The following is a 57,671-nucleotide window of genomic DNA, read 5'->3' on the forward strand; positions in this document are numbered from 1 at the left end:
AGAGACCTTCTAGGTCTCTTTTTTTTGTCTATTTATACTATAATATAAAGAATAATAAGTGCAGATTAATGAGGTGGTAAGGTGTTATATGAAACGCTTAGAGATTTAAGACAAGCAAATGCCCTATCTATGCATGTACCGGGTCATAAAAATGGAACCATCGGTAATTTATCTGAACATATCTTTTTAGACTTTGATCGAACTGAAATTTTAGGCTTAGATAATTTACATGCTCCGGAAAGTGTTTTAAAAGAATTGAATTTGTCTTTGGCTAGTAAGGCACCTGGTTATTATGCACAAGCAATGGTCAATGGGACTACAAATGGTATTTTGAGTAGTATGTTTGCTTTCAGTGATGATTTTAGTTTTGTTCTGTTAGGTGATTTACATAAATCTATATATAATGCTCTGACTTTATCAAAATCTTCTTATACTTATATAGAAGATACCCAAATATTTGATGCTTCATTTCAAGATAAAGTATTAGTACTAACTTCACCATCATATGAAGGACGAATTCTTCATAATCTACAGGCCATCGTTAACCATGTTAAAAATACTGGGGGCTACGTGCTTATAGACGCTGCCCATGGTGCACATTTATCTATAACGGATCACTTTCCTGATGGCGCGCATGTCACAGGTGCAGATATTGTAGTTGAATCCTATCATAAAATGCTACCTGCCTTAACTATGGCATCTGTTATCTTTGTGAAAGAACGTGAGCTTTATGAAAAGGTTTGTTCATATATTAATCAGTTTGAAACATCAAGTCCGTCCTATTTAGTTTTGGCTTCTATCGAATATGCTCAGCATTTTTATAATACATATGATGATCAAATCTTTTTTGTTAAACGACAAGCTTTAATTAATAAACTTAAAGCTTTAAACATCAGTGTTACTGAAGTTAATGATCCAGCAAAGTTGCTCTTAAACAGTGAGGATGGTCCTTACCAGCTTAACGCACAACTTATCGCTCAAAATATCTACAGTGAAATGACGACGGATGAAGGTGTGTTGTGGTGCCTACCACTATGGCACGAAAATGATCGTTATCCATTTGAATTGTTGTTAGAGCGTTTAGAACATCTAGAGGAGGTAGAAGAAAACCATAGTAATGACGTTGATTTAAACTTTCTTATAGATAAGACATGCATAGAAAATGTAGTCCCTTATCCTCCTGGTGTACCTTTGGTGTTAAAGGGATGTGTCTTTACTAAGGATGACATTAAAACTGTCAAACAATATCTGTTTAATCATGTTAAAATAGAGGGTATAGATAACAATATTAATTATTACTTATGAATGAGGCAGATTATGAGTTACTTCATTACTTTTGAGGGACCTGAAGGTTCTGGTAAGTCCACAGTGATTAAACACGTCCATGAGGCCTTATCGAAATCTTGTCCAGTAATTACAACGAGAGAACCTGGCGGTATTGCGATTAGTGAAAAAATTCGTGACCTTCTGTTAGATGAGGGAAACGTTATGGATGGGCGAACTGAAGCACTTTTGTTTGCTGCGTCTAGACGTCAGCATTTAGTGGAACGAGTCATCCCTGCATTAAACGAAAAAAAAATTGTGCTCTGTGACCGTTTTGTAGATAGCTCACTTGCCTATCAAGGCATGGCGAGAGAAATTGGTTTTGATGAAGTGATGGCAATAAATCAATTTGCAATCGACAATCATATGCCGGATTTAACAATCTATTTAAAATTGGCACCAGAGGTTGGTCTTAAGCGGATTAGTGACAATAGACGTGAAAATAATCGTTTAGATCAAGAGACTATAGACTTTCACAAAAAAGTTGTCTCGGGTTATAATGAGTTATCGATGCTTTACCCTGAAAGGATTAAAGTTGTCGATGCATCACAGTCAGTCGAGAAGGTAGTCAGCGATACTTTAACTATAATTGAAGAATGTATAAATTTTAGAGGTGAATATTTATGAAAATGGTAATTGCGATTGTACAAGACCACGATAGCCAAAGATTAAATGATAAATTAACTAAGAATGATTTCCGTAATACAAAACTTGCATCTACAGGTGGCTTCTTACGTGCTGGGAATACAACTTTCCTATGTGGGGTAGAAGATGCACGTGTCGATGAGTTATTGAAATTAATTGATGACACATGTGGTAACAGAGAGCAAACAGTTGCTCCAGTTACACCTATGGGTGGTAACGCTGACTCTTACATTCCTTACCCAGTTGAGGTGGAAGTAGGCGGCGCAACAGTATTCGTCTTACCAATCGAACAATTCGAAAGATTCTAGAATGAACAACAGGATAGTAAAAGAACAACTGTTAAAAATTATTGATAGCAAAAAGCTGAGCCATACTTATATGTTTGAAGGTGACACCATAGAAACCTTGTCTAAGTATAGTAAGTTTTTTGCAATGCACATTTTTGGGGATACTGAGAGAAACCAAATGTTGGTAAAATCAGGTAATCATCCGGATTTGTACTATTTATCCACTAAAGAAACATCGATAAAAAAAGAACAGATTGAAGAATTGGTTCATAGGATGAATCAAAAACCAATCGAATCTGACTATAAAGTTTATATTATAGAGCAGTTTGAGAAATTAACACCTCAAGCGGAAAATAGCGTATTAAAATTTTTAGAAGAACCACCTGAAAAAACCATTGCCATACTACTTACAATTAACAAAAGCGGCATTTTGCCAACGATACACTCGAGAAGTCAACATATCGCAATCCAAGGTGAAGATGAGGATCGTATTAATGCATTACCCCAATTGTCAGAAGCAGAAAGAACGACTGTCAATGTTCTCTCTTTAAATGCAACTCATGTTCAGGAGCTAGATGATAAGTTTTCTACTATTAGAAATGAAGTCATCAATTTCTCGAATCGTTGGATTCATGACCACCCACTTACGCTAATCGATATGAAGCGAATGCTTGATTTATGTGATGATCGAAGGGATCAGGTTATGCTCTTGGCGCTAATAAGTGGGTTTGTACGGCAAACGTTACACCATGCTATCGGTTTAGAAGATTTTAAGCCATTTGAAACCCATATGCCTGAAGGTAATGATGTTCACCCGGCTAAATTAACTCGAATACTTGAAGAAATTCAAGAAGCAAACCGATTGTTAACGTTTAACGTCAATCCAATGCTTGTTTTTGAAGGTATGGTCATAGGTGCGAAAGGTTGATGGACTATGTTTAAAATCATCAAGGTGACGCAACTTGATTATTATGACAATCTCTACATCACATGTAGTGATGATTCTATAGAGCGACACGATTATATCGTTGCAGAAACAAAAAGAGGTCTCGAGCTACTTAGTGTAGTTAAAGGGACTTATGAAATTCCAAAAGATAATATCGTTGAGCCTGACGGTAAATATCTACGTTTAGCAACGGAAGAAGACTTGATTAAATTCAAAGTTAATGATGAAAAAGCATCTGAAGCGCTTGAATTTTGTAAGGATGCTGTCAAACAAGAAAAGCTTGAAATGAATCTCGTCAATGCTAAATACACACTCGATTTGAAAAAGTTAATCTTTAATTTTACTTCTGATGAGCGGGTAGACTTTAGAAATTTGGTAAGAATATTAGCGACAAAATTCAAAACACGAATTGAACTCAGACAAATTGGTGTACGTGATGAGGCAAAATACCTAGGTGGTATAGGCCCATGTGGACGTGCACACTGCTGTTCTACATTCCTCGGTGACTTTGTACCCGTGAGTATTCAAATGGCGAAGAATCAGGACTTATCACTGTCTCCAAGTAAGATTTCTGGTGCATGTGGTCGTTTAATGTGCTGTCTCAATTATGAAGATGAGTACTATGAAGAAGCCAGAGTGAAGTTACCTGATGTAGGCGAGAAAGTAAAAACACCTGCAGGTATCGGTAAAGTTATTGGTATTAATATTTTAGACCTAGCTGTTAGAGTAAAGGGTTCTGATGACTATATTGAAGAATATGGTGAAGAAGATATTGATAAGCTGGAGGTTGTGAATTGATGGACCGTGAACAATTGTTCCTTCACATTCAACAGCTTGAACGTAATTTGCATGTTATGAATGAAGAGATGCAAACTTTAAAAGAATTGACTGTTAAACTGGTCGAAGAAAATGTCAGTTTAGAGATAGAAAAAGAGAACTATGAACAATTATTAAATGAGAAAGAAGAAAAAGACGTTCCATTTAAAGAGAATTCTTTAAAAAGTCTATATGATGAAGGGTTTCATGTATGTAGTATTCACTTTGGTACGCATAGACATGGTGACGATTGCCTCTTCTGCCAATCATTTTTTAATGAAAGACAAGGTTAAGCAGCTGTTGGCTGCTTTTCTTTTTGAGGTGAAACGATGTTAAAACCAAGTGAGAGAATCGATGAACTATACAGAGAACAAATGAAGATTATTCAAAGTAGCGAAACATTTTCATTCTCAGTCGATGCATTATTACTCGGTGACTTTGTAAAATTAAGAAAACGTGATAGAAATATCATGGATCTCTGTAGTGGTAATGGCATCATTCCATTACTTTTAAGTTATCGTACGGATAAAAAAATTGATGCTGTTGAAATCCAAGAACGTCTATGTGATATGGCTGAACGTAGTATAGATATGAATGGAAAAACTGGTCAGATTTCAGTATATAATTTGGATATTAAAGATATAAAATCGAAGTTTAATCATTCTACTTATGATGTAATCACAGTCAATCCTCCGTATTTTACAAACAATCAACCTGTAAAAATTGGAGATGCTGAACGTACTGCTAGACATGAGATTCACATCGATTTAAAAGGTATTGCTGAAGCATGCCGCTACTTGATTACAAACAAGGGTCGGCTTTATATGGTACATCGAGCTGAAAGAAGTGCAGAAGTATTTGCCTTACTTCACAATAGTGGTTTTAGGGTTAGACGTGCACGTTATGTTTATAATGATCCACAGTCAAAAGAAGCGATGCTTATAGTGATTGAGGCGATATTTAACTCTAATGCTTACGTTGATGTACTCAAGCCTTTCTATATCTACGACACAGTCGGGACATACTCTCCTGAAATTTTGGAGGTCTACTACGGCAATGACAGATAAGGTATATTATGTCTATATTCTACAATGCAATGACGATACGCTTTATACAGGTTATACCACTGATATAGAGCATAGAGTGGACATACATAATAAAGGACTAGGTGCAAAGTATACACGAGGACGTCTACCTGTAATCTTAAGATACGTTGAGATGTACGATACAAAGAGTGAGGCTTTAAAAAGAGAGTACGCAATAAAGCAATTATCGAAAGTAGAAAAGAAAGCTTTGATGGAGGGCTGAATATGTTGTATATAACTGGCACACCAATTGGCAATCTAGATGATATGTCTTATCGAGCGGTAAGTACTTTAGCAGCAGTTGATGAAATTCTCTGTGAAGACACAAGAACCACGAGGAAACTAACCAATCATTTTGAAATTACCACACCGCTTAGAAGCTATCATGACTTTAATAAAGAAACAGCAACTGAAGAGATTATTGAAGAACTTAAAGCTGGTAAGTCTTTTGCTTTGGTTACTGATGCCGGTATGCCAGTAATTTCAGACCCAGGCTTTGAACTTGTTAGCCGCCTACAGGATGAGTCATTAGACTATACGGTGATTCCAGCAGCATCTGCTTTTACAATGGCACTTGTTGCAAGTGGGATTCCTTCTTATGAATTCACATATTTTGGTTTTCTACCAAAAAGTAATCAGAAGAGGCAAGAAAAGCTGACAGAAATTCTGCACCATCGAAAGACAGCTGTGATATATGAATCTCCACACCGAATGAAACAGTTGTTAAAAGACTTGGCAAAGTTTGATCCTAAACGACTTGTTTCTATTTCCAGAGAAATTACTAAGAAGTTTGAGCAACATGAAAGAAAAACTGCAAATGAACTTTTATATATGATGGATAAAGAAATTCCATTAAAAGGTGAATTTGTTGTTGTAATTGAAGGTTATGAAGAGGAAACAGTCAATTTTACAGGGACTGCTAAGGATCACGTATCTGAACTTGTCAATGAAGGAATGAAACCCAAAGATGCAATTAAACTTGTTTCAGAACTAAGAGGCATGAAGAAACAAGATGTATATGACGGGTTTCACAAATGAAAAAGCCATGAAGCATCTTCATGGCTGAACTCACATATTATTTATTATCGAGTTTTCTTTGAATTTCATTAATTAATAGTTCTGCGCCCTCAGGACTCAAAACGATTTTACCATCTGCAAGAGATAGATTATCGTCTGATACATCGCCAGTTACTGCACAAGTCATACGTGGGTGATATTTCTTCAAGATGATTTTGTCGTCATCAGTAAAGATCTCAAGTGCATCTTTAACTTCTATATCGAGTACACGGCGTAGTTCGATAGGAATGACGATGCGTCCAAGTTCATCGACCTTACGCACAATTCCTGTAGATTTCATTAAGAATTCCTCCTACATTACTACCCAAACATAAAGATAATGAGTGGATATTGTAAATGTCAATTGAATAAAAATAATTGTATATTCATGACTTAATTATCCATGGTAAATGGATATTCATGACTATAGCACATAATGAATTTAAAAACTATTAAAAACTGCTTGTAATTGAAAAAAATACATATTTTAGATATAGTAGATTAGTATATTATAGGAGGATTTTCCATGACAAAACCAACATTTTATATCACGACGCCAATTTATTATCCGAGTGGGAAGCTCCATATCGGTAATGCCTATACTACGATAGCATGTGACGTAATGGCTAGGTATAAACGAATGCGTGGGTATGATGTTTATTATTTAACTGGTGCGGATGAGCACGGGCAAAAAATTGAGCAAAAAGCAGAAGATATGGGTATATCACCGCAGAATTATGTTGATGATATGGCAAAATCCATGAAAGACTTATGGCAGATGTTAGATATCACCTATGACCAATTTATACGTACGACAAGTGAAAAGCATAAAAAAGCAGTTCAATATATCTTTGAACGTTTACTTGAACAAGGCGATATCTATCTAGGTGAATATGAAGGCTGGTATTCAGTACAAGATGAAGAATTCTTTACTGAAACACAGTTGGAAGAAGTGTACCGAGATGATGAGGGTAATATGATTGGTGGCCGCGCACCAAGTGGCCACGATGTTGAACTCGTAAAAGAGGAAAGTTATTTCTTTAGAATGAGTAAATATGCGGATCGTCTGGTTCAATACTATGAAGATCATCCGGACTTTATTCAACCGGAAACACGTAAGAATGAAATGCTGAATAACTTCATTAAGCCGGGCTTAGAAGACTTGGCTGTATCTAGAACGACATTTTCTTGGGGTGTACCAGTAAAATCTGACCCAAAACACGTTGTCTATGTTTGGATTGATGCATTAGCAAACTACATTACAGCACTCGGCTATGCATCAGATGATGATGAACTATTTAAAAAATATTGGCCTGCAGATGTGCACATGATCGGTAAAGAAATTGTGCGTTTCCACTCAATCTATTGGCCAATTATGTTAATGGCACTAGATTTACCATTGCCTAAAAAGTTACTCGGTCACGGTTGGTTACTCATGAAAGATGGTAAGATGTCTAAATCTAAAGGTAACGTAATTTACCCTGACCAAATCGTTGAAAGATATGGTCTTGATTCACTGAGATATTACTTAATGCGTGAAGTACCTTTCGGTTCCGATGGTGTATTTACACCTGAGTCATTTATCGAAAGAACAAACTTTGATTTAGCAAACGATCTCGGTAACCTCGTCAACCGTACGATTTCAATGATTAATAAGTACTTTGATGGAGAGTTACCTGCTTATACAGGTGCGCATAATGATATCGATAAAAACCTAGAAGCTGTTGTAGCTGAAAACATCAGCGAATATGAAACAGCAATGGAAAATATGAAGTTCAATACTGCATTAAGAGCGGTATGGACGATTATTAGCCGTTCAAATAAATATATTGATGAAACATCTCCATGGGTTTTAGCGAAAGATGAAGCGAAAAAAGAAGAGCTTGGTAATGTTATGGTGCACTTAGCGGAGAATATCCGTATTGCAGCAGTTCTATTAAAACCATATCTACCTCACGGACCTAAAGAGATATTTAAGCAATTAAATATTGTTGATGAAGATCAACAGACTTATGATTCTACTTTAACTTACGGCATCATTAAGCCTGCTGGGGCTTTATCGAAACCGAACCCAATCTACCCTAGACTCGATGTCGAAGAAGAGGTTCAACATATTAAGGATCAAATGAAACCTTCAACACCTGTTGAAGAAGCTGATGATGCTGAGAACGACACGATAACAATTGATGACTTCAACAAAGTAGAAATTAAAGTTGCCACAATTGTTGGAGCACAAGCGGTTAAAAAAGCGGATAAATTACTTAAAATACAAGTCGATTTAGGTAATGAAGAACGTCAGATAGTTTCAGGTATCCATGAGCATTACGAGCCAGGGGATATCATTGGTAAGAAGGTACTTGTTGTAACTAACTTACAACCTGTAAAACTTCGTGGTGAAAAATCTGAAGGCATGATTTTAACTGCAGAAAAAGGAAATCGCCTGACACTAATTGACGTACCAGATGGTATTGAGAATGGTAGCGTTGTAAAATAAAACGGGAGTGATTTTGTGTTAATCGATACGCATGTCCACTTAAATGCAGAACAATATAATGAAGACTTAGACGCAGTCATCGACAGAGCAAGAGACAATGGTATTGAAAAGATGGTGGTTGTTGGCTGTGACCGTGAATCAATCGAGCGTACTATGGAAATGATTGATGAGTATGATGATATATACGGTGTCATTGGTTGGCACCCTGTGGATGCAATCGATTGTACAGATGATGACCTCAGATGGATCGAGGAATTGTCTAAGCATGAAAAAATTGTAGGTATTGGTGAAACTGGTCTTGATTATCATTGGGATAAGTCACCTAAAGACGTACAAAAAGAATTGTTTAGAAAACAAATTGCCTTAGCTAAACGGGTGAATTTACCTATTATCATTCATAATAGAGAGTCAACTGCTGATTGTGTAGAAATCCTTAAGGAAGAGGATGCACATGAAGTCGGAGGTATCATGCATGCTTTTTCTGCAGATGAACGTACTGCAGATGAGATTATCGCAATGAATTTCTATGTCTCTTTAGGTGGTCCTGTGACTTTTAAAAATGCACAGCTGCCTAAGGATATTGCAGTTCACGTTCCATTAGATCGTTTACTTGTTGAAACGGATGCACCGTATTTAACACCGCATCCATATAGAGGGAAAAGGAATGAACCTGCACATGTTAAATTAGTGGCAGAGAAAATTGCGGAACTTCGCAACATTTCATATGAAGCGCTAGGTCAAGCAACAACTGAAAATGCTGAACGTCTGTTCAATTTATAAAAATCAGTGTTTTACTTTGCACAGTCAAGGTAAAACACTGATATTTTTTATATTAAATTATGGTATGATACTAAGCGTATATAGAGGTGAATTTATGGATAAACCCATCATTAAAGAAATCGTAATCGTTGAAGGCAGAGATGACACAAGGCGTTTAAAAGAAGCAGTTATCTGCCAAACGATTGAAACGAATGGCTCAGCGATTAACGAAAGCACATTAAAAGAAATCGAAGTCGCCCTCAATACGAGAGGTGCCATTATATTTACTGACCCTGATTTCCCAGGACATAAAATTAGAAATACCATCATAGCGCGATTTCCAAATATAAAGGAAGCATTTTTGCCAAAGAGAAAGGCAAAAGGTAAAGTGGGGCAGAGTTTAGGTGTTGAACATGCTTCAATAGAAGATATCAGACAGGCCCTAAAGCATTCTGTGACGAGTGTGGCAATAGATACAGAAGTGATTAGTATTAAAGATATGCAGGATTTTGGTTTGTCTGGTGACAGGGAATCCAAAGCGCGTAGAGCGTACCTAACAGATCGTTTAAATATAGGATATGCGAATGCATCCGCACTTCGAAATAAACTCAATCGTTATGGCATACCACGTGAAAAAATAGCTGAGATATTAGCTGAAGATAAGAGGAGTTAAATATGAAATATATCGCAAGTGCAGGTCGGACAAAAGAAATTTTAGCAAAGCATGGTTTTACATTTAAAAAGAGCCTTGGACAGAATTTTTTAATTGATTCAAATGTCATTAGGGAAGTTATCCATAAAGCAAATATTGATAAAAACACAGGCGTCATTGAAGTTGGTCCTGGGATTGGTTCTTTGACTGAACATTTGGCGATTCATGCCAAAAAGGTACTAGCCTTTGAAATAGACCAACGTTTAATTCCAGTTTTAGATGATACATTAAGTGAATATGATAATGTGACAGTAATCAATGAAGATATATTAGAAGCCGATGTACCAAATAGTATTGAAACACATCTGTCAGACTGCGATGAAATCGTTGTTGTGGCAAATCTCCCTTACTATATTACAACTCCGATATTGATGAACTTCTTGACTTGCAATTTACCAATATCTCGCTACTATGTCATGATGCAAAAAGAAGTTGGAGAACGAATTAGTGCAGTAGCAAATACGAAAGCATACGGGTCTTTATCGATTGCGATTGATTATTACACTGAAGCGAAGACTGTACAGAATGTACCAAAAACTGTATTTATGCCACCACCTAATGTGGATTCAATCATCGTAGAATTGAAAACGAGAAGAAAGAAAAAGGTTCAAGTTGATGATGAATCAACATTCTTTAAATTAACAAGAGGGGCCTTTTTACACCGTAGAAAAACGATATTAAATAATTATCAAAGTCTATTTTTAGACGGGAAAAAGAAAAAAGATGAGATTAGGCAACTATTTGAGGATGCAGGTATAGAAGCAAATCGCAGAGGGGAAAGTTTAAACTTAGAAGATTATCAAAAAATTTATGAAGCTTTCAAGAAAAGTGACTTGGAATTTGTATAATTTGCACAGTTATTGGCTAATTTTTGACAGAATTATGTAAACTTGATATAATGAATCTAGTGAGGTGGGGTATAATGCCAAAAACATTAATCGACATCAAAAAGATTCTTGATTGTCAGTTAGGAAATCCATGTGTGCTTCGTGCAAACGGAGGACGCAAGAAGTTGATTGAAAGAAAAGGTATTTTAAGAGAAACATATCCATCGATTTTCGTAGTTGAACTAGATCAAGACGAGCACAATTTCGAACGTGTATCATATACATACACCGACGTTCTAACATCAAATGTAGAAGTAACATTCTATAATGACGATTTTACAGAAGAATTTCTTATTCAATAACATATGACAAACCATCCTTTAGGATGGTTTTTTTAGTTTATGAGCTAAATAACTGACTAAATTAGTCTGAATTATATATGATAGGTATAAATGAATGTCTAAGGAGGGCTATAAATGAAAGTGGCCATAGTGAGTGGTTCAGTTGTAGGCAGTAAAACACGAAAGATTACAACTGAAATTAAGGAAAAAATTGATGAGAAGTACAGTGATTATGAAATTTCTTATATAGACTTAAAAGACTATGATATGCCCTATAGTGATGGCAGGAATTATTTAGATTATGATGATTCAACATCCAGTGCTTTAAAACAAATAATGGAAGCGGATGTGGTCTTTATAGGGACACCAATCTTCCAAGCTTCGATACCCGCACCTTTAAAAAACTTATTCGATCTTCTTCCACCAGATGGATTCCGTAATAAGACTGTAGGTATGGTAATTACAGCAGGATCTCAGAGACATTACTTAGTTGCTGAGCAACAACTTAAGCCTATTTTAGCTTATATGAAGGCAAATATTGTACAAGGTTATGTTTATGCTATAGATTCTGACTTTGGTTCTACAGGTGTAGAAAGTGACGATATTCACTACCGAATTGATCGTTTGATTGAAGCGACTTTTAATGAAAGAGAAGCCCAGCGACATGTGTTGAGTAAATATGAAGAACATAGTACAGGGATAGTGTAAGATAAAAAAACGCGTACACCAATAAAGTGTACGCGTTTTAATGTATATAAAGCTTTGACTTATCTAATTGTTTTTAGAGCTTTAGCCCAGTTAGCTGTAGTTGCAATTACTGCTTCGATTGTTGCAGTGTGTACTTCAGCTGGCTTGAAAGTTGACATGTTTTCGAAGTCAGTGAATAGGCTGAATGCGCCGAATGGTCCAACTGTAGCAACGTTGAAGTTTGCTAAGATTTGACGTAGAGATTGTGTAGCAGCAACACCAAGTGTTGAACCGTAACCTACGATACCAGCAGCTTTGTTACCAAATTCAGGTCCTAAGTAGTCAATTTGACTCTTAAGTACAGTTGAAGTAGCTTTGTTGTATTCAGGTGTGATGAAGATGAATCCGTCTAAAGAGTCAATTTTTTGTGACCAACGGTTGATGTCTTCACTTGTGTATTGTTTATTAGCCATTGCTGGTGGCATAGCTTCGTTGAAAAGTGGAAGCTCGTAATCTTTGATGTCTACGATTTCGAATTCTGCATCTAGATTTAATTTATCTGCTTGTTCTTTTACCCATTCTGCAACTTGTAAGTTGACGCGTCCTTCACGTACACTTCCAGTTACAATACCAATTTTAGTCATTTAAAATACCTCCGAGGTGTGTAATTAATATTGAGTTACATTTTGTAACTGATTAATAATATACATTATTTCGAAAGAGAAATAAAGTCTTTTAGCTCAATTATTCAATGAAATTGTAATGATTACGTTTACATGATAAATTTAAATAGATTAATTAGCTTGGAGGGTTATTTAATGGACTTAGAGATTGGTACTGTGATTGGTAAACCAACAGAAGATAAGATTCAACTCGTTAATGGCAAGACTTATGCAGTACAGATGCCCTACGATTATTTTGAGAGGCTATCGAAAGTTGTTAGGGATTCGGATGCCAATGTGTTTACTAATGATATCCCTGTTTATAAACGTATCACTTTCAAAGCTCATATTCATTACTTTAAAAAATGGTATAATAGTCCACTAAAAGTTGATGATTTAATTCAACAATTTAGAATTGAAACGCCTGATGAGAAACTATCAAAACAAAATAAAAACGAGATACAAAAGCTTAATTATATACAAGCTCTGTTAACGGATGAACAGCACATTGTGTTTATTGACCCTTTTTTACATACGATTAACGATAATATTCATCTCTTTCATAAGATGAAGGCACAACTTATAGACCAAAATAAGTCACTGCTTGTGGTAACCTCTCGTTTAGAAGATGCCTTTGTATTACAATCAGACGTTATGAAGATTAATGAGGATGGATTGAAAATTGTAGAAACGTCAGAAAATACAGTTGATGATAAAGAAGTGCAAAATACAAAAATTAAAGTCAAAGCAAATGATAAGACGATTTTTGTGGACATTAGTGATATTGAATTTTTAGAGAGTCAGGATGGTAAGGTCTATATAAATCTAGATGGTGAGAAATTTATGATGGAAACAACCTTACAAAATGCAGAGGATGAGTTGAGCGGTCACGGTTTTTATCGATGTCATCGTTCCTACATCGTCAACTTACATAAGGTGAAGGAGATAATTACATGGTCTAAGAATGCGTACTCTGTGATTATCGATAACCATGAAAAATCTAAAATCCCTTTATCAAGAACGAAGCATAATGAAATTCAAGAGCGTCTCATTACATTATAGGTAGGGTGGCTTATTAAAATGCACAAAATTTATGCAACAATATACCGTGATTTTAAAGAGTACCTTGCAAATTATTCTGTATTTATACTATTTTTAATGCCATTAGGCATGGCACTTATCTACCGTATGATTGGGCAAGATGCTGGTGAAACGATACCAAATATCATGGTCTTTATAATTATTGGAACGGTGTTAGCTGCAGTCACAACGAATGTGCCACTTATGTTATTTGCAGATGAAATAGAGCACGGTATGATTCGTATGGTGGTCAAAGATAAAAAGGATCTTTGTTTTATGATCATTGGAAGAAGTGCGCTTGTAATCATAATGTCAGCCCTGTTAATCATTGTCTCACTTGTGATTATTGATCGTATTGACATGTTGTCACTCAGTTTGTCGTTTGGCTTGTTCCTAGCAATGCTAGTATTTTTAGGACTGGGTATACTATTTGGTATTCGCACAAAACTAGAAACAACATCAGCAGTTGCAGGTGTCATTATCTTGTTCTTACTCGGTATGACACCCATAGTTGAGAGCATGGGGCTCACAAATGTGTCGTTTATTAGGTTTTTGGCAGACATCACACCTGTTTACCAATTGATGGCATTACAAAATAACGCTAGTGTAATGCCTATCGTTATTTTGTTGATATGGCTTGGTATAATAGGGTTCCTTGCCTATAGAAGTTTAGAAATAGATGAAAAAATTTGAGTACAGTTGAGCTTATTTTTGGTACAACTTAGTAAAAATTCATAACAATACAACACTTGAATACCACAACTTAAAATGAAATAGCTACAATTCGCCGCGATCTTATCGCGGCTTTTTTGTATTTCTTTTAAGCTTGAATTACGAACAAGAAAACGAAATTGGAGGTATTAGGATGAGCATTATTAAAGTAAATGACTTAGAGAAGAATTTTGGCAGTGAGCGTGCCTTAAAAGGTGTTTCATTTGAAATGCAGAAAGGGCAAATATTTGGTCTATTAGGTCCGAGTGGTTCTGGTAAAACAACAACAATTAAAGTACTAACGGGAGAATTTGAACCTAATGGTGGAACGGTAATTGTGAATGGCTTTAATCACGAACAATTTGGCAAGAACGATTATGTAAGTAAGTTAGGGATTTTATCGGATAAGAGCTCCTTATATGAGAGATTAACTGTTAAAGACAATTTAGAACTATTTAGAAAATTATACGGCGCACCAAAGGGTTCCGTTGAAAGCGTCCTAAAAGATGTTGGCCTAGCAGATGAAATCGATAAAACTGTATCGAAATTATCTAAAGGTATGAAGCAAAGAATTCTTCTATGTAAGGCAGTGATTCATAAGCCGGATATTCTATTCTTAGATGAACCAACTTCAGCACTAGATCCAACAACGGCAGAAAAGATTCATGAGATGTTAGAAGCTTTAAGAGATGAAGGCACAACAGTCTTACTCACAACACATAATATGGATGAGGCAACGAGACTTTGTGACAATGTTGCCTTTTTATATCAAGGTGTCATCCAAGATTACGGTTCACCAAGTGAGCTCAGACACAAGTACAAGCGTAACGTCGTTCATGTCACGTATAACGACGGATCACAAAAAACGATTGATAAGTCAGCGGACAACGAAGCCCTCTTAAAATCAGTATTGCTTGATGAGGCTGCAGTGGATGTCAGAACGGATTTTCCAACACTCGGTGAAGTGTTCAAAAAAGTAACAGGTAAGGAGTTGTATTAATATGAATATCACTAGAATAATGGCGATTTTTGAAAAAGACCTTAAAGAATTTATAAAGAATATGATGCTGTTTACTTCGGTGCTAATTCCGATTATCTTAGCTTTTCTATTTACTAACCTAGGCGACGCGACAGGCGGACTACCTGCTGAAACCCTAGCGCTCATCGCAGGAGTCGTATTTTCAGCAGTGACTTTCAGTGCAATCATGACGATGATTGCAGAAGAAAATGAAAAAGACACCTTAAGAGGTCTTTTACAATCACCAGCTACCTTTATGGACATTATCGTAGGTAAGAGCATGGTTATCGGATTGATGACGATTATTTCCTTGGTTGCCTCTATATTTGTAATTGGTCCAACAGATTATTGGACAGGGGAAAATATTGTGAGCCTAATATTACTCGGTGTGTTCTTTATCAACCTAGGTATCGGGATTGGGCTGATTGTGAAATCAGTTGCCACAACATCAGTGTACCTCATACCAATCATGTTCATCTTTGGTTTTACACCCTATATCGAACTACTGGTGACGGACCCAGACAGTATCGCTATAAAAATTGCCGAATACTTCCCCCTATACCAGCATATCTTCATTTTGAACGGTGAAGGCGGAATTAAAGAGTTCATTATCCTTGCCGCTTGGGTCGCAGTCAGTTTCGTAGTGACACTATGGGGCTTCAAAGTAAGAAAATCAGATGATTAATTAATAACTAATATAATTCTAAACAACCCGTACCGTTTCTGGTGTGGGTTGTTTTAATTTCCCAACTTAGAGCCTTAGAAATATGATAAAATAACGCATATATCAACTCGATTAAAAAATTAACAAAGGACATGGAACTATGCACTATGAAACAGCACCAGCCAAAATAAACTTAACACTGGATACGCTCTTTAAGCGTAACGACGGCTATCACGAGGTCAGTATGGTTATGACAACAGTGGATTTAAATGACCATTTGTCCTTTGAAAAAAGGACAGACAAGAAGATAGTCATAGAAACTGACAATCAATTTGTGCCGACTAATAGAAGAAATTTAGCATATCAGGCCGCAGAGCTGATGATGAAGCGCTATAACATAAGTACGGGTGTTACGATTCACATTGATAAACACATCCCAATTGCTGCTGGTTTAGCTGGTGGCTCAGCGGATGCGGCAGCGACATTCCGTGGTATAAATGCTATATATGAGCTCGGCATCGAACTAGACGAGCTTGCTGAATTGTCAGCCGAGCTCGGCTCAGATATCCCATTTTGCGTATATGGTGGCACGGCACTTGCAACGGGGCGCGGTGAGATGATTGAGCGACTACCGAGTCCACCACATGGATGGGTTGTTTTAGCCAAGCCCAAAATTAGCGTGTCGACGAAAACAATATACTCAGCCTTAAAACCTGGTAAAAACAAACCAGCATCAAATGAAATGAAAAGAGCTATTATCGATGGAGACTATGATTCAATTATTCGACTCTTAAAAAATGATTTAGAAGAAGTGACGGTCAAAAAGTATCCTGAGGTCAAAAAGCTTGTAGAAAATATGAGAGATTCTGGTGCTGATGGAGCAATGATGAGTGGTAGTGGACCGACAGTATTCGGAATATGTAAAAAAGAAAGACAAGCAAATCACGTATATAATGCGCTTAAAGGATGCTGTTCTGAAGTTTATAGAATAAGATTACTCGGCTAAGTATTAAAAACCGAACATATATGTTAGAATTGTTGTCAATAATACGGATTAGGAGTTAAGTTATGAAATTTAAACGCAGTGAACGATTGGTCTATATGACCCAGCATTTAGTTTCACATCCGAATCAATTAATTCCACTCACAACATACGTAGAGAAATTCAGCCAAGCGAAATCATCAATTAGTGAGGACATAAGAATAATTAAGGATGTTATGGATTCAGAGGGGCTCGGTGTCTTAAAAACCACAGCGGGAGCAAATGGGGGTGCAATGTTTATCCCTAAAATTAGTCTGGAACGTGCTGAAGAAATTATAAAGTACTTCAAAAAAGAATTAGAGGAAAGTGAAAGGCTTTTACCAGGTGGTTATTTATACATGTCAGACATCATGGGAGATCCTAAGATGATGAACGATTTTGGGGATTTAATTGCCACGATGTATGGTGATGTTGAAATCGATGCAGTAGTAACGATTGCGACTAAAGGGATCTCCTTGGCTAATGCAGTTGCACGTAAATTGAATGTACCTGTTGCTGTGATTAGAAAGGATAATAAAGTTACAGAAGGGTCCACAGTCTCAATCAACTATGTATCAGGTTCGACACGTAAGATTGAAACGATGGTCTTATCAAAACGCACTCTAAAAGAAGGGTCAAATGTACTTGTTGTCGATGACTTTCTTAGAGCCGGTGGTTCGATTACAGGCGTTACGAATCTCATGGAGGAGTTCAATGCCACGGTCGCTGGTGTGAGTGTACTTGTTGAAGCGAAGCAAGTTGCGAATCGTCGTTTCAAAGATTATACATCCTTACTTAAAGTGTCGGAGATTGATGAATACAACGAGTCGTTTGTAGTTGAAGAAGGCAACTGTTTAGATTACATTAAAGATAAATAAACTAGGAGGTCGATATTCATGGAACCAATCAATTCAAATAAAGCACCAGCAGCCGTTGGACCATACAGCCACGGTGTCAAAACAGGCAACTTATTCTACTCATCTGGACAAGTACCACTAACACTTGAGGGTAAGATTGTGTCTGAAGACGTCAAAGAGCAAACTAAGCAAGTCTTAGATAATGTTGGTGGCGTTCTAGAAGCGGCTGAATTATCATACGAAAATGTGGTTAAAACTACTATTTTTATTACTGATATGAACGATTTCGCGTTAATTAATGAAGTTTATGGGACGTACTTTACGGGTAAACTACCAGCAAGATCATGTGTAGAAGTTAGCCGGCTCCCATTAGATGCGAAAGTAGAAATTGAAGTCGTCGCATCATTTGAATAACTGGTTATTTTAGTGGGTTCTTAGTTAGATAAGCGTTTTACACAGAGGATCTAAAACACAAATCTATGGAGGACAAACACATGAAAATAACAGATGTAAGATTACGAAAAGTCAATAATCAAGATACTAGAATGAAAGCGTTAGTATCTGTGACATTTGATGAGACATTTGTCGTACATGACTTACGCGTCATCGATGGTAATAATGGACTGTTTGTCGCTATGCCGAGTAAACGTACTCCGGACGGCGAATTTAGAGACATTGCTCACCCAATCAACACAGAGATGCGTCAGCATGTACAAGAAGAAGTGATGCGTGTCTATGAAGAAACTGAAGATCCAGCGTCTGAGGATTCAAACGAGGCTGTTGAACCAACAGTGGAATCTGATCCAGCAGAAGACGAAGATAGTACGCTTGAATCAACAGCATCAGAAGAATCTGACGAGAGCTTAAACGAAAGGGTTAATGATGAAAATAGCCCTGAAGTCACTGAAGATACAGCTGACGAAGAAAGAGAATAATAATTGGATTTTAGGCCGGGCCATCAGTGTCCGGCCTAAGCTCTGTCTTGAAAGATGTGACAGTCTGAAATATAATTAAAACATCGTATTTAAATGGGGGTTAATTATGCAAGTTAGAGCGATAATCACTGCTGCTGGCACAGGCAAGCGAATGAATTCAAAACAACCGAAAGTACTACACGAAGTTTGTGGAATTCCAATGATTACTAGAGTGATCAATAGTGTGAAAGATGCAGGTGTTTCAGAGATTTACGTTGTTTTAGGTAATGATTCAGAAGCGGTTAAAGCGATCTTACCAGAAGACATTAAAACGGTTGAACAAAAAGAACAGCTCGGTACAGCAGATGCTGTTAAACAGTTAGAGAGTGAGCTCCAAAACCAAGAAGGTGAGACCCTCGTTGTATGTGGCGATACGCCATTAATTAGTCCTAAAACGCTCTCGATGTTACAAGGTGAGCATGAACAAACTGGTTTTAAAGCGACAATTTTATCTGCTTACACAGAAAATCCTGGAAGTTTTGGGCGTGTCATTCGTAAGGAAAACGGCACAGTGAAAGAAATTTTGGAAGCAGCTGAACTAAGAGAAGAACAAAAAGATATAAAAGAAGTTTCAGCTGGTGTTGCATTATTTAATAATGTTGAGTTGTTTAAGGCTTTAAGAAAAGTAACGAACGATAACGAAACCGGTGAGTATTACCTGTCAGATATCATTGGCATTTTAAGTAGTAAGGGTCAACGTGTTGGTGCTTATGTTACTGCTGACCATGAAGAGATTATCGGTGTTAATGATCGTCTTCTTCTTGCTGAGGCATCCAGAATACTTAGAATGAGAATTAACGAAGGACATTTAGAAAAAGGTGTCACAATTATCGATCCTCTAAACACATATATCGATGAAAGTGTTAAGATTGGTATGGATACTATTATTTATCCGAATACTGTACTTAAAGGAAACACCGTTATCGGTGAAGGTACGATTATTTCTGCAAACTGTGAGATTTCTAATAGTTTAATTGGTGATGAAGTCGAGATTAAACATTCAGTAGTATCAGATGCGGAAGTTGGTAACCAAACGACTGTTGGTCCATATGCACAACTACGTCCAGGTGCCAAACTTGGGTCTACTGTTAAAGTTGGAAACTTTGTAGAAGTGAAGAAAGCAGTCTTAAAAGACGGCGCTAAAGTATCACATCTAAGCTATATTGGAGATGCGGAAATTGGCGAACGTGCAAATATCGGCTGTGGTGCAATCACTGTAAACTATGACGGTGTAAACAAATTTAAAACAACGGTCGGAGATGATGCGTTTATCGGCTGTAATACGAACTTAGTTGCACCGGTTTCTGTAGGAGAACGTTCTATAACTGCAGCAGGGTCTACAATTACAGACGATGTTCCAAATGATAGTCTAGCAATCGCAAGAAGTAAGCAAACGACAAAAGACGGCTACTACAAAAAATAATACTTGGAGGATCAAAATGTTAGCTTCTAGCAATCAAAACAAAAGTTCTAACAAAATGAAACTATTTACATTAACAGGTAACGAACCCCTAGCAGCAGAAATCGCTGAGCACATCGGAATTCCACTTGGGAAGTGTACAGTTAATCGTTTCTCTGATGAAGAGGTTCAGGTTAACGTTGAAGAAAGTGTGCGAGGTTGCGATGTTTTTGTAATTCAGCCGACAAGTCAGCCGGTAAATGAAAACTTAATGGAATTACTCATCATGATTGATGCCTTAAAACGTGCATCAGCGAATACTATTAATATTGTTATGCCTTATTATGGTTATGCACGCCAAGACAGAAAGAGTCGTGCGCGTGAACCAATCACTGCCAAACTCGTTGCTAACCTTATTGAAACAGCTGGTGCAAACCGCGTGATTTCACTTGACCTGCACGCACCACAAATCCAAGGATTTTTCGATATTCCAATCGACCATCTTATGGGTGTTCCAATCTTAAGTGATTACTTCCTAGAACATAAAGATATTAATTTAGACGAGGTCGTTATCGTGTCACCAGACCACGGTGGTGTAACGCGTGCACGACGTATGGCAGATCGTCTAAAAGCACCAATTGCCATTATTGATAAACGACGCCCACGTCCGAATGTCGCAGAAGTGATGAATATTGTTGGTGAAATTGATGGTAAGACAGCCATTATCATTGACGACATTATTGATACTGGAGGTACGATTAAAATTGCTGCACAAGCACTCGTAGATAAAGGTGCGAAAAATGTCTACGCTTGTTGTACACATCCAGTGCTTTCTGGACCGGCAGTTGAGCGAATTGAAGAGTCGGTAATCAAAGAGTTAGTCGTCACAAATTCAATTCAATTACCAGAAGAGAAGAAAATCGAGAAAGTGACTGAACTGTCTGTAGGTGAACTGCTTGCACAAGCAATTGTTAGAGTACATGAGCAGGAATCCGTAAGTATTTTATTCGACCAAACGTGATAATTTAACATATTTTTTACAAAACAGTGTGTTTTGTGGTATTATAATGCGTGGCTATGTGTTAGGATAGGCGTTATTATAAATTGCTTTATTTGATGAAAGGTGGAAATAACTATGGCTAAATTAGCCTCAAGCTCTAGAGCTGAAAATTCTAAGAAATCTGAACTGAATGAGCTTCGTTTTAACGGACAAGTTCCAGCAGTCGTATATGGCTATGAAACTGAAAATACTTCAGTATCAGTTGATGAAGTTGAATTCATCAAATTAATTCGTGAAGTTGGACGTAACGGTGTTATCGATCTTGAATTAGAGAACGGTACAAAACAAGTAATGGTAAGTGACTATCAGTTTGATTCACTTAAAAACCAAATCTTACACATCGACTTCATTGCAATCAATATGCAAACTGAAGTGACTGTAGATGTTCAAATCGAATTAACTGGTGAAGCACCAGGACAAAAAGAAGGCGGCGTAATCGAGCAGCCATTATTTGAAGTGTCTGTAACTGCTAAACCAGCTGACATTCCTGAAACTATCGAAGTTGATATTTCAGAACTTAACATTGGTGATGCAATTCACGTTGCAGACATCCGTGAAAAAGGTAACTTCGTAATTGAAAACGAAGACGACGACTCACTAGTTATTATTAGTGCGCCAACTGAAGAACCGGATGAAGACGAAGAAGTTTCTGAAGAAGAAGAAACTGAAGTTGAAGCAACTGAACAAAAAGATGAAGAAGACTCTGAAAAAGAAGAAGAGTAATCTTGAACATTTTAAACACAACGGCGGTGGGCTTTCCATCGCCTTTTTTAACGTTTATGAGGTGACGATATGAAATGTATTATTGGCCTGGGCAATCCAGGTGCTAAATATGAAAAAACAAGGCACAACATAGGCTTTATGGCGATTGATCAACTTCAAGAAGACCTTGGTCTACCTTTAGATCAGCAGAAATTTAAGTGTCATTATGGAACAGGTGTACTCAACGGTGAAAAGATTATGTTGATTAAGCCACAAACATTTATGAACCTATCTGGAGAAGGTGTGCGACCACTTGTGGATTACTATAATATCGAATTATCTGATATTGTTGTAATTTATGATGATCTTGACCTACCTCTTGGTCGTATAAGATTGCGTCAAAAAGGTAGCGGTGGTGGACATAACGGTATCAAGTCTCTGAATCAACATCTAGGTGGCGAAAAGTACAATCGTATACGCCTTGGTATAGATCGTCCAACTGATAGTACGCCAATCACACGTTATGTCTTAGGTAAGTTTAGTAAGGTAGATGAAGATACTTTACAAAAAGTTTTAGAAGTGTCATCTGAAGCGTGTCAAAGCTTTGTTTCAAATGACTTCCTAGATGTAATGAATAAGTATAATGGTGATGTGAATGCATAATAAAATTAGCGATCGCATCTTAAATGATGAACGCGTCCAGAGCATCATTTCATTCAACGACGATAAAAACCTGCTTGTCACTGGAATAAATGATGACTTTAAACCAATCTTACTCAAAGAACTGACAGAAAACTCAGAGCGTGCCAATGTGGTCTTTGTTGAAAATAACCACCACATGGAAAAGCTCGCAAATAGCATGATGGACGTTATGGATGAAGTGTATACCTTCCCAGTTGGTGACATCATGATTGAAAACATGTCTAAACAAAGCCCTGATTTTATGAAGGCAAGAATGTCGACCTTATCGGCCTTGCTACATGAGAAGCTAGGGTTATTTATCGTGCCTATACATGCCTTATTAAAACCGTTGATGCCTAAAGAAAAATTGTTAGCTTATGAAAAAACATTAGAGTTAGGAAGCACACTTGATTACGATGAATTTCTCGAGTTCTTAGTTAGTTTAGGATATAAACGTATGAATCAGGCCTCTAATTTCGGAGAATTTGCAGTTCGAGGGGATATTATTGATATCTATATGCATGATTTATTTCTTCGTGTAGAGCTATTTGACGATGAGATTGATTCACTGCGTCTTTTGGATCCAGAGACTCAACGTTCTTTAGAAAATATTGAATCAGTGAAAATTGAACCCTATGCTGAATATATTGTTGATCCGAGTGAACGTGTGGAATTGATAGAGAAAATTGACACCTTATATCAGGAGACTTCTGAAGGCTTACAGGCTGTCGCTAAAGAATCATTAGATGAATATTATGACAAGGTGACACATCCTGATTTACTTGTAGAACACTTAAATCAATTCGCTCATCTCTTAGATGATCATGATCAATCGCTCCTAGATTATATGACCGATAAGCATAGAGTGTTTGCAGATGATATAAATGCAATTAAATCAGCTTATGATGCAGAGTTTGAAGCGGTGAATAATTACTTTAGTTCTGTCTTAGAAGCAGGGCAAATGTTTAAAGGTGCAGCAAACTATTTAGAGCATCAATATGATAGATTGCTAAACCTAAATGGTGTCACTTACTTCAATTTATTTATGAAGAGTATGCCTGTGTCTATTGGAGAAATGATTAAAATTTCTGTTAAACCAGCAGAAATCTATTATGGGCAGTATGATATTCTAGCGTCGAATTTAAATAAGATGTTAGACAATGACTATCTCATCAATATTATTTTAAGAGACAAAGATGAGCTTAATAAAACAAAGCAACTTCTCGAAGACCTAAAAATTCAAAGCTATATTGAAAATATCCCGAGTGACTCAGGTATTGTCTTAACGACGGGTGCTATAGAATCTGGTTTTATCCTGCCCTATATGAGTGCAGCTATTTTAACTTCTAAAGAATTGTATAACAAAGTACAAAAACGTAAAAAACGTAATAAGAAGTTATCTAACGCAGAGAAAATTAAATCTTATCAGGAGTTAAATCCTGGTGATTATATCGTCCATGTTCATCACGGTGTCGGTCGATATCTAGGCATTGAAACCCTTGAAGTTAGCGGCATTCATAATGATTATATGAAGTTGCAGTACAAAGGGACAGACCAGCTGTATATTCCTGTGGATCAGATGGACTTGGTGCAAAAATATGTGGCAAGTGATGACGGCCAACCTAAGATGCATAAACTTGGTGGTGTTGAATGGAAACGGACTAAGGCGAAGGTTCAGCAAAATGTTAATGATATCGCAGAAGAACTGATTCGACTCTATCAAGAACGTGCGATGTCTGAAGGGTTTAAGTATAGTCCGGATACAGAGATGCAAGAGGCTTTTGAAGCACGTTTCCCTTATGAACCAACGCCTGACCAACTTGCGAGTATCCATGAAATTAAAAATGACATGGAAGATAGTAAGCCCATGGATCGACTGCTTTGTGGTGATGTCGGTTACGGAAAAACCGAAGTAGCAATTCGTGCAGCATTTAAAGCGGTTCAAGATGGCAAACAAGTCGCATTTTTAGTGCCGACAACCATACTCGCAGCCCAGCACTTTGAAAGCTTGATCGAAAGAATTGAGGATTACCCTGTAAATGTGGCGATGATGTCACGCTTTAGAACAGCAAAAGAAAATAGAGAGACAGCTGTAGGACTTAAAGAAGGTAAGATTGATATCGTAGTGGGTACGCACAAGATTCTAGGTAAATCGATTGAGTATAAAGATCTTGGTCTTTTAATTGTCGATGAAGAGCAAAGATTTGGAGTTAAGCATAAAGAAGCGATTAAACAGTTAAAAAATAATGTAGATGTCTTAACTTTAACAGCAACACCAATTCCAAGAACCTTACACATGAGTTTGACGGGTGTAAGAGACCTATCCGTCATAGAAACACCTCCAGAAAACAGATTCCCGGTTCAAACCTATGTTTTAGAATACAATGGAAACTTCGTTAAAGAGGCGATTGAAAGGGAGCTTGCTAGAAACGGCCAAGTCTTTTACCTCCACAATAGTGTTGCGACCATCTATAACAAACAGGCGCATGTAGAAATGTTGGTCCCTGATGCTGCAGTAGGTGTCATGCATGCACAGATGACTGAAAAACAAATCGAAGAGACGATGCTTGCATTCGTGAATGGTGAATACGATGTTATCGTCACCACGACTATTATTGAAACAGGTGTAGATGTTCCGAACGCCAATACGCTAATTATTGAAGATGCAGACCGTTTTGGTTTGAGTCAACTTTACCAATTACGCGGGCGCGTTGGTCGTAGTAATCGTATCTCATATGCATACTTATTCCATCAGCCAAATAAGGTGTTAACAGAAGTAGCAGAAAAACGATTAGAAGCGATTAAGGAATACACTGAACTTGGATCCGGCTTTAAGATTGCCATGCGTGATTTGAATATACGCGGAGCGGGTAATTTGCTTGGTAAAAATCAGTCCGGCTTTATAGATTCAGTTGGTTATGAGATGTATAGTGATATGTTAGAAAGTGCTGTAAAAGAAAAACAAGGTGTTGAAAAAGAAGAAGAACCGGTTAATATTCCAATTAATATCGAAGCAGATGCTTATATTCCGGCAACATATATTACCCATGAGCAATCTAAGATTGATATTTACAAGCGTCTTAGAAAAGCAAATTCTCTAGAGACACTGAGAGATATAGAAGATGAACTCATCGACCGTTTTGGTGAGTATCCAACAGAAGTACAAACATTAATTGACTTAGTTAAAGTTAAAATATATGCACTTCTATATGGTATCTATAAGGTATCTGAGGATGCACGTCACTTCTATCTTAATGTATCTCAATCTGCAACAGCAGAAATCAATGGTGAAAAATTATTCGAAGACACTCAGGCGTTTAGTAGAATCTTGAAGATTTCAGTCAAGGGTGGAGAAATTAACTTAACCATACGCTCGAAACAACTTAAAGATTTAGTCTCAGTAATGGCAGCAATACAAGAGAGTAGAATGGAGGGTGTGTCATGAACACAATCACAGTAATCGGTCTTGGTACATCTGATATCGATAAAATGCCCTTAGGTGTTTACAAATCACTATTAGCAGAAGAAAAAATTTATCTGAGAACGATGGACCATCCAGCAGTGTCACTTTTAAAAGATAGTGATATAAAATTAATCAGTTTTGATGAATACTATGAGGCATCTGAAACTTTCGAAGCAGTGTATGAACGTATCGTTGATACCTTAGTGCAGGATGCTCAGCATGGTAATCTCACCTACGCTGTACCAGGGCATCCAATGTTTTACGAGACGACGACTGAACTGCTATTAGACAGAAAGCGAAAAGGTGAAGTCAACGTCGAGATTAAAGGTGGTCAGAGTTTTATAGATGAAGTGATAAGTGCCTTAAATATTCCAGTAAATGAGAACTTTCAGTTGTTAGACGGGACGAATTTGTCGTTGAAAGACTTAGATTACCAAAAGCACACACTGATTACTCAAGTGTATAATCAATTGTCTGTGAGTGAAGTGAAGGTGACACTCCTAGATTATTATCACTACGATACCAAGGCTTACCTTGTAGACAAGGCTGGCAGTGAAGATGAGCATATTATAGGAACGACTATCGCAGAAATTGATCATCATGTACCAGACTCAAACTTAATGTGTATGTTTGTTCCAAAACAAGATGATATTCGATATGCGGATAGAACAATCACGCATATGGTAGATGTGTTTGACCAGCTAGTATCGGAAGATGGTTGTCCGTGGGATAAAGAACAGACCCATGAATCACTTGAACGATTCTTGTTAGAAGAATCGTATGAGGTCATTGAGGCAATAGAGCATGAAGATGATGAAGGTATTGTAGAAGAACTTGGAGACATCCTTCTACAAGTCGCCTTGCATTCAGCAATAGGTAAAAAAGATGGCTACTTTGATTTCTATGATGTTCTAGCTGCCTTAAATCAAAAAGTAGTTAGACGTCACCCACATGTTTTTGGCGATGAGTCAGTGGAGTCAATGGAAGATTTAAATAAGGTGTGGCAAGAAGCGAAAAGAGCCGAAGGTAAGAAAGAAAAAATTAAGCATGAAAAAGAATATGCAACGACAATGCTTGCATGGATGAAAGAAACCATCCATTCAGATACCCCACTAAAAACCTTGCTAAAGGATGATGTAAATGAGACTTGATAAATTTTTAAAAGTATCAAGGATAATTAAAAGACGTACACTTGCAAAAGAGATTAGTGATGATGGTCGTATCGAAGTCAATGGACGTACGGCAAAAGCAGGTACTGACTTATCAGTTGGAGATCACTTAGTCATCAAATTTGGACGTAGTATTGTCACTTATGAAGTGATGCAATTAAACGATACAACAAAAAAAGAAGATGCAGAAAGAATGTATAAAGTATTAAAAGAAGAAAAAATTGAAAAAGAAACAGAATTTTAATAGAAACCAAAGCTCATTTGATGTATCTTGTATATAAAGGATAATGTACAAAACGATGGGGAGAGGTGTGACTAAAATGAACAACAAAGTGGTTCGTCTTTTGAATAACTATACTAAAAAAAGAGATAGTGAAAAGAAACAATTAAAGACTGAAGCGCGTGTGTCACGCCGTCGTGCCCTCGTTTTTGGCAGTGTGCTAATGGTAATCGTTATCGTCTTATTGATGATTGGCATTAATCAAAAGAAAGCCAATCAAGAGCTAGAGCAAGAAGTTGCTGCAACATCTGAAGTCTTAGACAATAAAAATAAGCAGCACTCGGACCTCGAACAACAAATCAAGCAATTGAATGATGACAATTATATATTACGTATAGCAAGAAGTGAGTTCTTCTTATCAGAAGAAGGAGAGCTAATCTTCAATTTACCTGAAGGTGAATCTGAAAAAGAAAGGCCGGAAAAGGAATAATCAGTTACATATGTAATGATTATTCCTTTATTAAGTGTTAATATATTAATGTATAACGATTTTGGGAGGATATTATATAAACATGTCAGTTGAAGCGGGCAGTAAAGTTATCGGCAAAGTTACAGGGATTAAACCATTTGGTGCGTTTGTTGAGTTACCAGGCGGTAAAACAGGCTTGGTTCACATAAGTGAAGTAGCGGACAAATATGTAGAAGACATCAACGAACACTTAAAAGTCGGTGACGAAATAGAAGTTAAAGTATTATCTATCGGTGATGATAACAAGATTAGTTTATCAATTAAGAAAGCTCAAGATAAACCAAAACCAAAACCTCGTCAAAAGGCACCATCACCTGAAGATTTTGAAAAGAAACTTTCAGGATTCTTAAAAGACAGTGAAGAAAGAATGTCTACAATTAAGAGACAAGCTGAATCACGTCGTGGTGGTAGAGGTCGTAGATAATGAAATGAAGAGGCCAGAGCAAGTCGCTCTAGCCTTTTTAGTTTTTATAAGGTGGTGCTACTTTTGAAATTGAATATTTCATGGACGACGGAAAGTCATCTTGGTCTAGCCTTGTCTGGTGGCATCGATTCTATGGTGCTTTATCATCTATTGACGACGACTTACAAAGATACTTATAAAAGTTTGACCGTCTTACACGTTAACCACAATCAAAGAGTTGCATCTTTATCTGAAGCGGCATACATAAAAAAAATGACGGAAAAAGATCATGTAAACTATGAGTCAGTTGTTCTCGATTTTGAAGGGAACTTTTCTCAAGAATCAGGACGTAAAAAGCGATATGCGTTCTTTAGAGATATTGCAAAAAAACATCACTTAAATGTGTTGTTGATGGCTCACCATGAGGATGATCAGTATGAAACGGTCTTGCACCAACTATTAACCGGGCGGTATTTACATGGCAACCTTGGTATACCAGAAGACTATGAAAGAGTAGGCGTACGAATATCAAGGCCGCTTATGAAGGTTCGTAAAAGAGATATTAGAGAATATCAACAGGCACACACGGTGAAGTATTTTGAAGATGAAAGTAATCTTGAGGATACCTATACAAGAAATTATATTAGGCATCATATTGTTCCAGACATCGAAGATGCAGATGCTTTAGATCTAAAGCAATTAGTAAACATAAAAAATGACATAAATGAGTTAAGTGATTTTGTCAGTGATTTTGCTAAGAATATTATTAGTAAGGGCAGCCTTTCGAGGGGAAATTATAGACAATATAGCCCATTAATTAGAATATACATTTTAAATTCACTCTTATCTGATACTTCAACAATAATGAGTCGAAAGGCTTTAGAATCACTTGATCAAACATTGATGTCGGGACCAGCACAGACGGTATATCAACTTGATTCCCATACAGTACATGTTGAATACGATCAAGTTTACGTGAAAAAAGCAAAGGTAAGCCCCATTAGTGAACCTCTGATTGTTGAGGATAGTGGGAACTTTATTTATAATAATTATCATATCGTGGTAAAATTACCGAGTGATGAATTTCCATTGACTATACGCCCGAGATTAGATGGTGACCGTGTTCAACTTAAACAAGGCGGTAGTAAGAAAATCAGTCGTCTTTTCATCGATAATAAGATAGTAGCAAGCGAAAGAAAGGCGATACCGGTGGTTTTAAATCAACACGGTATTATTATTGCAGTCGGTGCCATTTATAATATAATTGAACCAGCTGAAAATCGAATTTTAAAGATAACGAAGGAGCAAGAAGATGACAATAAAAAATGATATCAGTGAAATTGTACTTTCTGAGTCAGATATAGACGCAATAAACAAACGTCTTGGCGAGGAAATCACTAAAGATTATGAAGGAAAGACGCCGATTATGGTTGGCCTTTTAAAGGGTTCAATTATGTTTATGGCAGACCTCATTAAGCATGTGGATACACACATGGAAATTGATTTCATGGATGTCTCTAGCTATGTTGGCACAAAGTCGACTGGAGAGGTTAAAATACTTAAGGACTTATCAACTTCTGTAGAAGGTAGACATATTCTTATTGTTGAAGATATTGTTGAAACTGGAACGACTTTAAATTCTATTATTGAATTTCTACAGTATAGAAAAGTTGCATCCATCGAGATTGTAACCTTATTAGATAAGCCTGTAGAAGAAAGAAAATTAGATGTTAACGTAAAATACGTAGGTACAGAAATTCCAGATGGATTTGTCGTAGGATATGGCTTGGACTTTGATCAAAAATACAGAAATTTACCTTACATCGGTCTTTTAAAACCTGAATTTTACAGCTAAATCATATCACTGGAAGTTAAAAGTTATTTTTGTTACTATTTTTTGTAATGTATTAGAAATGGAGGATTACGGATGCCGAAGAATACTGGCCGTAACATATTACTTATCGCCATATTAACAGTTGTCATGTTTGGTATATTCCAACGTTTCAACGGCTCTGGCGGCGACGAAGAAGAACTTCAATATAATGAGTTCGTCGATGCCCTAGAAAATGGTGAAGTGGCTGAGTTAACATTGCAGCCTGAAAACAATGTTTATTTAGTTAGCGGTCGCCTAGCTGATCAAAGTGACCAAGAGTCATTCACTTCTGTTGTGCCTTTTAATAGTGCGGATGATATCCAGCAAATTACAGACACAGCACGCAGTCAAGATGACTTAACATTTAATGTAGAACCTGAAGAAGAACCAAGTCCTTGGACAAGCATGTTATTTACAATTATTCCATTACTTATTATCTTCTTCTTATTCATCTTCCTCATGAGCCAAGCCCAAGGTGGCGGCGGAGGCGGCGGAGGCCGCATGATGAACTTTGGTAAGAGTAAAGCCAAGCTTTATGACCAAAGTAAAAAACAAGTTCGCTTCGATGATGTCGCTGGAGCAGATGAGGAAAAAGCTGAACTAGTAGAAGTTGTTGACTTCTTAAAAGATCCACGTCGCTTTGATAGAATCGGTGCCAGAATTCCTAAAGGGGTACTACTTGTCGGGCCTCCAGGTACTGGTAAAACATTGATTGCAAGAGCGGTAGCAGGTGAAGCAGGCGTACCATTCTTCTCAATCAGTGGTTCTGATTTCGTTGAGATGTTCGTTGGTGTCGGTGCATCTCGTGTACGTGATTTATTTGAAAACGCTAAGAAAAACTCACCTTGTATCATCTTTATTGATGAAATTGATGCAGTGGGTCGTCAGCGTGGTGCTGGTGTTGGTGGTGGTCACGATGAGCGTGAACAAACACTAAACCAACTATTAGTTGAGATGGATGGTTTCGCAGATAATGAAGGTATCATTATGATTGCAGCAACTAACCGCCCTGATATTCTAGACCCAGCACTCTTACGTCCAGGTCGTTTCGACAGACAGATTCAAGTGGGGCGTCCGGATGTTAAAGGACGTGAGGCTGTACTTAAAGTACACGCACGTAACAAGCCGCTTGATGAGACTGTTGATCTTGCAGCACTTGCGCAGCGTACGCCAGGTTTCTCTGGTGCAGATCTTGAGAATCTCTTAAACGAAGCTGCTTTAGTCGCTGCTAGACAAAACAAGAAGTTAATTGATATGCGTGATGTCGATGAAGCGACTGACCGTGTGATTGCAGGTCCAGCTAAGAAGAGTCGTGTAATGAGTAAGAAAGAACGTAATATCGTTGCTTACCATGAGGCAGGACATACGATTATCGGTATGGTCTTAGACGATGCTGAGACAGTTCATAAGGTTACCATTGTCCCTCGCGGACAAGCTGGTGGTTATGCTGTAATGCTTCCTAAAGAGGATCGTTACTTTATGACGAAACCAGAATTAGAAGATAAGATTGTTGGATTACTTGGTGGTCGAGTATCCGAAGAAATTAACTTCGGTGAAGTATCAACAGGTGCTCACAATGACTTCCAAAGAACAACAAGTATCGCTAGAAGCATGGTGACTGAATACGGTATGAGTGAAAAACTCGGTCCAATTCAGTTCGGTGAATCAAACGGTCAAGTATTCCTTGGTAAAGATATGTCTAACGATTCGAATTACTCAGATAGTATCGCTTATGAAATCGACCAAGAAATGCAAAACATTGTGAAAACACAATATGAGCGTTGTCGTCAGATCCTTACAGAGCATAAAGAACAGCTTCAATTAATTGCTGAAACATTACTTGAAGTGGAAACACTCGACAGAGAACAAATCGAAGGACTTTTCTACAACGGTAAACTACCTGAAAGAAACTTTGATAATGAACCTGTTGAGGAAGATAAGGATTCAGACAAAGCAGGGGCATCTTATGATGAAATTAAAGAAAAGATGTCACATGATGAAAAAGACCTTGAGTCTGAAGAACAAGTTGAGGAAAGACCAGACATGGTTGAACCTGATGAGTCGACTGACCAAGAAAATCAATCTTCAAATGACTTAGAAGAAGACCGTAAGGATAACAGATAAGAAACTTTAAGCGCAGCGGATGATGCTGCGCTTATTTTTTCGTAGGAAATGATATTAAGCACGTAAATTGACTATCTTTGACGTTTTCTATATTATGCATGATAGTAAACTATGTTTATAAAATTTTGATGTGAAAATCGTTTGGAGGAACGACTATGACAGACCACTTAATAAGAGGTTTAGGATTAAATGATGAGGTAAGGATATTTGCTGTAGATACTACAGCTACTATAAACGAGGCAGTTCAGAGACATGTGGCTTACCCAACTGCAGCTGCAGCACTTGGTAGAGCGATGAGCGCTGGAGTAATGATGGGTGCTATGTTAAAAGGTGAAGACAAGAATACAATTACTATTGAGGGCGGTGGACCAATCGGTGCGATTGTAGTAGATAGTGATGCACACGGTCACGTCAGAGGTTATCTTGGCAATCCGCAAGTTCACTTTGATTTAAATGATCAAGGTAAGCTTGATGTGAGACGCGCAGTTGGTACAAATGGTTACCTTAGAGTAGCTAAAGATATTGGTTTAAAAGATAACTTTGTTGGATCTACTGAGATTGTTTCAGGAGAATTAGGAGAAGACTTCTCTTATTACTTCTATGCCAGTGAACAAGTTCCATCTATTGTTGCCTTAGGCGTGCTTGTAAACCCGGATAACACAATTCAAGCAGCAGGTGGCTTCATAATCCAAGTGTTACCTTCAGCAAGTGAGGAAACGATTAACTGGCTTAATGAACGTGCCAAAGAAATGACGCCGGTTTCTAAACTACTCGCTAAAGGCATGACACCGAACCAAATTATTGATGAAGCAATCGGTGAGGAAAATTGGAGACAACTGAGTGAGATGCCAGTTAGTTTTGAATGTAACTGTTCTAAAGAGCGCTTTATTAATGCAATCAGTGCCTTAGACCCTAAAGAAATTATGTCTATGATTCAAGAAGATGGCGGTGCTGAAGCAGATTGTCATTTCTGCCGTAATAAAGAATGGATTACAAAAGAAGAACTTCAAGCACTCATCACACACTAATTAATTGAAAAATGGTAGGGATAATGTTATATTATTCATAGTCAGAAACTAGGAATAGGAGTGTTTGATTGTGAGTAATGTATATAACAATATTTTAGAAACAATTGGAAATACGCCTTTAGTGAAATTAAATAAGTTAACAGATGAAAACAGTGCAGATGTCTATGTAAAAGTTGAATTTATGAATCCAGGTAGTTCAGTTAAAGACCGTATCGCCTTAGCGATGATTGAAGCTGCAGAAGAAGCAGGTAAACTTAATGAAAATACGATTATTGTTGAACCAACAAGCGGTAACACGGGTATTGGTCTAGCAATGGTAGCAGCTGCAAAAGGTTACAAATCCGTTCTAGTCATGCCGGATACGATGAGTAAGGAACGTCGTAATCTATTACGCGCATATGGTGCAGAACTTGTCCTAACACCAGGTGCTGACGGTATGAAAGGTGCAATTAAAAAAGCTAGAGAACTTGCTGAGAAAGACGGATATTTCATGCCACAACAGTTCGAAAACCCAGCTAACCCAGAAATCCACGAGAGAACGACTGGTAAGGAGTTAGTAGAACAAGCGAATAGTGCTGGCTTGTCTATAGATGCTTTCATCTCTGGTATTGGTACAGGTGGTACAATCACCGGTGCTGGTAAAGTGTTGAAGGAAAACTTTAAAGATGTACAAGTGATTGCTGTAGAACCAACAGATTCAGCAATTCTAAGTGGTAAAGAACCAGGACCGCATAAGATTCAAGGGATTGGTGCAGGCTTTGTACCAACGACATTAGATACAGATATTTATGATGAAATCATTACGATCGAAAATGAAGAAGCAATGGATACTGCGCGTAAGTTAGGTAGAGAAGAAGGTATCCTTGGTGGAATTTCTTCTGGTGCTGCTGTCTTAGCAGGACTTCAGACAGCCAAAAAACTAGGCAAAGGTAAAAATGTGGTCGTTGTACTACCATCGAACGGTGAGAGATATTTATCTACACCACTATTTAACTTTGAAGCTTAAGTCAATAATCTTAATCCAAACTAAAGAGCTTAGAGATCTATATGAACATAGATTTCTAAGCTTTTTTGTATGAGATTTTTTAATCAGGCACGTACTTTTAAACATGTTATAATATGACTATTCAACAAATGTATAAATAGAGGTTGGTATGATGGAAAAATTGAAGATAATGGGTATTTTAAACACAACACCAGACTCTTTTAGCGATGGTGGAAAATATGACTCTGTAGAGAAAGCCGTAGAGCGTGCCAAGGAAATGGTTGAGGAGGGCGTCGATATTATAGACGTTGGTGGCTACTCTACACGACCTGGTGGCTATAGTGAGATTACAGTGGAAACAGAGATAGAGCGGGTTGTCCCTGTCGTACAGGCGATTCGAGCAGCAGGTATAAAGACAGACATCTCTGTAGATACATTTCGCTCAGAAGTTGCAAGGGCAGCCTTAGAAAAGGGTGCAACGATGATTAATGATCAATGGCGAGGTCTTTATGATGAAAAAATCTTAGATGTTGTTGCTGAATTCGATGCTGAAATATTCCTTATGCACAACAACGATCACGCTCAATATGAAGATGTGGTTAGTGAGATGATTGATGAGTTAAAATTCTCAGCTGATAAAGCCCTTGAAGCTGGCGTTAAGAAAGAAAAAATTTGGCTGGATCCAGGCATCGGTTTTGTAAAGTCTAGAGATGAAGAAATCGAGGTCATGCGTAACTTGGATGAACTCGTTAAAGTGGGTTATCCTGTTTTACTCGGGACAAGCCGTAAACGTATGGTAAAAGAACTGATTGGTCATGATACAGATGCTGACGAACGGGACGCAGCAACCCTCGCAACAACGATTTTAGGCATTGATGCAGGTGTCGATGCTGTGAGAGTGCACAACGTAAAAATGAATAGGCAGGGTGCAGATGTCTATATGAAGTTAAAAGGTGAACTATAATGGATAAAATTCATATCAACGGTATTAAAACTTATGCTTATCATGGTGCAATAAAAGAAGAACGTGTGCTTGGTCAGTACTTTATTACTGACTTAGTAATTAGCTTAGATTTATCTCAAGCAGCTTTGACGGATGATTTGAATGAAACGGTACATTACGGTGAAGTATACGAACTTGTTGAAAATATTGTTAAAGGTGATTCAGTGAGTTTAATTGAGCATTTAGCAGGGAAAATCAATGCCCAGCTATTTGACCGATATGCTAAAATAGTAGAGGTAGAAACTACGATTACTAAACCTAATCCACCGATAGATGGTAACTATGACAGTGTGGGTATTACCTTAAAAGGAAAGCGGGAAAGATAATGGCTATAGCGTATCTCGGACTCGGTAGTAATATCGGGGACAGAGAAGAGAGTTTAAGACAAGCCCTAAAAAAAATATCTGAAGTTCCTGGGATTACCGTTACTAAAATATCTTCAAGATATGAAACTAAACCATATGGTAAGACAGATCAGCCAGATTTTATAAATATGGCTGTAGAATTGGAGACAAATTTAACACCTTTGGATTTGCTTGAAGTCGTACTTGGCATTGAACATGAACTTGGTCGTGTACGTAAGGAAACATGGGGTCCAAGGTCGATTGATATTGATGTACTCTTATACGAAGATTTGGAGCTGGATTTAACAGATTTGAAGGTACCTCATCCGGAAATGCACCTCCGTTCTTTTGTGATTGATCCGATGAGTGAGATTGCACCAAAAAGAGAACATCCAACTTTGAAAATGACAATCGAAGAAATTAAAAACAAATTAGATAACGAACAATAATGACTTTTAGGAGTGGAATATAGTGTCTGAAGAACTAAATGATCAGCTGGCTGTACGCCGCGAGAAAATGCAACAATTAAGAGAACAGGGATTAGATCCATTTGGTAAACGTTTTGACCGTTTACATTATACTAATGAACTCGTTGAAGAGTGGGACCAGTTCTCAAAAGAAGAATTAGCAGAAAGAGAAGATGAGTCAGTAACAGCGATTGCTGGACGTATCATGACTAAGCGTGGTAAAGGTAAGGCTGGATTTGCACATATCCAAGATATCAACGGTCAGATTCAAATTTACGTTAGAAAAGATCAAATTGGTGATGAAGCGTTTGAGGTATGGAACCAGGCAGATTTAGGTGATTTTGTTGGTGTTAAAGGACCGATGTTCAAAACGAATACAGGCGAATTATCGATTAAACCAACAGAGTTTACATTACTTACAAAAGCCCTTCGTCCACTTCCCGATAAATATCACGGTCTAAAAGATGTTGAAGAGCGTTATCGTAAACGTTACTTAGATTTAATTACAAGTAAAGAGTCTAGAGAAACATTTATTAAAAGAAGTAAGATTATACAAGAAATGCGTAACTACTTAAATGAGAATGACTTCTTAGAAGTAGAAACACCAATGATGCACTCAATCGCGGGCGGTGCGCAGGCACGTCCGTTCATTACGCATCACAATGCTTTAGACACAGATTTATATATGCGTATTGCCTTGGAGCTACATTTAAAACGCCTCGTAATCGGAGGTATTGAGAAAGTCTATGAAATTGGTCGCGTGTTTAGAAATGAAGGGGTATCTACAAGACACAACCCTGAGTTCACAATGATGGAACTATATGAAGCTTATGCTGATTACAGAGACATTATGACTTTAACAGAAGAGATGATTGCTTATATTGCTGAGAAAGTGAATGGGACGACTAAAGTTGTGTATGATGGTGAAGAGATTGACTTAGCACCAGAGTGGAAACGCGTGCACATGGTAGATATCGTTAATGAATATACAGGGGTTAACTTCTATGATATTAATTCATTAGATGAAGCAAGAGAAGCAGCTAAGGCACACAATGTAGAAATTGGTGACAACATGCAGTATGGTCACATTCTAAATGAATTCTTTGAACAAAAAGTAGAAGAAGAATTAGTGCAACCGACCTTTGTATACGGCCATCCTGTAGAGATTTCACCGTTAGCTAAGAAAAATGATGAGGATCCTAGATTCACTGATAGATTTGAGTTATTTATCGTTAGACGTGAACATGCCAATGCGTTTACAGAATTAAATGATCCTATTGATCAGCGTGAGCGCTTTGAAGCACAAGTTGCTGAACGTGATCAAGGTAATGATGAAGCGCATGAAATGGATGAAGACTACCTAGAGGCAATGGAATACGGTTTACCACCAACAGGTGGACTGGGTATCGGTATTGATAGATTAGTAATGTTACTGACAGACTCAGCTTCAATCCGTGACGTTCTATTGTTCCCTTCAATGAGAGAAAGATAAGAAAAATCGTACTTATTCTTTAAGGATAAGTACGATTTTTGTAATTATTAATTTTGTGTAAAAATTGGTTGACAATTTAGCTAGTTATCGCTAAAATAATTAATAGTTTGATTTTACTGCTATACATATTGTGCGGAAGTAGTTCAGTGATAGAACATCACCTTGCCAAGGTGGGGGTCGCGGGTTTGAATCCCGTCTTCCGCTCCATTTTATTTTTTTTTTTGCTTTTTCCCATATAAGGGCCTATAGCTCAGCTGGTTAGAGCGCACGCCTGATAAGCGTGAGGTCGGTGGTTCGAGTCCACTTAGGCCCACTAATATAAAAGGTCACTGATGAGTTTTCATCAGTGACCTTTTTGTTTAGAGTGAACTTTATTTAATGTGACCTTTTTCTATTAATGCTTTACGAATCTCAAGCATAGCAGTATAGGTGGCGATCATGTGGATTTTTGTCGTCGGTGCTTTTTCAATAGCTTCTACAACATTTTCTAGTGTGCCAGCACTATCAACTATTGAGGAATCGAATCCAGCAGTGAGCAAGCGATCTGTCATCTTATCGACTGCGATACCACCAGTAATTATTTGTTTGATGTCTAAGTCAGTTAGGGATTCAAAGTTAGTATCAGCTAACCATGATAGGTCGACACCGTCTGCTGGTCGGTTGTTCAAGAGTGATACAAAAGTAAATGGATCTTTTTCAAGTTTAATAAGATTCAATACCTGGTCTAACCCTACTGGGTTTTTAACAACATTAAGGACAATTTTCTTATCGTATGCGACGATGACTTCTTGGCGACCGAAAACACGTTCATTGACATTAAATGCATCGACAATATCTTCTTTTGGAACATCAAAATGACGACCGACCGAGTAGGCTGCTAGGGCATTGTATATGTTGTATATTCCCGCATTATGCAGAGTGTATGTGTGATGGTCGATCGTAAATGTGGAATGCGTAACATCTAATTCTTTGACTGAAGTGACTCTATGGTCTAATTCAGGGCGTTTATAGCCACAAGAAGAACATGAATAGTCTCCAAGGTTTGCATAAGTATAAATTGTATACTCTAAATCATGCCCACAGTTCGGGCAGGCTGTATCTGCTTTTGATTGGTCCCCTGTATCAACATCTGTGTCAAACCCAAAGAATTTTCTGTTGTTAGGTAGTGCGACAGAATTAAGTAACGGTAAATCACCATTCGCTATAACAGTAGCATCTGGGGTACTTTTTGCAGCATCTGTTAGCAACTCATATATTTTTTCTATTGAACCGTAACGATCGAGCTGGTCTGCAAATATGTTAGTATGTAGAAATACTTTAGGTTGTAATTCTTCTACAACATTTTTTAAAGATCCTTCGTCAACTTCTAAGACAGCGATCGCATCTTTTGTCACTCGCGGTGCATTCAGGAAGGCACCAACGATGCCTTGCTTCATGTTAGACCCTGCCTTATTAGTAATTACATGGTTATACTTCTTCGATAAAACACTTGTCGTTAGTGTCGTTGTTAAGGTTTTACCGTTCGTCCCAGTTACAACGACAACATCGTAAGACTCTGCTAAGTTTTTTAGCAGGTTTTTGTCGATTGATAAGGCAACTTTACCTGGTAAGCTGCTGCCTCCATTTGTATATCTCGTTAGGAAATAACTTAATGTTTTTCCGACGTTCTTGGCAATAGTGGATTTAATCGTCATTCGTAGCGCTCCTTTAAGTTCCTTATGAGAAACTATTATATCATTCAGTTTTAATAGGTACTATATTTTTTTAGAAAGCGTTATAATTATTATTAAGAAAATTCTAAGGAGAATGAATATGTTAGATTATCTAATGACCTTGGAACCCTGGCAACAGGCACTTATAGCAACCTTGTTCACATGGACAATGACGGGGCTCGGTGCAGCAGTTGTCTTTTTAACTAAAGGTGTTAGTGAAAACTTTTTAAATATCACACTTGGCTTTGCAGGCGGTATTATGGTAGCCGCAAGTTTTTGGTCACTTTTATCACCTGCGATTGATGCGAGTGCAGATAATCCAATAGGAGAATGGTTCCCTGCTTTAGTCGGCTTTTTAGGCGGTGCCTTATTTATTTACTCCTTCGATAAAATTATCCCTCACCGTCATAGAGGAGAACACACTGCTGAAGGGCTTACAGTTGCTAGCTCCAGAAGAAGTACCTTACTAGTAACATCCTTAACACTTCACAATATTCCTGAAGGACTCTCTATCGGTATTCTCTTCGGTGCAGCAGGGTTGAGTCAAGATCCAGTCATGATTGCCAGTGCACTTACCTTAGCAGTAGGGATTGGTCTACAAAATATCCCAGAAGGTACTGCAGTTTCCATGCCGTTAAGAGCAGACGGTGCATCTAAATTTCGAGCATTCTTTTGGGGCTGGATGTCAGCAATCGTTGAGCCGATGGCAGCACTTGTTGGTGTCTTGCTTGTGGCCTCAATGGAGCCAGTATTGCCGTATGCTTTAGCTGCAGGTGCAGGTGCAATGATATTTGTGGTGGTGGAGGAAGTCATTCCAAGCACACAAAAAAATGGTCATTCCGATGCAGCAGTCTTTGCATTCCTGATTGGATTTTCTGTGATGATGGTATTAGACGTAGCATTAGGATAACAAAAAAGCCTCTAGGGTCTTCCCTAGAGGCTTAAAATTTATAAATTTTAATAGAAGAATCCAATGATTACAGAGCTTAAGATAGATACAAGTGTCGCACCGTATACTAGTTTAAGACCAAATCTCGCAACTTTGTCTCCGCTCTCACCGTGAAGTCCTTTAACAGAACCAGCGATGATACCGATTGAACCAAAGTTAGCAAATGAGATTAAGAATACTGAAAGCATTGCTTGTGTCTTCTCAGAAAGTCCTTCTGCAACATTAATGAATTCAAGAATTGCAACAAATTCGTTTGTGATTAACTTAGTTGCCATTAATGAACCGGCAGTTTGTGCCTCAGCCCAAGGAATACCCATTAGGAAGGCAACTGGCATAAAGATGTAGCCCAAGATATCTTGGAATGAAAGGTTTGAACCAGGAATTAATAAGAAAATCTGGTTCAGTAAACCGATTAGAGCGATGAAACCAATTAACATCGCACCAACGACGAGTACGATTTTACCACCATCGATGATGTAATCACCAAGGACTTGGAAGAAAGATTTACCTTTTTCTGGATTAGTTGAGATTTCAATGTCGCCATCCTCGATAACTTCATCATATGGATTGATGATGTGTACGATGATGTAAACACTGAATAAGTTCAGTACAATCGCAATGATGACAAATTGAGGGTCTAACATTGTAAAGAATGCACCGACAATAGAAAGTGAAATTGAACTCATTGCTTGTGCAGCTAATGTATATAAACGACGTGTTGTAAGCTTAGGCAGCTGATTCTTAAGTGATACGAATACTTCTGACTGTCCAAGCATCATAGATGCCGCACCATTGTATGACTCGATGTATGGCATTCCAGTAATCTTAGTCAGTAAGAAACCTAAACCTTTAATGATGAAAGGTAAGATTCTAGTGTAAGAAAGAATACCGATAATCGCCGAGATGAAGATAATTGGAATAAGCACGTTGAATAGGAATACATCAACTGGTTCGCCTTCCGCGTTCGTCATCAAATCTCCAAACACAAATTGCGCACCTTCTCTTGCATATCCTAGTAAGTAGTCAAAACCGTTCGCTAAACCAAGGATAATCGTTTGTCCACCAGTAGTGCTAAGGAATAAGAACGTAGCGATAAACTGTAATGCAACTAATATTAATATGTTCTTCCAATGTTTGAACGCAAGTTTTTTGTTACTACTTGCAATCCAAGCAAGAAAGACGGTGAATAGTATACCAACTATTCCCATTACAATACTCATTGTGAAAGCCTCCAAAAATTATTATGTAAGAAATATTGAAAATGATTTCATTTGTAAATTATATACCAAATGATACATTTATGCGATACTAAATTATTATAATGCAAGCGGTTCCAAAAATAAACCCTTTTGGGTAAAAAATAAACATGTTATTTGCCAATTTTGACCACACCTTGTATACTTTAGTCAAAGTAGGTCAAGAGGGAGTGATGAAATGCGTAATATGTCGGATATTATTGAAAAATATTTAAAAGAAATGATTGAGAAATCCGGTAACGAAGTCGTTGAAATAAAACGTGCGCACATCGCTGAAAAATTTGATTGCGTACCGTCCCAGTTAAACTATGTTATCAAAACACGCTTTACAAATGAACATGGCTACGTCGTTGAAAGTAAACGTGGCGGTGGCGGCTATATAAGAATCACCAAAGTAGAAACACATTCTGAGACAGAATACTTAGCGCACTTACAAAATCTTATTGGAGATAACATATCTCAGTTGAATGCGGGACACCTTGTTCAATCAATGTATGAAAATGGTGTCATTACCTATAGAGAGGCACAAATCATCGATGCTGTAATGGAAAGAGAAGTTTTATCCATTGAGTTACCTTATAGAGATCGCTTAAGAGCGAAAATTTTACGCCGTGTAATCACGGCAATACTGTACGCTAAGGAGTGAATATATGAAGTGTGAGATATGTAATGAAAATGAAGCCACAGTCCATATTTCGGAAGACTTAGGTCTTGCTCAAAATGTACGGTATTTGTGTGAGCAGTGTGCTGAAAAATCGCTACACATGAATGACTATCAAGTGGATAATCCTTTTGACATCCACACATTACTGAAAATGTTAGCGGCTAATGCAGAGAAAAAAGAGGTGGAAGTTGAAGCGCCTGAATGTCCCTCATGTGGTTCAACATTAAGAAGTGTGGTCGACAATGGCTTGTTTGGTTGTAGTTATTGCTATGACTACTTCGGCGAATACGTACCTCAAATCGTTGAACGTGTGCAGCTGAACCAAAATAGACATCTTGGGAAGATTCCTCATCAAAAAGTAGATGCGCTGCGCCTCAAAAGAGATATAGAGTCCTTACAACAGAGACTAGACGACAAGGTAAAAACTCAAGCTTTCGAAGAAGCTGCGGTGATCAGAGACCAGATTCAGGCACTGAAGGATGGTGAATCGCATGGAGAATAATATTAGTAAGTGGCTCAGTAGAGCGGCAGTCACTGATATTGAACTTTCCTCACGTGTGAGGCTAGCACGGAATATTAATGGTGTACCTTTCACACATATGCTTGAAGATGATGAAGACATCACAGCGCTCGGTAAAATAGTAGAAAAAACTTTACCTAGTTTGACGCGTTTCTGCTTGTCTGAATTTACTGATGTAGGCCGTGCTTTGTTGGTCGAAAAGCATTTGATTAGCCCTAGATTTTCACAAAATGGAGAAAGTGTCTTTATCAATGAAGAGGAAGACATGTCGGTGATGATTGGTGAGGAAGATCACGTACGAATCCAAAGTCTAGGTGTAAATGAATCCCTTGAGTCGCTTTACGAGAAAGCGAGTGCTATAGATGATACATTAGAAGGTAAGATAGAGTATGCATTTGATGAACGATACGGCTATCTTACTGCTTGCCCAACTAATGTAGGGACAGGTATGAGAGCCTCTGTAATGCTGCATTTACCTGCCTTAACAGCCTTGAAAAGAATTCAACGTTTTCATAATAATTTAACACGCTTTGGTTTTACTTTACGAGGTATATACGGGGAAGGGTCTAAGCCCATTGGTTCTGTTTATCAGTTATCGAATCAAGTGACACTTGGTTTTAGTGAAACAGACATCATTGAAAATTTAACAGAGTTAAAAGAACGTATTATCGAAGAAGAACGTATCGCAAGAGAGCAATTAAAAACATTAGAAACCTGTGACGCTGTCAATCGTTCTTTTGGTATTCTACAATATGCCTATAAATTACCTTTAAAAGAAGCGGCAATGCATTTGAGTAATGTGAAGCTAGGGATTGACTTAGGCTATATCGATTTTGACCGCTTTAACTTTCAAGCGTGGTTCCAACAAATCCAACCGGCTTTTATTAGCCAAAGACTGAATGAATATGAATATGACACTAGTCGACCAAACAATCAGCACGAACGATTACGGGCGACACTGACACGCGAACTATTAGGAGGGAAATAGATGCTATTTGGAAAACTGACAGAGCGAGCACAAAAAGTACTCGCATTTGCCCAAGAAGAAGCGATCACACTTAAAAACTCTAATATCGGTACTGAACACTTACTATTAGGTTTGGTAAAAGAAAAAGAAGGCATCGCCGCAAAAGTTTTAGCATCGTTTAATATCGATGAACAACGAGTTAATGAAGAAGTGCACAATTTAATAACAACGGGTACAGAAAAAGCATCATCGATTCACTATACACCGCGTGCTAAAAAAGTAATTGAGTTATCTATGGATGAAGCTCGTAAACTACACCACAATTTTGTAGGTACAGAACACTTACTATTAGGCCTTATTCGTGAGAGTGAGGGCGTGGCAGCGAGAGTATTGGCTAATCTTGATTTAAATATTACGAAGGCACGTGCTGCAGTGATTAAAATGCTTGGTAATCCAGAAGCTTTCCAGTCACATTCAAGTGTCCAAAAAGATACTAATACACCGACATTAGACTCTTTAGCACGTGACTTAACTCAAATGGCCAGAGAGAGTCAGTTAGATCCGGTGATTGGTCGTTCTAGCGAGATTACACGTGTTATAGAAGTGCTAAGTCGTAGAACTAAGAATAACCCCGTGTTAATTGGTGAACCTGGTGTTGGTAAAACAGCTGTGGCTGAAGGCCTAGCCCAAGCAGTGATTAACAGTGAAGTGCCTGAAAACTTAAAAGATAAACGCGTGATGTCTCTAGATATGGGGACTGTTGTTGCAGGTACTAAGTACCGTGGTGAATTTGAAGAGCGAATGAAGAAAGTAATGGATGAAATCCATAAGGCTGGTAACGTCGTACTATTTATCGATGAGTTACACACACTAATCGGTGCGGGGGGAGCTGAAGGTGCGATCGATGCATCTAACATTCTTAAACCAGCTCTTGCGCGTGGCGAACTACAGTGTATCGGTGCGACAACTTTAGATGAATTCCGAAAACACATTGAAAAAGATGCGGCATTAGAACGTCGTTTCCAGCCGGTAATGGTCGATGAGCCTAAGGCGGAAGACGCAGTGTTGATTCTAAAAGGCCTACGTGATCGTTATGAGGCGCACCACCGCATTAATATTACAGATGAAGCACTGGAAGCAGCAGTTCGTATGAGCAGCCGCTATATTCAAGACCGTTTCCTGCCTGATAAGGCAATTGACTTAATAGATGAAGCTTCATCTAAAGTTAGATTAAGAAGCTATTCTACACCGCCAGATCTTAAAGATTTAGAGACGCGTTTAGAAGCAGTGAAAAAGGAAAAAGATGCGGCGGTTCAAAGCCAAGAATTTGAAGCGGCAGCAAACTTTAGAGATCAACAAACAAAAATTGAAAATGAAGTTAAAGAATGTGAAGAAAACTGGAAGAAACAACAGGGTCAATCTTCACAATCAGTTACAGCGAGTGATATTGAGCTTGTAGTCGCTGGCATTACAGGTATTCCGTTATCTAAGATTGCTGAAGATGAGTCAGATAGATTGATGAATCTTGAATCCATTCTACACGAGCGTGTAATCGGACAGGATTCTGCAGTACAATCGATATCTAAGGCGGTAAGACGTGCGCGTGCAGGACTTAAAGATCCGAAGCGTCCAATCGGTAGTTTCATTTTCTTAGGCCCAACAGGTGTCGGTAAAACCGAACTTGCTAGAGCCTTAAGTGAAACAATGTTTGGTGAAGAAGATGCAATGATTCGAGTAGACATGAGTGAATACATGGAGAAACATTCAGTATCTCGTTTAGTTGGTTCGCCTCCAGGCTATGTTGGTTACGATGATGGGGGACAACTAACGGAAAGAGTAAGAAGGAAACCGTACTCACTCATACTCTTCGATGAAATTGAAAAAGCACACCCTGATGTGTTTAACTTGCTCTTACAAGTGTTAGATGATGGGCGTTTAACAGACTCTAACGGACGCGTGGTGGATTTCCGTAATACAATTATTGTTATGACATCAAATGTAGGTGCGAGAGAATTACAAGATCAGAGATTCGTAGGCTTTGGTGGCCCAGAGGCTGAAAGCTATGAAAATATTAGAAGTACAATGATGAAAGAATTGAAGAATACCTTTAGACCTGAATTCATTAACCGAATTGATGACATTATTGTCTTCCACAAACTTGAGAAAGAACATCTTAAGGAAATTGTTAGCTTGATGATTGATACCTTAAGAGCGAGATTAACTGACCAGAATATTCACATTGAGGTTACAGATCGAGCGACTGAGCGTATTGTTGAAGAAGGTTACGATCCGGAATATGGGGCGAGACCTTTATCTAGAAGTATTCAAAAGAATATAGAAGATACTCTAAGTGAATCATTACTATCAGGTGAAAGTTTCGAGAATAAACTTGTCACAGTGGATTATGTTGATGATACATTCAAAGTCACAACAGAAGACAAAGTTAACGAAACTGTTGAACAGTAATCCTGGATAGATTTTAATAAGCATCTCTGACTCATGATATATTCCCTCTTATGTAGACACTTAAAAAGTGAATACTTAAGAGGGATATTTTATAATTAGGAATATAATTTTACTTTTGTGAATTACTCAACAAAATTCTATAAAAGTCTTTAACTGTAAGGTTTTAGCCTTTTAAAACATCTAGATAAATAATACAATAGTAAAAGAAATACAATGGGGGAGTGTATACACGAATGGCAAAACCAAAAGTTTCTTTTGAGTGTATGGCATGTGGTTATGAAACGCCTAAATGGATGGGTAAATGTCCAAATTGCGGTGCCTGGAATCAGCTTGAAGAAAAAATTGTACATAAAGAAGCCGTTAGTGGTCGAGGGACGCTCGGTAAAAATAAAATAGATGAGCGTAGTAAAGCATCTAAATTAAGTACCATTGAAAAGAAGGTCACACCAAGAACAACCACGCGTTCAGGGGAATTCGATAGAGTGCTCGGTGGCGGTATTGTTAATGGTTCGCTTATTTTAATTGGTGGTGACCCAGGTATAGGGAAGTCCACTATTCTCTTACAGACTGCATTAATTCTAGCTGAAAACCATAACGTATTATATGTATCTGGCGAGGAATCTCTAGAGCAGATTAAAATGCGTGCAGATCGCATTACCTCAAAACCATCCAATTTAACTGTCTTTTGTGAGACAAACCTCTTGTATATTCATGATGAAATTAAAAAGATCCAACCAGACTATTTGATCATTGACTCTATTCAGACCGTCTTTCATCCAGATGTTACAAGTGCACCAGGATCAGTGGCACAAGTGAGGGAGAGTACACAGTCCATTATGAATATCGCTAAGGGTAATAATATTGCAACGTTTATAGTTGGACACGTCACAAAGGATGGACAGATTGCAGGTCCTAGATTATTAGAACATATGGTTGATACTGTACTTTATTTTGAAGGAGATCAGCATCATACTTATCGTATCTTAAGAGCGGTGAAAAATAGGTTTGGTTCAACAAATGAAATGGGTATTTTTGAGATGAAAGCGAGCGGTTTAGAAGAGGTGTTAAATCCTTCTGAAATCTTCTTGGAAGAACGTTCGAAAAATGCTCCAGGCTCAGCTATTGTTGCCACTATGGAGGGTACGAGAGCGATGCTAGTAGAAGTACAATCCCTTGTTACGCCAACTCACTTTCACAATCCAAGACGCATGGCAACCGGTATCGATACTAACCGTCTATCGCTACTCATGGCAGTCTTAGAAAAATCGGAAGGTCTGCTGATGCAGCAACATGATGCTTATATTAAAGTAGCAGGTGGTGTGAAATTAGACGAACCTGCAGTAGACTTAAGTATAGTCATCAGTATCGCATCAAGTTTCCAAAACATTGCTGTACGAGGAGATGATTGCTTCATAGGTGAAGTTGGCTTAACTGGAGAAATCAGACGTGTGACAAAAATTGAACAAAGGCTACAAGAAGCGGCAAAACTTGGCTTCAAAAGAGCCATTGTTCCACAGTCCAATTTAAGTGGAGTTCAAGTTCCTGATGGTTTAGAAGTGTTGGGTGTTAAGACTTTAAAACAAGCATTGAGACATACAAAATTTAATGATTAATTTTAAAAAATCTTAAGAGAGGAGGCGGCAAGATGCTTAGATACTTACTCTATGCAGTCTATTTAGTAATTGGCTTATCATTAGGTGCTTGGCTGTTCCCAGAACTAGCAGTTTGGCTACCTTTTGATATACCGAGAGTAGTAGACAATGTGCTTGTATATGGCCTATTAGGTATTCTTTTATTTTTCTTATTATTTGGCTGGACAATCAAGCATGCATACAACTTTTTGAAGAGAAGTGAAGGTTATTTATTGAGTAGAAGTTTGACGGAAATTGTTTTTGCAACACTCGGCATGGTGTTAGGTTTAGTCATTGCGGTATTAATCACACTCTTGATTAATACTTTAGAGATTCCACTTGTCGGAGAGATTGTACCGATTGTGTCAGCAGTTGTTTTTGGTTATTTAGGTTTCATTATCGGCTTGAGAAAGTTCAGTGAGGTTCTGGACTTCTTTCCAAAGAGTAACCCGAAGGACAAAACGATTTCCGGAGCTAAGACGAAGTTTATCGATACGAGTGTTATTATCGATGGACGCATAGTCGATGTAGTTGAAACGGGTTTTTTAGAAGGAGACATTGTCATTCCACAATTCGTTTTGGATGAACTGCAACTTATTGCGGATGCGACTGACCCTGTAAAAAGAGAGAAGGGACAACGTGGTTTAGACATGTTGAATAAGTTACAGACCAACAATGAAAACGTAAAAATTGAACCTGTAACTTATGAGAAACTTGATGTAGACCAACAGTTGATTGATATCGCCAAAAAAGAAGGCGGTGCAATTTTAACGACGGATTATAATTTAAATAAAATCTGTCAGCTCCACGATATTCCAGTTTTAAACGTGAACGAATTATCCAATGCAATAAAAACTGTAGTTGCACAAGGCGATGTTTTTGAACTCTTCATTTCCAAAACTGGTAAAGAAGAAAACCAGGGTGTCGGTTACCTTGAAGATGGAACGATGGTGGTTGTTGAACGTGGAGAGCAGTTGATCAACCAAACAGTTAAAATCATTGTGACTAGTGTATTGCAGACAAATTCTGGACGTATCGTCTTTGCGAAAAGAGAGAAAAACAAATGAAGTATACAGTAATTATTCCGGCAGCCGGACTTGGTTCTAGAATGGGTCTCGGCTACAACAAAGTCTTATTAGACATAGGCGGGGAATCTATTATTTCACGCACGGTTAGATTTTTTGACGAAGATCCGGACTGTGAAGCAATACATTTATCTGTCCGAGCGGAAGAACGTGATGTTGTATCAGACATGTTTCATAGTGTTGCTAAGGTAAAAGGGATTCATAATGGTGGTAAAGAACGTCAGGACAGTATTTATAACGCACTAATTAATATAGACTCTGCTGAATATATTTTTGTCCACGACGGGGCAAGGCCATTTGTCAGTCAGGATATTATCCTACGATTGAAAGAAAAGGTTCAAGAAACAGGTGCAGTCATTTGCGGGGTAAAAGTTAAGGATACTTTAAAGCGGGTTGTAAATGATAAAGTCGTTGAAACGTTACCGAGACAGGAAATAATTTCTGTACATACACCCCAAGCATTTAAAGCAAATATTTTGAAAACAGCTTATGAACATGCAAAAAAGCACCATCTTGACGTCACTGATGACTCTATGATGGTAGAGGCAATCGGGGAGTCCGTCTATATAACAGAATCATCCTATGATAATATTAAGATAACGACAGCTGAAGATATTCAGCTTGCCAAGTTGATACTTGAAGGGAAAGGTTAATATGATGAGAATAGGTCATGGATACGATGTTCATGCCTTTGATGAAAATCGTCCACTAATTTTAGGTGGTATGGAAATACCACATGACCGTGGTTTGAAGGGTCATTCGGATGCAGACGTCGTCTTGCACACTGTTACAGATGCCATCCTCGGCGCTTTAGCCCTTGGAGATATCGGTAAGTTTTTCCCTGATACGGATGCACAATATAAGGATGCGGACTCAAAGAAATTGTTGTCGGCAGTCGTCGAAATGATGACTGAAAAAGGATATGAAATTGGAAATATTGATGTAGTTGTCATTGCAGAAAAACCAAAGCTTAGAGAGTATATTGATACAATGCGGCAGAATGTAGCAGATCTTTTATTGACAAAGATAGAGAATGTTAACATCAAGGCAACAACATCTGAAAAACTTGGATTTACAGGTAGAGAAGAAGGCATCGCAAGTGAAGCGGTAGTCTTACTTAACAAACAGGAGGCAAAATAATGAGTAAAGTTAGAGTGAGATATGCACCGAGTCCTACAGGATTCCTACACATAGGTAACGCGCGCGCAGCATTATTTAACTATTTATTTGCACGCCACTATGATGGTGATTTTATAATTCGTATTGAAGATACTGACAAACAACGTCACGTTGATGAGGGTGAATCATCACAACTCAACTATTTAAAATGGTTGGGCATCGACTGGGATGAAAGCGTCGACGTTGGTGGAGACTATGGACCTTACCGTCAATCTGAACGTGGTGATATCTACGCACCTTACATTCAGAAATTGTTAGATAATGATCTTGCTTATCGTTGCTACATGACTTCTGAAGAGCTAGAGGCGGAAAGAGAAGAGCAATTAAGAAATGGTCAGACACCGATGTATGGTGGAAAGCATGCACACCTTACAGCTGAACAGGAAGAAGCATTTAAGGCTGAAGGTCGTGAACCTTCAATTCGCATCCGTGTACCGAAAGATAAAACATATACCTTCGACGATATGGTTAAAGGTGAAGTGTCGTTCGATTCTAACGGTTTTGGTGACTGGGTCATTGTTAAAAAAGATGGTGTACCAACGTACAACTTTGCGGTTGTCATTGATGATTATGAAATGAAAATCACCCATGTTTTACGTGGGGATGATCATATCTCAAATACACCAAAACAAATGATGGTTTATGACCTTCTCGACTTACCGTTACCGAAGTTCGGGCATACGGCGTTGATCGTAAATGAAGAGAAGAAAAAATTGTCTAAACGTGACGCATCAATTATTCAATTCATCGAACAGTATGAAGAATTAGGTTACCTACCGGATGCAATGTTTAATTTCATTGCTTTACTAGGTTGGTCTCCAGAAGGTGAAGAAGAACTATTCACTAAGGAAGAATTGATTAATAATTTCGATGAAAATCGACTATCTAAAGCTTCGGCTTTCTTCGACAATCAAAAGTTAATGTGGATTAACAACCAGTACATGAAGCAAAAAAATGCTGAGGAAATTTTTGATATGTCTCTACCCTTCCTACAAAAAGCAGGGAAGGTTTCAGAAAACCCAGATGATAGTGAGTTGGACTGGGCGCGTAAGCTCGTTGCCTTATACCAACCGCAGATGAGCTATGCTGCTGAGATTAATGAGTTATCAGAACAGTTCTTTAAAGATCATGTTGAATTTGATGAAGATGCGAAAGAAGTGTTAGAACAAGATCATATAAATGAATTGATGACAGCACTTTATAGCCATTTTGAAGCGATGGAAGATTTCTCGCCTGAAGCAATTAAAGCGGAAATCAAAGCTGTACAAAAAGAAACAGGTATAAAAGGTAAGAAATTATTCATGCCAATTCGTGTCGCAGTAACTGGAGAAACTAAAGGACCAGAACTACCAGATGCGATTTCATTGATTGGTCAAGAGACTGCATTGGAAAGAATTGCACGCTTGAAATAAACTGAAATGTTGAAAATGGTGCGGTGACGAAGTATAATATGGGTGTTAAAAGTTTAGTATATAAGGTGTTGGACAAGTAGAGATTATCCGGTTGGTGAAAAGGATAACAATAAACCTTATAGAATTGCGCTTTTACGTATTTTAAACCTTATATTAAAGAGTAAAATCAGAGTGGAACCGTGCTTATGCGCCTCTGTCCCAACATGGACAGAGGCGCTTTTATATTACATATGTGGAGGAGGGTACAGATGTTTCAAAGAATGAAAGACGACTTGAATATGGTGTTAGAGCTCGATCCAGCAGCAAAGAATCGGTTGGAAGTATTTTTTACTTACTCAGGTATTCACGCAGTATGGGCGCATTTAGTTGCGCATTGGTTCTATAAGAAAAACTTTAAAATTATCGCCCGGGTAATTTCGCAAGTCACACGGTTTATGACAGGAATAGAAATTCACCCAGGTGCGAATATCGGTAAGCGTTTATTTATTGACCATGGTATGGGTGTAGTGATTGGTGAGACATGTAACATTGGAAATAACGTGACGATCTATCAAGGGGTAACACTCGGTGGAACGGGTAAAGAAGACCATAAAAGACACCCTGATATTGATGATAACGTGTTAATTGCTGCAGGGGCTAAAGTACTTGGAAACATCCGCATCGGAGCGTCTTCAAATGTTGGAGCGAATTCTGTGGTTCTAAAGAATGTACCAGCTCATTCCACAGTGGTCGGAATTCCTGGTCACGTCGTTAAGCAGCATGGTCAGCGTATAAGAAAACATAATAATTTCGATCATAGAGATATACCAGATCCGCTATTTGAAAAATTATTGGAACTTGAAAAAGATATTAATGACTTCAGAAGAGAAGTAGGGAGTGAGGTAAAAGATGGTTCGCATATATAATTCAATTACTAGAAAAAAGGAAGAATTTGTACCATTACAAGAAGGTAAGGTCAGCATGTATGTTTGTGGTCCGACAGTGTATAACTATATTCATATTGGAAATGCAAGGCCAGCAATCGCTTTTGATACAGTACGACGATACTTGGAATACAAAGGTTATGATGTGAAATACGTCTCTAACTTTACGGATGTAGATGACAAATTAATAAAGGCATCTAAGGAGCTGGGTGAGACAGTACCAGAGATTGCAGAGCGTTTTATCGAAGCTTTCTTTGAAGATACAGGTGCTTTAAATGTTAAGAAAGCAACAGTCCATCCACGCGTGCTCGATCACATGCCTGATATTATCGAATTTATTAAAATATTGATCGATAAAGGGCATGCTTATGAATCAGATGGTGATGTTTATTTTAAAACACGTTCATTTGATAACTACGGGAAATTGTCTCAACAATCAGTTGATGACTTGAAGGTCGGTGCGAGGATTGAAGCGGGTGAGAAGAAAAAAGATCCACTAGATTTCGTTCTCTGGAAACAAGCGAAAGAAGGAGAAATCAGCTGGGAATCACCTTGGGGAGAAGGTCGTCCAGGTTGGCATATTGAATGTTCAGTTATGGCCCGTCGTCATCTTGGAGACACGATAGATATTCACGCTGGTGGTCAAGATTTAACTTTCCCACACCATGAAAATGAGATTGCTCAAAGTGAATGTATGACAGACAAAACGTTTGCGAATTATTGGATGCATAACGGGTACATTAATATTGATAATACGAAAATGTCCAAGTCTTTAGGGAATTTCATACTTGTGCATGACATTATTAAGGAGATTGAGCCCAATGTGCTTCGCTACTTTATGATTAGTGTGCATTATAGAAATCCAATTAACTATAACCGTGAATTAGTTGATGCAGCAAGAAGTAGTTTAGAACGTATTCAAGATAGCTATCACCATGCACTTGAACGTATTGAAAAAGCAGTTGATGAAGAATCTGATGGTAAAGTGCTTGAGCTTATTGATGACAATATTAAATTATTTGAAAGTCATATGGACGATGACTTCAATACTGCCAATGCCATCACAGCATGGCATGAGTTGACGGGTGAGTTGAACAAATACTTACGTCGTCCAGCAACTTGCAAGGCAGTACTACAGAAGTTTATCGAAACCTTTGATGCGTACTCACAAGTACTAGGCGTTAGTTTAGGACGTAAAGAGGTGCTCCTAGATGAAGAGATAGAAGCACTGATTGAAGAGAGAGAAACTGCCAGAAGAAATAAAGATTTTGCACGCGCTGATGAAATTAGGGACAATTTGAAAAATGAAGGAATCATCCTAGAAGACACTAAAGATGGCGTGAGATTTAAACGTGGATAATATAGATATTAATAGAATTCCATCACTATCGCTTGCATTTTTAGGTGACGCGGTCTATGCGGTTAAAGTCCGTGAGCATTTAATTGAAAATGAACCTTATTTAAAGCCGGATGCCCTGCATAAAGCGGCCAATAAATTGGTTAGTGCTAGGGCGCAAGCAAATGCTTTACACTATTTGAAAAATACTGGCATACTCACCGAAGATGAGTGGGACATTGCGAGAAAAGCGCGTAATAAATCGAGTCAAACTAGAGCGAAAAACGCAACGATACAAGAATATAGAAATGCTTCTGGTATAGAGGCATTGATAGGGTACTTAGCCTTGACTGGAGAGACAGACAGAGTGGATGAACTTATGAAGCTTATTATTACAGACGGGAGTGAAGACATTTGACTGGTTCAGTAATTGCAGGACGTCATGCTGTTAGAGAACTACTGCGTACAGATGCAGATATAAACAAGGTATATGTTCAGGACACAGCAAACAAGCAACAGTTAAAAGAAATTTTAGATCTCGCTAAAGAGAGAAAGATTGTTGTTTCTATGGTGCCGAAAAATAAGATTGATGGCATGACTGAAGAACGTCATCAAGGTGTTGTGGCGATGGTTAGTGCGCATGAATACATGCCACTTGAGACCTTCTTAGAAAATGTTGAGGGAAAAACAGCGAATGTCATTATTTTAGATGGGCTTGAAGACCCGCATAACTTAGGATCAATCATAAGAACTTGTGATGCTTCTGGTTTTGATGCGGTCATTATTCCGAAACGTCGTTCAGTTCAATTGACAGATACAGTGGCAAAAACCTCTACAGGGGCGATTGAATATGTACCTGTAATTAGAGTGACAAATATCAATCAAACAATCGATACCTTAAAAGATCATAACTTCTGGCTTGTCGGTACGGATGGAACAGGACAAACGGATTATCGTGAGATTAATGCTAAGGGCAACACTGCAGTAGTAATCGGTAGCGAAGGTGAAGGTATTAGTAGGAAGACGCTAGAGAAATGTGACTTTGTCGTTCGTATTCCGATGGCAGGAGAAATAACGAGTTTAAATGCTTCGGTTTCAGCTGCGCTTTTAATGTATGAGGTATACAGGCAGCAAAACCCACTTGGGCGTGGTTAATGTGCGTAAAAAAAGAAGAGTCTTACTCGTCGATGGCTACAATTTAATTGGGGCAAATTCTGATTTATATCGTGAAGCGCAGATGTCTCTACAACTCGCAAGAGATGAAGTATTGAAGCTATTGAGCGAATATCAAGCAGTTCAGAATTATGAGATTATCTGCGTCTTTGATGCTTACGAAGTCAAAAGCAAAGAAGCTGTTATGGATTATTACGGTATTGAAGTGGTCTACACGAAAGAGAAAGAAACGGCAGACGAGTTTATCGAAAGATTTGTCTATGATAATTACCATCCTTTTCTATGTGATATCAGTGTAGTAACGAGTGACTTAACTGAACAAAATGCAATTTTTGCTTATGGAGCTTACCGAATCTCATCGAGAGAAATGTGGTTGAACTTGTCCGAAGCTGATAAAAATATTAGTAAAAGAATTAAAGCAATAAATGAAAAACTGCCTAGGACAAAATTGGATATTTCGGAAGAAATACTTGCAAAAATGGAAAAACTGCGACGGGGAGAAAATTGACAACTTGAAGATATTCCCCCTCCAACTTATATTTAAGTTAACTAAAGGTTGGAGGGGAATCGATTGTATAGTATCAAGGGTTCTAGTCATTTAGTGTTGGAAAGACGTGCAAGTTACAAAGAGAGTAATCTAGAGGATTTAGATAGAGCTGCTTGTCGTGTGAGGAATGGTGACTATGCTGCCTTTGACACTGTTGATAAACTACTTAGACCTCATATATTAAGAATGTCATTTAAATATGAGATAACGTCATATGATCGGGACGACCTCGTTCAGGATATGATGATTGAGGTTTTTATGATGTGTTTTAGATATGATTATGAACGCGGTCATTTTATGAACTATGCGCTTCGTTCGATACGCTTTAAAATGTATAACAAAATAGTGGTAAATCCTGCGGGTTGGAAGAGCTGGGAGCCATTACTTGAAACTATCTTTGAAAATACACATTCGCATGCCTTATCAGGTATTCATTTAAAGGAAACGACAGAAGACTACTTATCAGCTGTAGAGAGCTTATCCACTCGTGAAAAATATGTGCTAAAACTTTTTATAGAACGTTACTCTGTTCAAGAGATAGCGAGCATTTTAAAGTGTGGTCTAAAGTCTGTAAATAACACAGTCCATAGATTGAAAATAAAGTTTGGTGAGGTTGAAGATTTACACAGTATTGTTGACAACAACGCTTCAAATCGATATAGTATATTAGAATTGAAATGAGGATTTTAAGATGAAAATTGCACTGATTTGCAGTGAATGTGGGTCTCGTAACTACTCATTGAACAGACCAACCCACACTGAGAGACTCATCATGAAAAAGTTTTGTCCCAAATGCAATAAGCATACAACGCATAAGAGTTCTATATAGTTCAGGAGGAACGATTGATGAATAATAATAAGAACTTCTTCCAAAATGTCGTCAGCGAGATGAAAAAAGTCAGCTGGCCGACTGGTCAGGAAGTCGTCCGTTATACGACAACAGTTGTAGTAACAGTTGTATTTTTCTTAGTGTTTTTCTATGTGCTTGATCTGGGTATCACAGCACTAATTGATTTAATGTAATTTTAAAGGAGCGGTATAATGTCTCTAGACAAAGAGTGGTATGCAGTACATACTTATTCAGGCTATGAAAACAAAGTAAAAGCAAACTTAGAGGCGCGCCTCGAGTCAATGAATATGCAAGATCTAATTTTCCGTGTCGTTATTCCTGAAGAAGAGGAAACCTCTATAAAAGATGGTAAGAAAAAGACGGCAATGAAGAAAACATTCCCTGGTTATGTTTTAGTAGAACTCGTCATGACGGATGAGTCTTGGTATGTTGTTCGTAATACACCAGGTGTTACAGGTTTTGTTGGCTCACAAGGTGCGGGTAGTAAGCCAAACCCACTCTTACCTGAAGAAGTGAAATTTATCCTTCGTCAGATGGGTATGACTGAGAAAATTGTGGATGTTGAGGTTGAAGTCGGTGAATCGATTAATATCGTTTCAGGGCCATTCAATAATCAAACGGGTGTGATTGAATCGATTGATGAGGAACGTTATAAGTTAACGGTACTTGTTGAGATGTTTGGTAGAGAGACACCCGTTGAAGTTGAATTTGATCAGATTGAAAAACTTTAAATTTACACTTGGAAATTATAGGTTGATATGCTATACTTTTATGGTCGCAAAATTGCGGCCATCTTTATTTGTATAAAGACTTATGAGTGGGAGGATGAAATCTAAACATCCTGTGACCACATCACGATTATGAGGAGGTGCAACATCGTGGCTAAAAAAGTTATTAATGTTGTGAAATTGCAAATCCCTGCAGGAAAGGCTAACCCGGCACCACCGGTAGGTCCAGCACTAGGGCAAGCAGGTGTAAACATCATGGGATTCTGTAAAGAATTCAATGCGCGTACACAAGAGCAAGCAGGTTTAATTATCCCTGTTGAAATTTCAGTATTTGAAGATCGCTCATTCACATTCATCACAAAAACT

General features: G+C 37.9%; 64 protein-coding genes, 2 tRNA genes and 1 pseudogene (1 of these 67 running past the window's edge). 63 read left to right on the top strand and 4 right to left on the bottom strand.

From position 1 onward, the window contains the following. The first annotated feature begins 81 nt into the window (after window positions 1–81). The 9 genes from V6E76_RS05905 to rsmI are packed head-to-tail and all read left to right on the top strand — an operon-like array spanning window position 82 to window position 6,140. Window positions 82–1,305, top strand: coding sequence for an Orn/Lys/Arg family decarboxylase (locus tag V6E76_RS05905; RefSeq protein ID WP_247351499.1), 1,224 nt, complete (start codon window positions 82–84; stop codon window positions 1,303–1,305). 12 nt (window positions 1,306–1,317) lie between these two features. After that, window positions 1,318–1,950 carry a dTMP kinase gene (tmk, locus tag V6E76_RS05910; protein ID WP_247351496.1) on the top strand — a complete coding sequence of 211 codons (633 nt, stop codon included), beginning with the start codon at window positions 1,318–1,320 and terminating at the stop codon, window positions 1,948–1,950. After that, window positions 1,947–2,276 (top strand): cyclic di-AMP receptor DarA, encoded by a 330-nt coding sequence (darA, locus tag V6E76_RS05915; protein WP_026866209.1) that lies wholly within the window; start codon window positions 1,947–1,949, stop codon window positions 2,274–2,276. The genes tmk and darA overlap by 4 nt, the downstream gene beginning before the upstream one ends. Window position 2,277: 1 nt before the next feature. Continuing rightward, the gene (locus tag V6E76_RS05920) at window positions 2,278–3,183 is read left to right on the top strand and encodes a DNA polymerase III delta subunit-related protein (protein ID WP_247351493.1); all 906 of its coding nucleotides are present in this window, start codon (window positions 2,278–2,280) and stop codon (window positions 3,181–3,183) included. 6 nt (window positions 3,184–3,189) lie between these two features. Beyond that, on the top strand, window positions 3,190–3,999 hold the full coding sequence (locus V6E76_RS05925; protein WP_247351491.1) for a PSP1 domain-containing protein: 810 nt from the start codon (window positions 3,190–3,192) through the stop codon (window positions 3,997–3,999). After that, window positions 3,999–4,310 (top strand): initiation-control protein YabA, encoded by a 312-nt coding sequence (locus V6E76_RS05930; RefSeq protein WP_026866206.1) that lies wholly within the window; start codon window positions 3,999–4,001, stop codon window positions 4,308–4,310. The genes V6E76_RS05925 and V6E76_RS05930 overlap by 1 nt, the downstream gene beginning before the upstream one ends. A 36-nt stretch (window positions 4,311–4,346) precedes the next feature. Then, a complete protein-coding gene (locus V6E76_RS05935; RefSeq protein WP_247351489.1) occupies window positions 4,347–5,084 on the top strand; it encodes a tRNA1(Val) (adenine(37)-N6)-methyltransferase in 738 nt (245 codons plus the stop codon). Further along, the gene (locus V6E76_RS05940) at window positions 5,074–5,325 is read left to right on the top strand and encodes a GIY-YIG nuclease family protein (RefSeq protein ID WP_247351486.1); all 252 of its coding nucleotides are present in this window, start codon (window positions 5,074–5,076) and stop codon (window positions 5,323–5,325) included. Before V6E76_RS05935 ends, V6E76_RS05940 begins: the two co-directional genes overlap by 11 nt. 2 nt (window positions 5,326–5,327) lie before the next feature. Then, entirely contained in the window at window positions 5,328–6,140 is an 813-nt protein-coding gene (gene rsmI, locus V6E76_RS05945) for a 16S rRNA (cytidine(1402)-2'-O)-methyltransferase (protein WP_247351483.1), read from the top strand. A 37-nt stretch (window positions 6,141–6,177) separates the two neighbouring features. Here the strand turns inward: rsmI and abrB are convergent, their stop codons facing one another. Further along, window positions 6,178–6,459: a transition state genes transcriptional regulator AbrB gene (abrB, locus tag V6E76_RS05950; RefSeq protein ID WP_026866202.1), complete on the bottom strand. Its 282-nt coding sequence runs from the start codon at window positions 6,457–6,459 to the stop codon at window positions 6,178–6,180. 225 nt (window positions 6,460–6,684) lie between these two features. Here abrB and metG point away from each other — a divergent pair, with 225 nt between their 5' ends. The 6 genes from metG (at window position 6,685) to V6E76_RS05980 (ending at window position 11,999) form a co-directional block, all read left to right on the top strand. Next, complete coding sequence (gene metG, locus V6E76_RS05955) at window positions 6,685–8,652, top strand: methionine--tRNA ligase (RefSeq protein WP_247351470.1); 1,968 nt, start codon at window positions 6,685–6,687, stop codon at window positions 8,650–8,652. Between the two features lie 15 nt (window positions 8,653–8,667). Further along, window positions 8,668–9,432, top strand: a complete 765-nt coding sequence (locus tag V6E76_RS05960) for a TatD family hydrolase (RefSeq protein ID WP_247351455.1) — start codon at window positions 8,668–8,670, stop codon at window positions 9,430–9,432. A gap of 94 nt (window positions 9,433–9,526) precedes the next feature. Next, window positions 9,527–10,084 (top strand): ribonuclease M5, encoded by a 558-nt coding sequence (rnmV, locus tag V6E76_RS05965; protein ID WP_247351452.1) that lies wholly within the window; start codon window positions 9,527–9,529, stop codon window positions 10,082–10,084. A gap of 2 nt (window positions 10,085–10,086) precedes the next feature. Continuing rightward, window positions 10,087–10,971: a 16S rRNA (adenine(1518)-N(6)/adenine(1519)-N(6))-dimethyltransferase RsmA gene (gene rsmA, locus V6E76_RS05970; protein WP_247351447.1), complete on the top strand. Its 885-nt coding sequence runs from the start codon at window positions 10,087–10,089 to the stop codon at window positions 10,969–10,971. Between the two features lie 74 nt (window positions 10,972–11,045). Next, a complete protein-coding gene (locus tag V6E76_RS05975) occupies window positions 11,046–11,312 on the top strand; it encodes a Veg family protein (RefSeq protein WP_026860087.1) in 267 nt (88 codons plus the stop codon). Window positions 11,313–11,426: 114 nt separating this feature from the next. Then, entirely contained in the window at window positions 11,427–11,999 is a 573-nt protein-coding gene (locus V6E76_RS05980; protein WP_026866197.1) for an NADPH-dependent FMN reductase, read from the top strand. A 59-nt stretch (window positions 12,000–12,058) separates the two neighbouring features. Here V6E76_RS05980 and V6E76_RS05985 read toward each other — a convergent pair whose 3' ends face one another. Then, window positions 12,059–12,622, bottom strand: coding sequence for an NADPH-dependent FMN reductase (locus tag V6E76_RS05985; protein WP_166627034.1), 564 nt, complete (start codon window positions 12,620–12,622; stop codon window positions 12,059–12,061). Window positions 12,623–12,796: 174 nt separating this feature from the next. On the opposite strand from V6E76_RS05985, the gene V6E76_RS05990 reads away from it, so the two are divergent. The 28 genes and pseudogenes from V6E76_RS05990 to V6E76_RS06125 all read left to right on the top strand — a co-directional run bounded on the left by V6E76_RS05990 (window position 12,797) and on the right by V6E76_RS06125 (window position 38,220). After that, complete coding sequence (locus V6E76_RS05990; RefSeq protein WP_247351433.1) at window positions 12,797–13,702, top strand: LytTR family DNA-binding domain-containing protein; 906 nt, start codon at window positions 12,797–12,799, stop codon at window positions 13,700–13,702. An 18-nt stretch (window positions 13,703–13,720) separates the two neighbouring features. Then, window positions 13,721–14,413, top strand: a complete 693-nt coding sequence (locus V6E76_RS05995; RefSeq protein ID WP_247351431.1) for a hypothetical protein — start codon at window positions 13,721–13,723, stop codon at window positions 14,411–14,413. Window positions 14,414–14,585: 172 nt separating this feature from the next. Further along, on the top strand, window positions 14,586–15,431 hold the full coding sequence (locus tag V6E76_RS06000; protein ID WP_035855739.1) for an ABC transporter ATP-binding protein: 846 nt from the start codon (window positions 14,586–14,588) through the stop codon (window positions 15,429–15,431). Window position 15,432: 1 nt separating this feature from the next. Next, the gene (locus tag V6E76_RS06005) at window positions 15,433–16,134 is read left to right on the top strand and encodes an ABC transporter permease (protein ID WP_247351428.1); all 702 of its coding nucleotides are present in this window, start codon (window positions 15,433–15,435) and stop codon (window positions 16,132–16,134) included. 139 nt (window positions 16,135–16,273) lie between these two features. Next, window positions 16,274–17,119 carry a 4-(cytidine 5'-diphospho)-2-C-methyl-D-erythritol kinase gene (gene ispE, locus V6E76_RS06010; RefSeq protein ID WP_247351425.1) on the top strand — a complete coding sequence of 282 codons (846 nt, stop codon included), beginning with the start codon at window positions 16,274–16,276 and terminating at the stop codon, window positions 17,117–17,119. A 62-nt stretch (window positions 17,120–17,181) separates the two neighbouring features. After that, window positions 17,182–18,012: a pur operon repressor gene (purR, locus tag V6E76_RS06015; RefSeq protein WP_198687289.1), complete on the top strand. Its 831-nt coding sequence runs from the start codon at window positions 17,182–17,184 to the stop codon at window positions 18,010–18,012. Window positions 18,013–18,030: 18 nt separating this feature from the next. Then, window positions 18,031–18,405, top strand: coding sequence for a RidA family protein (locus V6E76_RS06020; protein ID WP_026866189.1), 375 nt, complete (start codon window positions 18,031–18,033; stop codon window positions 18,403–18,405). An 80-nt stretch (window positions 18,406–18,485) separates the two neighbouring features. Next, window positions 18,486–18,788: pseudogene (gene spoVG / locus V6E76_RS06025) on the top strand (septation regulator SpoVG); the annotation flags it as partial. 244 nt (window positions 18,789–19,032) lie between these two features. Beyond that, entirely contained in the window at window positions 19,033–20,388 is a 1,356-nt protein-coding gene (gene glmU, locus V6E76_RS06030; RefSeq protein WP_247351409.1) for a bifunctional UDP-N-acetylglucosamine diphosphorylase/glucosamine-1-phosphate N-acetyltransferase GlmU, read from the top strand. Between the two features lie 55 nt (window positions 20,389–20,443). Further along, the gene (locus V6E76_RS06035; RefSeq protein WP_371807501.1) at window positions 20,444–21,385 is read left to right on the top strand and encodes a ribose-phosphate diphosphokinase; all 942 of its coding nucleotides are present in this window, start codon (window positions 20,444–20,446) and stop codon (window positions 21,383–21,385) included. 114 nt (window positions 21,386–21,499) lie between these two features. Next, complete coding sequence (locus V6E76_RS06040; RefSeq protein ID WP_247351395.1) at window positions 21,500–22,147, top strand: 50S ribosomal protein L25/general stress protein Ctc; 648 nt, start codon at window positions 21,500–21,502, stop codon at window positions 22,145–22,147. A 69-nt stretch (window positions 22,148–22,216) separates the two neighbouring features. Further along, window positions 22,217–22,789, top strand: coding sequence for an aminoacyl-tRNA hydrolase (pth, locus tag V6E76_RS06045; RefSeq protein WP_247351386.1), 573 nt, complete (start codon window positions 22,217–22,219; stop codon window positions 22,787–22,789). Further along, window positions 22,782–26,252, top strand: a complete 3,471-nt coding sequence (gene mfd, locus V6E76_RS06050) for a transcription-repair coupling factor (protein WP_247351368.1) — start codon at window positions 22,782–22,784, stop codon at window positions 26,250–26,252. The genes pth and mfd overlap by 8 nt, the downstream gene beginning before the upstream one ends. Beyond that, on the top strand, window positions 26,249–27,421 hold the full coding sequence (locus V6E76_RS06055; RefSeq protein WP_247351351.1) for a MazG nucleotide pyrophosphohydrolase domain-containing protein: 1,173 nt from the start codon (window positions 26,249–26,251) through the stop codon (window positions 27,419–27,421). The genes mfd and V6E76_RS06055 overlap by 4 nt, the downstream gene beginning before the upstream one ends. Further along, entirely contained in the window at window positions 27,411–27,683 is a 273-nt protein-coding gene (locus V6E76_RS06060) for an RNA-binding S4 domain-containing protein (RefSeq protein WP_247351350.1), read from the top strand. The genes V6E76_RS06055 and V6E76_RS06060 overlap by 11 nt, the downstream gene beginning before the upstream one ends. A gap of 76 nt (window positions 27,684–27,759) precedes the next feature. Further along, window positions 27,760–28,149 (top strand): septum formation initiator family protein, encoded by a 390-nt coding sequence (locus V6E76_RS06065; protein ID WP_247351343.1) that lies wholly within the window; start codon window positions 27,760–27,762, stop codon window positions 28,147–28,149. An 82-nt stretch (window positions 28,150–28,231) separates the two neighbouring features. Then, on the top strand, window positions 28,232–28,612 hold the full coding sequence (locus tag V6E76_RS06070) for a S1 domain-containing RNA-binding protein (protein WP_026866180.1): 381 nt from the start codon (window positions 28,232–28,234) through the stop codon (window positions 28,610–28,612). A gap of 63 nt (window positions 28,613–28,675) precedes the next feature. After that, window positions 28,676–29,920, top strand: a complete 1,245-nt coding sequence (tilS, locus tag V6E76_RS06075; RefSeq protein WP_247351341.1) for a tRNA lysidine(34) synthetase TilS — start codon at window positions 28,676–28,678, stop codon at window positions 29,918–29,920. Continuing rightward, window positions 29,904–30,446, top strand: a complete 543-nt coding sequence (hpt, locus tag V6E76_RS06080; RefSeq protein ID WP_499797728.1) for a hypoxanthine phosphoribosyltransferase — start codon at window positions 29,904–29,906, stop codon at window positions 30,444–30,446. Before tilS ends, hpt begins: the two co-directional genes overlap by 17 nt. A gap of 72 nt (window positions 30,447–30,518) precedes the next feature. Next, window positions 30,519–32,588 carry an ATP-dependent zinc metalloprotease FtsH gene (gene ftsH, locus V6E76_RS06085; RefSeq protein ID WP_499797729.1) on the top strand — a complete coding sequence of 690 codons (2,070 nt, stop codon included), beginning with the start codon at window positions 30,519–30,521 and terminating at the stop codon, window positions 32,586–32,588. A 155-nt stretch (window positions 32,589–32,743) separates the two neighbouring features. Next, window positions 32,744–33,616, top strand: coding sequence for an Hsp33 family molecular chaperone HslO (gene hslO / locus V6E76_RS06090; RefSeq protein ID WP_247351325.1), 873 nt, complete (start codon window positions 32,744–32,746; stop codon window positions 33,614–33,616). Between the two features lie 70 nt (window positions 33,617–33,686). Further along, window positions 33,687–34,622 carry a cysteine synthase A gene (cysK, locus tag V6E76_RS06095; protein WP_247351311.1) on the top strand — a complete coding sequence of 312 codons (936 nt, stop codon included), beginning with the start codon at window positions 33,687–33,689 and terminating at the stop codon, window positions 34,620–34,622. 151 nt (window positions 34,623–34,773) lie between these two features. Continuing rightward, window positions 34,774–35,565, top strand: a complete 792-nt coding sequence (folP, locus tag V6E76_RS06100) for a dihydropteroate synthase (protein WP_247351298.1) — start codon at window positions 34,774–34,776, stop codon at window positions 35,563–35,565. After that, on the top strand, window positions 35,565–35,930 hold the full coding sequence (gene folB, locus V6E76_RS06105) for a dihydroneopterin aldolase (protein ID WP_247351284.1): 366 nt from the start codon (window positions 35,565–35,567) through the stop codon (window positions 35,928–35,930). The genes folP and folB overlap by 1 nt, the downstream gene beginning before the upstream one ends. Beyond that, the gene (gene folK, locus V6E76_RS06110) at window positions 35,930–36,397 is read left to right on the top strand and encodes a 2-amino-4-hydroxy-6-hydroxymethyldihydropteridine diphosphokinase (protein WP_026866172.1); all 468 of its coding nucleotides are present in this window, start codon (window positions 35,930–35,932) and stop codon (window positions 36,395–36,397) included. Before folB ends, folK begins: the two co-directional genes overlap by 1 nt. A gap of 22 nt (window positions 36,398–36,419) precedes the next feature. Continuing rightward, window positions 36,420–37,907, top strand: a complete 1,488-nt coding sequence (lysS, locus tag V6E76_RS06115; protein ID WP_247351268.1) for a lysine--tRNA ligase — start codon at window positions 36,420–36,422, stop codon at window positions 37,905–37,907. A gap of 132 nt (window positions 37,908–38,039) precedes the next feature. After that, window positions 38,040–38,114 (top strand) — tRNA-Gly (locus V6E76_RS06120). Window positions 38,115–38,146: 32 nt separating this feature from the next. Beyond that, a tRNA-Ile gene (locus V6E76_RS06125) sits at window positions 38,147–38,220 on the top strand. A gap of 58 nt (window positions 38,221–38,278) precedes the next feature. On the opposite strand, the gene V6E76_RS06130 is transcribed toward V6E76_RS06125, so the two are convergent. Beyond that, window positions 38,279–39,601: a MurT ligase domain-containing protein gene (locus tag V6E76_RS06130; protein ID WP_247351247.1), complete on the bottom strand. Its 1,323-nt coding sequence runs from the start codon at window positions 39,599–39,601 to the stop codon at window positions 38,279–38,281. A gap of 118 nt (window positions 39,602–39,719) precedes the next feature. Between V6E76_RS06130 and V6E76_RS06135 the strand changes: the two genes are divergently transcribed. After that, window positions 39,720–40,529 (top strand): ZIP family metal transporter, encoded by an 810-nt coding sequence (locus V6E76_RS06135; RefSeq protein WP_247351244.1) that lies wholly within the window; start codon window positions 39,720–39,722, stop codon window positions 40,527–40,529. A 47-nt stretch (window positions 40,530–40,576) separates the two neighbouring features. Here the strand turns inward: V6E76_RS06135 and V6E76_RS06140 are convergent, their stop codons facing one another. Next, window positions 40,577–41,788 carry a nucleoside transporter C-terminal domain-containing protein gene (locus V6E76_RS06140; RefSeq protein ID WP_247351241.1) on the bottom strand — a complete coding sequence of 404 codons (1,212 nt, stop codon included), beginning with the start codon at window positions 41,786–41,788 and terminating at the stop codon, window positions 40,577–40,579. 214 nt (window positions 41,789–42,002) lie between these two features. Between V6E76_RS06140 and V6E76_RS06145 the strand changes: the two genes are divergently transcribed. From V6E76_RS06145 to rplK, 19 genes are all read left to right on the top strand, one after another. After that, entirely contained in the window at window positions 42,003–42,470 is a 468-nt protein-coding gene (locus V6E76_RS06145) for a CtsR family transcriptional regulator (RefSeq protein ID WP_247351238.1), read from the top strand. Window positions 42,471–42,474: 4 nt separating this feature from the next. Further along, the gene (locus V6E76_RS06150; protein ID WP_247351236.1) at window positions 42,475–42,990 is read left to right on the top strand and encodes a UvrB/UvrC motif-containing protein; all 516 of its coding nucleotides are present in this window, start codon (window positions 42,475–42,477) and stop codon (window positions 42,988–42,990) included. Further along, on the top strand, window positions 42,980–43,996 hold the full coding sequence (locus V6E76_RS06155; protein WP_247351223.1) for a protein arginine kinase: 1,017 nt from the start codon (window positions 42,980–42,982) through the stop codon (window positions 43,994–43,996). The genes V6E76_RS06150 and V6E76_RS06155 overlap by 11 nt, the downstream gene beginning before the upstream one ends. Further along, the gene (locus V6E76_RS06160) at window positions 43,997–46,441 is read left to right on the top strand and encodes an ATP-dependent Clp protease ATP-binding subunit (protein WP_247351220.1); all 2,445 of its coding nucleotides are present in this window, start codon (window positions 43,997–43,999) and stop codon (window positions 46,439–46,441) included. 233 nt (window positions 46,442–46,674) lie between these two features. Then, window positions 46,675–48,054: a DNA repair protein RadA gene (gene radA / locus V6E76_RS06165; protein ID WP_247351219.1), complete on the top strand. Its 1,380-nt coding sequence runs from the start codon at window positions 46,675–46,677 to the stop codon at window positions 48,052–48,054. Window positions 48,055–48,086: 32 nt separating this feature from the next. Next, window positions 48,087–49,139, top strand: a complete 1,053-nt coding sequence (locus tag V6E76_RS06170) for a PIN/TRAM domain-containing protein (RefSeq protein ID WP_247351208.1) — start codon at window positions 48,087–48,089, stop codon at window positions 49,137–49,139. Then, a complete protein-coding gene (gene ispD / locus V6E76_RS06175) occupies window positions 49,136–49,810 on the top strand; it encodes a 2-C-methyl-D-erythritol 4-phosphate cytidylyltransferase (protein WP_247351206.1) in 675 nt (224 codons plus the stop codon). Before V6E76_RS06170 ends, ispD begins: the two co-directional genes overlap by 4 nt. 1 nt (window position 49,811) lies before the next feature. Next, window positions 49,812–50,297, top strand: a complete 486-nt coding sequence (ispF, locus tag V6E76_RS06180; RefSeq protein ID WP_026866160.1) for a 2-C-methyl-D-erythritol 2,4-cyclodiphosphate synthase — start codon at window positions 49,812–49,814, stop codon at window positions 50,295–50,297. Next, window positions 50,297–51,748, top strand: coding sequence for a glutamate--tRNA ligase (gene gltX, locus V6E76_RS06185; RefSeq protein ID WP_499797730.1), 1,452 nt, complete (start codon window positions 50,297–50,299; stop codon window positions 51,746–51,748). Before ispF ends, gltX begins: the two co-directional genes overlap by 1 nt. A gap of 248 nt (window positions 51,749–51,996) precedes the next feature. Further along, entirely contained in the window at window positions 51,997–52,653 is a 657-nt protein-coding gene (cysE, locus tag V6E76_RS06190; protein WP_247351194.1) for a serine O-acetyltransferase, read from the top strand. Continuing rightward, window positions 52,637–54,031, top strand: a complete 1,395-nt coding sequence (gene cysS / locus V6E76_RS06195; protein ID WP_247351189.1) for a cysteine--tRNA ligase — start codon at window positions 52,637–52,639, stop codon at window positions 54,029–54,031. The genes cysE and cysS overlap by 17 nt, the downstream gene beginning before the upstream one ends. Then, a complete protein-coding gene (locus V6E76_RS06200; RefSeq protein ID WP_247351182.1) occupies window positions 54,024–54,425 on the top strand; it encodes a ribonuclease III domain-containing protein in 402 nt (133 codons plus the stop codon). The genes cysS and V6E76_RS06200 overlap by 8 nt, the downstream gene beginning before the upstream one ends. Continuing rightward, window positions 54,422–55,162 (top strand): 23S rRNA (guanosine(2251)-2'-O)-methyltransferase RlmB, encoded by a 741-nt coding sequence (gene rlmB / locus V6E76_RS06205; protein ID WP_247351180.1) that lies wholly within the window; start codon window positions 54,422–54,424, stop codon window positions 55,160–55,162. Before V6E76_RS06200 ends, rlmB begins: the two co-directional genes overlap by 4 nt. Window position 55,163: 1 nt before the next feature. Then, window positions 55,164–55,688, top strand: coding sequence for an NYN domain-containing protein (locus V6E76_RS06210; protein WP_247351163.1), 525 nt, complete (start codon window positions 55,164–55,166; stop codon window positions 55,686–55,688). A gap of 63 nt (window positions 55,689–55,751) precedes the next feature. Beyond that, window positions 55,752–56,408 carry a sigma-70 family RNA polymerase sigma factor gene (locus V6E76_RS06215; protein ID WP_247351148.1) on the top strand — a complete coding sequence of 219 codons (657 nt, stop codon included), beginning with the start codon at window positions 55,752–55,754 and terminating at the stop codon, window positions 56,406–56,408. A gap of 10 nt (window positions 56,409–56,418) precedes the next feature. Continuing rightward, complete coding sequence (gene rpmG, locus V6E76_RS06220) at window positions 56,419–56,556, top strand: 50S ribosomal protein L33 (protein WP_084145681.1); 138 nt, start codon at window positions 56,419–56,421, stop codon at window positions 56,554–56,556. Between the two features lie 17 nt (window positions 56,557–56,573). Further along, entirely contained in the window at window positions 56,574–56,750 is a 177-nt protein-coding gene (gene secE, locus V6E76_RS06225) for a preprotein translocase subunit SecE (RefSeq protein ID WP_026866152.1), read from the top strand. Window positions 56,751–56,768: 18 nt separating this feature from the next. Continuing rightward, the gene (gene nusG, locus V6E76_RS06230) at window positions 56,769–57,308 is read left to right on the top strand and encodes a transcription termination/antitermination protein NusG (protein ID WP_247351146.1); all 540 of its coding nucleotides are present in this window, start codon (window positions 56,769–56,771) and stop codon (window positions 57,306–57,308) included. Between the two features lie 147 nt (window positions 57,309–57,455). Then, window positions 57,456–57,671, top strand: the 5' portion of a protein-coding gene (gene rplK, locus V6E76_RS06235) for a 50S ribosomal protein L11 (protein ID WP_026866150.1). It continues 210 nt past the right edge of the window; only the first 216 of its 426 coding nucleotides appear in the window; it begins with the start codon at window positions 57,456–57,458; its stop codon lies off the right edge, out of view.

The organism is Jeotgalicoccus huakuii (assembly GCF_036665975.1).
GTDB classification, from domain to species: domain Bacteria; phylum Bacillota; class Bacilli; order Staphylococcales; family Salinicoccaceae; genus Jeotgalicoccus; species Jeotgalicoccus marinus.

Coding starts and splice junctions, on each gene's coding strand:
- purR (WP_198687289.1), top strand. CDS start 17,182: ATGAAATTTAAACGCAGTGAACGATTGGTCTATATGACCCAGCATTTA.
- V6E76_RS05920 (WP_247351493.1), top strand. CDS start 2,278: ATGAACAACAGGATAGTAAAAGAACAACTGTTAAAAATTATTGATAGC.
- ispE (WP_247351425.1), top strand. CDS start 16,274: ATGCACTATGAAACAGCACCAGCCAAAATAAACTTAACACTGGATACG.
- pth (WP_247351386.1), top strand. CDS start 22,217: ATGAAATGTATTATTGGCCTGGGCAATCCAGGTGCTAAATATGAAAAA.
- V6E76_RS05995 (WP_247351431.1), top strand. CDS start 13,721: ATGCACAAAATTTATGCAACAATATACCGTGATTTTAAAGAGTACCTT.
- rsmA (WP_247351447.1), top strand. CDS start 10,087: ATGAAATATATCGCAAGTGCAGGTCGGACAAAAGAAATTTTAGCAAAG.
- V6E76_RS06160 (WP_247351220.1), top strand. CDS start 43,997: ATGCTATTTGGAAAACTGACAGAGCGAGCACAAAAAGTACTCGCATTT.
- V6E76_RS06060 (WP_247351350.1), top strand. CDS start 27,411: ATGAGACTTGATAAATTTTTAAAAGTATCAAGGATAATTAAAAGACGT.
- tmk (WP_247351496.1), top strand. CDS start 1,318: ATGAGTTACTTCATTACTTTTGAGGGACCTGAAGGTTCTGGTAAGTCC.
- V6E76_RS06140 (WP_247351241.1), bottom strand. CDS start 41,788: ATGAGTATTGTAATGGGAATAGTTGGTATACTATTCACCGTCTTTCTT.
- V6E76_RS06150 (WP_247351236.1), top strand. CDS start 42,475: ATGAAGTGTGAGATATGTAATGAAAATGAAGCCACAGTCCATATTTCG.
- darA (WP_026866209.1), top strand. CDS start 1,947: ATGAAAATGGTAATTGCGATTGTACAAGACCACGATAGCCAAAGATTA.
- folK (WP_026866172.1), top strand. CDS start 35,930: ATGGCTATAGCGTATCTCGGACTCGGTAGTAATATCGGGGACAGAGAA.
- ftsH (WP_499797729.1), top strand. CDS start 30,519: ATGCCGAAGAATACTGGCCGTAACATATTACTTATCGCCATATTAACA.
- V6E76_RS06020 (WP_026866189.1), top strand. CDS start 18,031: ATGGAACCAATCAATTCAAATAAAGCACCAGCAGCCGTTGGACCATAC.
- V6E76_RS06135 (WP_247351244.1), top strand. CDS start 39,720: ATGTTAGATTATCTAATGACCTTGGAACCCTGGCAACAGGCACTTATA.
- nusG (WP_247351146.1), top strand. CDS start 56,769: ATGTCTCTAGACAAAGAGTGGTATGCAGTACATACTTATTCAGGCTAT.
- V6E76_RS06130 (WP_247351247.1), bottom strand. CDS start 39,601: ATGACGATTAAATCCACTATTGCCAAGAACGTCGGAAAAACATTAAGT.
- mfd (WP_247351368.1), top strand. CDS start 22,782: ATGCATAATAAAATTAGCGATCGCATCTTAAATGATGAACGCGTCCAG.
- V6E76_RS05990 (WP_247351433.1), top strand. CDS start 12,797: ATGGACTTAGAGATTGGTACTGTGATTGGTAAACCAACAGAAGATAAG.
- rpmG (WP_084145681.1), top strand. CDS start 56,419: ATGAAAATTGCACTGATTTGCAGTGAATGTGGGTCTCGTAACTACTCA.
- V6E76_RS05930 (WP_026866206.1), top strand. CDS start 3,999: ATGGACCGTGAACAATTGTTCCTTCACATTCAACAGCTTGAACGTAAT.
- radA (WP_247351219.1), top strand. CDS start 46,675: ATGGCAAAACCAAAAGTTTCTTTTGAGTGTATGGCATGTGGTTATGAA.
- V6E76_RS06055 (WP_247351351.1), top strand. CDS start 26,249: ATGAACACAATCACAGTAATCGGTCTTGGTACATCTGATATCGATAAA.
- abrB (WP_026866202.1), bottom strand. CDS start 6,459: ATGAAATCTACAGGAATTGTGCGTAAGGTCGATGAACTTGGACGCATC.
- V6E76_RS05985 (WP_166627034.1), bottom strand. CDS start 12,622: ATGACTAAAATTGGTATTGTAACTGGAAGTGTACGTGAAGGACGCGTC.
- V6E76_RS06000 (WP_035855739.1), top strand. CDS start 14,586: ATGAGCATTATTAAAGTAAATGACTTAGAGAAGAATTTTGGCAGTGAG.
- V6E76_RS06035 (WP_371807501.1), top strand. CDS start 20,444: ATGAAACTATTTACATTAACAGGTAACGAACCCCTAGCAGCAGAAATC.
- ispF (WP_026866160.1), top strand. CDS start 49,812: ATGATGAGAATAGGTCATGGATACGATGTTCATGCCTTTGATGAAAAT.
- V6E76_RS06145 (WP_247351238.1), top strand. CDS start 42,003: ATGCGTAATATGTCGGATATTATTGAAAAATATTTAAAAGAAATGATT.
- hslO (WP_247351325.1), top strand. CDS start 32,744: ATGACAGACCACTTAATAAGAGGTTTAGGATTAAATGATGAGGTAAGG.
- V6E76_RS06170 (WP_247351208.1), top strand. CDS start 48,087: ATGCTTAGATACTTACTCTATGCAGTCTATTTAGTAATTGGCTTATCA.
- folB (WP_247351284.1), top strand. CDS start 35,565: ATGGATAAAATTCATATCAACGGTATTAAAACTTATGCTTATCATGGT.
- metG (WP_247351470.1), top strand. CDS start 6,685: ATGACAAAACCAACATTTTATATCACGACGCCAATTTATTATCCGAGT.
- rnmV (WP_247351452.1), top strand. CDS start 9,527: ATGGATAAACCCATCATTAAAGAAATCGTAATCGTTGAAGGCAGAGAT.
- rsmI (WP_247351483.1), top strand. CDS start 5,328: ATGTTGTATATAACTGGCACACCAATTGGCAATCTAGATGATATGTCT.
- V6E76_RS06040 (WP_247351395.1), top strand. CDS start 21,500: ATGGCTAAATTAGCCTCAAGCTCTAGAGCTGAAAATTCTAAGAAATCT.
- V6E76_RS05925 (WP_247351491.1), top strand. CDS start 3,190: ATGTTTAAAATCATCAAGGTGACGCAACTTGATTATTATGACAATCTC.
- V6E76_RS05935 (WP_247351489.1), top strand. CDS start 4,347: ATGTTAAAACCAAGTGAGAGAATCGATGAACTATACAGAGAACAAATG.
- cysE (WP_247351194.1), top strand. CDS start 51,997: ATGTTTCAAAGAATGAAAGACGACTTGAATATGGTGTTAGAGCTCGAT.
- V6E76_RS05975 (WP_026860087.1), top strand. CDS start 11,046: ATGCCAAAAACATTAATCGACATCAAAAAGATTCTTGATTGTCAGTTA.
- V6E76_RS06155 (WP_247351223.1), top strand. CDS start 42,980: ATGGAGAATAATATTAGTAAGTGGCTCAGTAGAGCGGCAGTCACTGAT.
- V6E76_RS06065 (WP_247351343.1), top strand. CDS start 27,760: ATGAACAACAAAGTGGTTCGTCTTTTGAATAACTATACTAAAAAAAGA.
- V6E76_RS05940 (WP_247351486.1), top strand. CDS start 5,074: ATGACAGATAAGGTATATTATGTCTATATTCTACAATGCAATGACGAT.
- V6E76_RS05980 (WP_026866197.1), top strand. CDS start 11,427: ATGAAAGTGGCCATAGTGAGTGGTTCAGTTGTAGGCAGTAAAACACGA.
- V6E76_RS06070 (WP_026866180.1), top strand. CDS start 28,232: ATGTCAGTTGAAGCGGGCAGTAAAGTTATCGGCAAAGTTACAGGGATT.
- cysS (WP_247351189.1), top strand. CDS start 52,637: ATGGTTCGCATATATAATTCAATTACTAGAAAAAAGGAAGAATTTGTA.
- glmU (WP_247351409.1), top strand. CDS start 19,033: ATGCAAGTTAGAGCGATAATCACTGCTGCTGGCACAGGCAAGCGAATG.
- V6E76_RS06005 (WP_247351428.1), top strand. CDS start 15,433: ATGAATATCACTAGAATAATGGCGATTTTTGAAAAAGACCTTAAAGAA.
- ispD (WP_247351206.1), top strand. CDS start 49,136: ATGAAGTATACAGTAATTATTCCGGCAGCCGGACTTGGTTCTAGAATG.
- secE (WP_026866152.1), top strand. CDS start 56,574: ATGAATAATAATAAGAACTTCTTCCAAAATGTCGTCAGCGAGATGAAA.
- gltX (WP_499797730.1), top strand. CDS start 50,297: ATGAGTAAAGTTAGAGTGAGATATGCACCGAGTCCTACAGGATTCCTA.
- folP (WP_247351298.1), top strand. CDS start 34,774: ATGGAAAAATTGAAGATAATGGGTATTTTAAACACAACACCAGACTCT.
- hpt (WP_499797728.1), top strand. CDS start 29,904: ATGACAATAAAAAATGATATCAGTGAAATTGTACTTTCTGAGTCAGAT.